The following is a 52,699-nucleotide window of genomic DNA, read 5'->3' on the forward strand; positions in this document are numbered from 1 at the left end:
CGGATTCCGCTGGTCCATTGATATCTTCCACGACCTAATAAAGCCTGAATAATATATTGGACAGACACTTGCCGACGCTGCATTCTTCCGGCACTAAACGAAAAAATCCTCAAGGAGCCCCCAAATGGCCTACAACCGCCGCTCGAAAAACATCACCCAGGGCGTGGCGCGCTCACCCAATCGCTCGATGTACTACGCCCTTGGCTACAAGGAAGAAGACTTCGACAAGCCGATGATCGGCATCGCCAACGGCCACTCGACGATCACACCGTGCAACTCCGGCCTCCAGCGTCTCGCCGATGCCGCCGTCGAATCGATCCGCAAATCGGACGCGAATCCGCAGATTTTCGGCACGCCGACCATCTCCGACGGCATGTCGATGGGCACCGAAGGCATGAAGTACTCGCTCGTCTCGCGCGAAGTGATCGCCGACTGTATCGAAACGGCCGTGCAGGGCCAGTGGATGGACGGCGTCGTCGTGATCGGCGGCTGCGACAAGAACATGCCGGGCGGCATGATCGGCCTCGCGCGCATGAACGTGCCGGGCATCTACGTGTACGGCGGCACGATTCGTCCGGGCAACTGGAAGGGCAAGGATCTGACCATCGTGTCGTCGTTCGAGGCGGTCGGCGAGTTCACGGCCGGGCGTATGTCGGAGGAAGACTTCAAGGGCATCGAGAAGAACGCGTGCCCGTCGAGCGGCTCGTGCGGCGGCATGTACACGGCCAACACGATGAGCTCGTCGTTCGAAGCGCTCGGCATGTCGCTGATGTATTCGTCGACGATGGCGAACCCCGATCAGGAAAAGGTCGATTCCGCCGCCGAATCGGCGCGCGTGCTGGTCGAAGCGGTCAAGAAGGACCTGAAGCCGCGCGACATCATCACGAAGAAGTCGATCGAAAACGCCGTCGCGCTGATCATGGCGACGGGTGGCTCGACCAACGCCGTGCTGCACTATCTGGCGATCGCGCACGCGGCCGAAGTGGAATGGACCATCGACGACTTCGAGCGCATGAGGAAGAAAGTGCCGGTGATCTGCGACCTGAAGCCGTCGGGCCAGTACGTCGCGACCGATCTGCACAAGGCCGGCGGCATTCCGCAAGTGCTGCGCATCCTGCTCGACGCGGGGATGTTGCACGGCGACTGCATCACGATCACGGGCCGCACGATCGCCGAAGAACTGAAGGACGTGCCGGGCAAGCCGCGCGCCGACCAGAAGGTGATCTACCCGGTCGATAAGGCGCTCTACGACGAAGGCCACCTCGCGATCCTGAAGGGCAACCTCGCGCCGGATGGCGCGGTCGCGAAAATCACGGGGCTGAAGAACCCGGTCATCACCGGCCCGGCGCGCGTGTTCGAAGACGAGCAAAGCGCGATGGAGGCGATCCTCGCCGACAAGATCAAGGCCGGCGACGTCGTCGTGCTGCGCTATCTCGGACCGCAAGGCGGCCCGGGCATGCCGGAAATGCTGGCGCCGACGTCGGCGATCATCGGCAAGGGGCTCGGCGAATCGGTCGGCCTCATCACGGACGGCCGCTTCTCCGGCGGCACGTGGGGCATGGTGGTCGGGCACGTCGCGCCGGAAGCGTTTGTCGGCGGGACGATCGGGCTCGTGCGCGAAGGCGATTCGATCACCATCGACGCGCACAAACTGCTGCTCGAACTGAACGTCGATGCCGCGGAAATCGAGCGCCGTCGTGGCGAGTGGAAGAAGCCGGCGCCGCGTTACACGCGCGGCGTGCTGTCGAAGTATGCGGCACTTGCGCTGCCCGCGAACAAGGGCGCTGTGACGGGCTGAATCTCTTCGGCTAACCGCAAATGAGAAGGGGCGCACGACTCAAATCGTGCGCCCCTTTTTTTGCGATGCTTAGCCCTTCTTGCGCCGCACCAATTCCTCTTCCACCGCTTCGCGCACCCAGTCCGTCAGTTCGCTTTCGAGCGCGAGCGCTACTTCGCGCGTGATCTGATTGACGAGCCACGTCGAATGTTCGCGCAGCGCGTCGCGGCAACGCGATTCGATCAGCTCGCGTCCGTCGCCCGACAGGAAACTCGTGAAGCGCCCATGCAGGCGTTCGGCGAGGAATTCGGCATCGTATTCGTCGTGGGCCGCGTTCGCAGGCGCGTCCTGCCCCGGCGTGCGTGCATACTCCGGCTTGCCCGGCACTACGACTTCGGTGAGAACGGGGATCGAGGTATCGAAAGCATCTGACGTATTGGACACATTCACTCCGTCTCTATAAATATCCGGCCGATGATAGCGCGCTGCATGCGCGCGCTATGTTCGGTCACGCGCCCTGCTTGTAATTGTTCAGCGCATAGCCGCGATCGCGGTAGAAGCGATACCGCTCGCGCCCCGCGACGAGTTCCTGCTCCTCGTTGCCGACCACTTCGAGCAAACGCTCGAAGCGCGCAAACTGCGGCGGCACGGTCATCCCGAGATTGACGAGAATGCGGTGATGCGGCACGTCGTCGAGATTTGCGGCGAGCACAACAGGCGTATCGGCCGCGAGCGGGCTGCCCGCCATGCAGTGCGGCACGAAATCGAGCGGCGAGAAAGTCCACAACTGCTCGTCGAACGCAGCGAGCCGCGCGGGCTCGGCGAGCACGACGATCGGCTCGCCGCTCAGGTACGCCTTTCGCACGAGACGGCATGCATACGCAATCGAATCGCCGACGTTCGAATGGAAGTCGATGCGCGTCATGCGTGCGCCTCTTGCATCTTCGGCGCTGAAGGAAAACGCGCCGTCATTGGCCCGCGCGGTCGATCAGGAACTGCGCGAGCAGCGGCACCGGCCGGCCGGTCGCGCCCTTTGCCGCGCCGCTCTTCCACGCAGTGCCCGCGATATCCAGATGCGCCCACGGATAGTTCTGCGTGAAGCGCGACAGGAAACACGCCGCCGTCACGCTACCCGCCGGACGGCCGCCGATATTCGCGACATCGGCGAAATTGGACTTGAGCTGATCCTGATACTCGTCGTCGAGCGGCAAACGCCAGGCCGGATCGACCGCTTCGCGCGATGCATCGAGCAATTCGCCCGCGAGCGCGTCGTCCTTCGAGAAGAGACCCGTGTTGTGATGGCCGAGCGCGATGATGCACGCGCCCGTGAGCGTCGCGATATCGACGACCGCCGCCGGCTTGAAGCGTTCCGCATATGTGAGCGCATCGCAGAGGATGAGGCGGCCTTCGGCGTCGGTGTTGAGCACTTCGATCGTCGTGCCGGACATCGCCGTGATGACGTCGCCCGGCTTGAGCGCATTGCCGGCCGGCATGTTCTCACAAGTCGGCACGATGCCGACGACGTTGAGCTTCAGCCCCATCTCCGCGACGGCGCGCAACGTGCCGAACACCGACGCCGCGCCGCACATGTCGTACTTCATCTCGTCCATCGCTTCGCCGGGCTTGATAGAGATGCCGCCCGAATCGAACGTGATGCCCTTGCCGACGAGCACAACCGGCGCGCCCGCGTTCTTGCCCGCCCCCGCGCCCTGATACTGCATGACGATGAACGCGGGCGGCTCGATCGATCCCTTCGCGACCGCGAGGAACGAGCCCATGCCGAGCGCTTCGATCTGCTTTTGTCCAAGCACTTCGACCTTCAGCTTCCAGTCGCGGCCGAGCTTCTTCGCGGTCTGGCCGAGATACGTCGGCGTGCAGACGTTCGGCGGCAGGTTGCCGAGATCGCGCGTCAGGTCCATGCCGTTGGCGAGCGCGGCGGCCTGCTTCGCCGCGAGCTTCGCGGCCTTCTCGTCGGCCGGGTCGATGCTGAACACGATCTTCTTCAGCGCGCGCGTGCCGTTCTCCGGCTTGCTCTTCATCTGCGTGAACTTGTAGGTCAGCTCGCGCAGAGCGAGGATCGCGGCGCGCACGGCCCAGTCGCCGCTGCGCTCGAGCACGGGCAGTTGCGCGAGCGTGAACGTCACTTGCGCGATTTTCGTGCCGAGGATCGCGCGCCATGCGGCACGCACCGCTTCGCCGTAGGCTTTCTGATTGAAGGCATCCTGCTTGCCAAGCCCGACCAGCAACAAACGCGATGCGCCGATGCCTGTTACTTCCTGCAGAAAGAGCGTCGTGCCCGCGCGGCCGCTCATGTCGCCGGCCTTCACGACGCGCGTGACGAGGCCCTTGGTAACCAGATCCATTTCGAGTGCGGCACCCGTCAGCGTCTGCGCTTCGAACACGCCGACCACCACGACATCGGCCTTCCCGGTGAGGAAACCATTTGCTGCGCCTTTGCTCCAATCACAGGCTTTTATGCTAAAGTCCATCGCGCTTATCCTCGGATAAAATCTGGGCTGAAGGATGAAAGCCGCAATTATCCGCTATTTTTTCCGCGGCGGTCACAGGCGAGAGTCTCCGGGAATGTCACCATCACCCGTCGTCTGTCAAAGCATGCGCATTCGCCTAATGCATCGCCGCCGGCCATCGGTTTCCAATCAATGATCTTCGAACGCTCCCTACAGCGCGAACTCGCGTATACGGCCGGCGCCGTATTCATGGTGCTGCTCACGATCATGCTGACGACGATGATGATCCGCATCGTCGGCTTCGCGGCATCGGGCCAGGTCGACCCGCGCGACGTCGTCGTGCTGATCGGGCTCACCGTCATCGGCTATCTCGCGGTCATGCTGATCGTGACGCTCTTCGTGTCGATCCTCTTCGTGCTCACGCGCTGGTATCGCGACTCGGAGATGGTCGTGTGGCTCGCGTCCGGCGTGAGCCAGACGCGCCTCATCAAACCCGTCGCCGTATTCTCCACACCGATCATTTTGTTGATCGTGTTCTTCGCCTTCGTCGGCTGGCCGTGGTCGAACCAACAGAGCAAGCTCATCAAGGCGCGCTTTCAACAGCGCGACGAAGTCTCTCTGCTCGCGCCGGGCCAGTTCCGCGAATCGCCGGCGAGCCATCGCGTGTTCTTTATCGAGAAGATGTCGCCGGATCAGGGGCACGTCGAAAACGTGTTCGTGACGAGCACGGAAGGCGGCAAGGTGAACGTGATCGTCTCGAAGAACGGCCACACCGAAACGCGCAACGACGGCGATCGCTTCATCGTGCTGGAAAACGGCCGACGTTATGACGGCGAGCCCGGTCAGCCGAACTTCCGCATCATGGAGTTCGAGCGCTATGGTGTGAAGATACAGAGCCACCAGGTGGTCAACACGCCGACCACGACGGGCATTTACACGCCCGACCTGCTCGCCAATCCGACCAAGGACAACCTCGCCGAATTCGCGTGGCGCGCGGGCCTGCCGCTCATCGCGATCAACCTGATGCTGCTCGCCATCCCGCTCTCCTACCAGAACCCCCGCCGCAGCCGCACGATCAATCTCGTGATGGCCGTGCTGATCTACCTGACGTATTCGAACCTGCTGAACGTGGTCCAGTCGTGGATCGAGCAAGGGAAGATGTCGTTTGGCGTCGGCATCATCGGGCTGCACGTGCTCGTGCTGGCGCTCGTCGGCTTCATCTTCTGGCTGCGCGTGCGCAACCGGCCGCTCTTCAAGCTGCCGTCCTTCCGCTCGAAGGAGGCCTGAGACGATGCGCATCTACGAAAGGTACTTCGCGCGTCAGATCTATCTCGCGTTCATCTTCATCCTGTTCGCGTTCTCGGGTCTGTTCTTCTTCTTCGACCTGATCAACGAGCTGAACACGGTCGGCCACGGTAATTACAAGTTCGGGCTCGCCGTGCTGCGCGTCGCGTTGCAGACGCCGTCGCGCTTCTACGAAATCATCCCGGTCGCGGCGCTCATCAGCGCGATCTACGTATTCGCGCAGATGGCGGCGGCCTCCGAGTTCACGATCTTCCGCGTGTCCGGGCTCTCGACGGGCAGCGCGTTGCGATCGCTCCTGAAGATCGGCGTGCCGCTCGTGTTCATCACGTACATCATCGGCGAAGTGGTCGGGCCGTACTCGGACCAACTGAGCGAGCGCGTGCGGCTGGAAGCGCTGGGTTCATCGGTATCGACGAATTTTCAGTCGGGCGTGTGGGTGAAGGACACGCTGACCGCGCGCGACAACGGCGAGCAGGTCACGCGTTTCGTGAACGTCGGCCAGTTGAATCCCGATACGACGATCGCGAACGTGCGCATCTACGAATTCGATTCGAAGTTTCGCCTGCAGAACGTGCGGATCGCGAAGTCCGGCGTGTACGCGCCTCCGGGGCACTGGAAGCTCACGGGCGTCACCGATACGCAATTGATCGACGCCGCGCCCCAAGCCGTCAATCCCGGCGATGCGCTGAACCCCGTGTATCGCGCGCAGCAAACGACGCTGCCCGAGTACTCGCTGCGCTCCGAACTGACACCGCAGATTCTGTCGGTGCTGCTGGTGTCGCCGGACCGGATGTCGATGTTCAACCTCTTTCGCTACATCCAGCATCTGACCGAAAATCATCAGGACACGCAGCGCTATCAAATCGCGTTCTGGCGCAAGATTCTGTATCCGTTCGCGGTGTTCGTGATGCTGGTTCTGTCGCTGCCGTTTGCGTATCTGCACACGCGTGCGGGCGTGGTCGGCGTAAAGGTGTTCGGCGGCATCATGATCGGCATGAGTTTCCAGTTATTCAATACGCTGTTCTCGCACATCGGCAACCTGAACACGTGGCCCGCGCCGGTCACGGCGGCGGTTCCTGCGCTCGCGTATCTGATCGTCGGGCTGATTGGCTTGAGATGGGTCGATCGGCATTGAACCGGAGCCACGCATGAGCAAGCACGGCATCATCCTGTTCGGACACGGGGCGCGCGATCCGCGCTGGGCGGAGCCGTTCGAGCGGCTCGCAACGAAGCTGCGCGCGACGCGCAGCGATCCGGTTTCGCTCGCGTTTCTCGAACTGATGACGCCCGACCTGCCGACCGCGGTCGCCGCGCTCGCCCTCGATGGTTGCGATACGGTCACCGTCGTGCCGGTGTTCTTCGGCCAGGGCGGACATGTGCGGCGCGATCTGCCGCTGGTCATCGATCAATGTCGTTCAGCGCATCCGTATCTGACGATTCATTGCGCGACGGCGGTGGGAGAAGACGACGGCGTGCTGGATGCGGTCGCCGATTACTGCGTTAGGCAGGTGGGTTCATAGGAACCAAGCGCCCAATAAAAAACGCACCGTCTCCGGTGCGTTTTTTATGTCTGTCGTCGGGCTATCAAGCCGCGATCTGCAGCACCTTCGAAACAGCAGCAGACGCAGACACCCGCTCCGCAAACGCCTCGCCGATCATCAGCAAGCTCGGCTGCGACGCATCGAGCCAATCCTGCGCTTCACCCTGCGCCATGCGATCGAGCGTAATTGTCAGCGTGCGTTCGCGCGGCGTGCTGCATGCCTCGACGATCGCGACCGGCGTCGATCCCGCGCGGCCTGCGTCGATCAATTGCCGCGCGATATCCGGCGCGCTGTCACGGCCCATGTAGAACACGAGCGAATCGGCGCTGGCCTGCTCGCGAATTTCGTCGCTGTCCGGTGCGCGGCTGTGCGTCGCGAGCGCGACGCTGCGCGATACGCCGCGCAATGTCAGCGAGCGCTTCAACGTCGCCGCACTCGCCAGCGCCGCCGTGATCCCCGGCACGACCTCATACTCGATACCCGCCGCTTCCAGAGCGCGCATCTCTTCGTCGGCGCGGCCGAACAGCATCGGATCACCGCCCTTCAACCGCACGACGACCTCATGCTCCAGCGCCGCATCGACGATCTGCTTGTTGATGAAATGCTGCGCAGTCGAGCGCTGGCCGCACCGCTTGCCGACCGCGATCCTGCGTGCGTTCGGCGCGTAGTCGAGCATCGCCGGCTCGATCAGCGCGTCGTGCAGCACGACATCGGCGCGGCTCAAGAGCTTCGCGCCGCGAACCGTGATGAGGTCCGCGGCACCCGGCCCCGCGCCGATCAGATAGACCTTGCCCATTGCGCTCACCTTCTCGCCATCAAGCCGAGAACGAACGGATCATGCCGGCCGCGACCGTATGATGCGTCGCTTCGTCGATCAACACGAACGCGCCAGTGCCCTGATGCGTGTCGTACGCGTCGGCGACGAGCGGCTTTTGCAGCGTCAGCGCCACGCGGCCGATGTCGTTCATCGCGAGGTCGTGGCGATCGATTGCGTGCGAAAGCGTATGCACGTCGAGCACTTCCTTGATCGCACCGATGCGCGCGAACACCGTGTTCGTCGTCTGCTTCAGCAGATACTTGCGTTGCAGCGAAAGCGGCTCTTCGTCGAACCAGCACAGGTCCGCCTCGATCTTCTTCGCAGGCTCGATGTTCGACGCGCGCGGCACGAACGTATCGCCGCGCGAGACATCGACGTCTTCCGCGAGACGGATCGTCACCGTCTGACCCGCGAACGCGCGATCCACCTGCGCGACGCCGCCGGGCACCGGCGCGATGATCTCGGCGACCGTCGCTTCGCGGTTCGCGGGCAGCACGGTAATCGAATCGCCGATGCGCACTTCGCCCGCTTCCACGCGGCCCATGTATCCGCGGAAGTCGTCGGCCTGGCTGCCGTCCTGGCGCGCGACCCATTGCACCGGGAAACGCAGCGCCTGATCGGTAGGCTGCGTGACTGGCAGCGCTTCGAGCAGATCGAGCAGCGGCTCGCCTGCGTACCACGGCATGCGTTCGCTCGCGGTCACGATGTTGTCGCCCTTCAACGCCGACACCGGCACGAAACGCACATTCGAGATACCGAGCTGGCGCGCGAGTTCGACATACGCGTCGCGGATTTCGTTGAAACGCGCTTCGCTGTATTCGACGAGGTCCATCTTGTTGATCGCGACGATCACATGCTGCAAGCCCAGCAGCTTGACGATCGCGCTGTGGCGCTTGGTCTGCGGCAGCAGTTGCGCGACGCCGTCGACGAACGTGACACGCGTTGCATCGACCAAAATGATCGCCGCGTGCGCGGTCGATGCGCCCGTCACCATATTGCGCGTGTACTGCTCGTGGCCCGGCGTGTCGGCGATGATGAACTTGCGCTTGGCGGTCGCGAAATAGCGATACGCGACGTCGATCGTGATGCCCTGCTCGCGCTCGGCCTCCAGCCCGTCCGTCAGTAGCGACAAATCGATTTCATCGCCGACCGTGCGCTTGTTCTTCGCGCGCGAGAGCGCCGAAAGCTGATCCGACAGCACAGCCTTGCTGTCGTAAAGGAGGCGGCCGATCAGCGTGCTCTTGCCGTCGTCGACGCTGCCTGCCGTGATGAATCGCAACACGCCGAGGTCTTCCGCTTGATAAATGCTCATGATCCGTTTTCCTTTGGCGTGATGCTTAGAAATAACCTTGCTTCTTGCGCTGTTCCATCGCGGCTTCCGACGCCTGGTCGTCCATCCGCGTGGCGCCGCGCTCCGTGATTTCCGTCACGGCGGTCTCGGCGATGATCTTCTCGACGTCGTCGGCGTCGCTTGCGACCGGGCACGTGCAGCTGATGTCACCGACCGTGCGAAAGCGCACTTGTGCGACTTCGGCGGTTTCGCCGTCGCGCACCGGTGTGAGCGGCGTGACCGGCACGAGCAGGCCATTGCGACGCACGATCTCGCGGTCATGCGCGTAGTAGATCGACGGCAATTCGAGCTTTTCGCGCGCGATGTATTGCCACACGTCGAGTTCGGTCCAGTTCGAGATCGGGAACACGCGCAGGTGTTCGCCCGCATGCAGCCGCGCGTTGTAGATGCTCCACAGTTCCGGGCGCTGCGCCTTCGGGTCCCACTGGCCGAATTCGTCGCGGAACGAGAAGATGCGTTCTTTCGCGCGCGCCTTCTCTTCATCGCGACGCGCGCCGCCGATCATCGCGGTATAGCCGTATTGCTCGATGGTTTCGAGAAGCGTCACGGCTTGCGCGGCATTGCGCGAATCCGTCTCGCGACGCAGGCGCACAGTGCCCTTCTTGATCGAATCCTCGACGTGGCCGACCACGAGTTCCGCGCCGATTTCCTGCGCGCGACGATCGCGGAAGTCGATCACTTCGTCGAAGTTGTGGCCCGTGTCGATATGCACGAGTGGAAACGGCAGTTGCGTCTTGCGACCGCCGCCGAGACCGAACGCCTTGAGCGCCAGATGCAGGACGACGACCGAATCCTTGCCGCCCGAGAACAGGAGCGCCGGCTTGCTGCATTCGGCGACGAGTTCACGCAGGATGTGAATGGACTCGGCTTCGAGCCAGTCGAGGTGGTCCATCCGGGTCGCCGTGTTGGCGATCGGGGCGGTGACGGTTGAGTCGAGCGTGGTGCTCATATTCGTCGATCCTTTTCTTGGCAGCGCTTTCAGCTTTTGGCGAAGGCGTCGCGTTTCAATAACAGAGGTTTCTTGCTTGCGACGGCGCGTCGTTCGCGCGCCTTGTCGTCAGATCGCCGAGCTGGGTGCTGCCTCGGCGACGATCTTGATGTTCGTGATGTGCAGGCCGCATTCCTTCGTATCGCGCGATTCCCACCACCAGCGTCCGGCGCGGCTGTCCTCGCCGGGACGAATCGCGCGCGTGCACGGTTCGCAGCCGATGCTCGGATAACCGCGCGCATGCAGCGGATTCACGGGGACGTCGAAGGCTTTCAGGTAATCCCACACTTCTGCTTCGGTCCAGTCCGCGAGCGGATTGAACTTCGCGATATTGCGCGGCGCGTCGTGTTCTTCTTCGTGCAGCTCGACGCGCGTCACCGACTGCTCGCGGCGCTGGCCGGTCACCCATGCGCTCACGTCCTTCAACGCGCGGTTGAGCGGCTCGACCTTGCGAATCCCGCAGCAGTCCTTGCGCAGATCGACGCTTTCGTAGAACGCGTTCAAACCGTGATCGCGCACATAGGCTTCGACCGCTTCCGGCTGCGGATGAAACTGCTCGATGTCGAAGCCGTAGCGTTCCTTCACGCGGTCGTACATGCCGATCGTCTCAGCGTGCAGGCGCCCCGTGTTCAGCGAGAAGATGCCAATTTTCACGCCGCGCGAAAGAATGGCATGCGTGAGCAGCATGTCTTCGGCGGCGAGGCTGCTGGCTAGCTTGACGCTCTCGTGGCGTTGCGCGATCGAATCGAGCAGCGCGTCGAGGCGTTCAACCTTGGCTTGCAGTTCAGGTGTCATCGAGCGGCTCCCGCAGCGAGTGCGGCGCGGCGACGGAACAGGGGTTCAAGATTGTCGGTCGCGCCCTGATAGCGTTCGGTGAATTCGTCGAAGGCTTTCAGCGCGTCGTTGATGTCCTTGTCTTCGCGCACGGCGAAGGCGTCGAAGCCGCAGCGCGCGTGGAACAGCAACTGATCGCGCAGCACGTCGCCGATCGCGCGCAGTTCGCCCGTCCACTGATAGCGCTCGCGCAGCAAGCGGCCGATGGAGAAGCCGCGGCCATCGCGGAACACCGGGAAGTCGACGGCGATCAGCGCGATCTTGTCGAAATCCGCGACGACGTCCGCAGGTTCATCGTCAGGGGCGAGCCACACGCCGAGTTCGTCTTTCGAACGCGATGCGATCACAGCGTCCTTCTGCTCTTTCCACAACGAAAAGGGCACGATCACCTTGCCGGCGGGCAACGCATCGACTGCGGGCAGTGCGCCGTCTTCGGCGGCACGCACGACGGACCAGCCGTCATTGACCACGGCGCGGTTCTTGATAATCAAAGCCATCTGCAATTTCCTCGATTGGGTCGTGTGATCAAGCGTGCGCCTGGCGCGACGCGTACACGCGATCCTTGAACGGCGCCATGCCGATGCGGTTGAACGTCTCGATGAAGTGCTCGCCTTCCATGCGGTTCTCAACGAACGTGTCGATCACTTGCGCCACGACATCGGGCATTTCTTCCGCCGAGAACGACGGGCCAATCACCTTGCCCAGATGCGCGCCGGTCGCGCCCGAACTTTGCTCGCCGCCGAGGGTCACCTGATACCACTCGGAGCCGTCCTTATCGACACCCAGCACGCCGATGTTGCCGATGTGGTGATGTCCGCACGCGTTGATGCAGCCGGAGATGTTGAGCGTCAGGTCGCCGAGGTCGTGCACGAAATCGAGATCGTTGAAGCGCGCCTGAATGGCGAGCGCGATCGGGATCGACTTCGCGTTCGCGAGCGAGCAGAAATCGCCGCCCGGGCACGCGATGATGTCGGTCAGCAAGCCGATGTTCGACGTCGCGAAACCAACCGCCTTCGCGCGTTCCCACACGGCGTAAAGGTCGCGCTTCTTCACATTCGCGAGGATCAGGTTCTGCTCATGCGACACGCGGATTTCGCCGAAGGAGAATTCGTCGGCGAGATCGGCGACGTCGTCCATCTGCTTGTCGGTGGCGTCGCCGGGGGCGATGTTCGACGGCTTGAGCGAGAGCGTCACGGATGCGTAGCCCGACACCTTGTGCGGACGCACGTTGCGCTCGACCCAGCGCGCGAACGGCTTGCTGTCGATCAGATGCTTCTCATAAGAGGCGTCGGTATCCGGCAGCTTGTCGTAGGCGGGCGGCACGAAGTATTTCGAGACGCGGTCGATTTCTTCCTGCGTGAGCGTCGACGGGCCGTCCTTCAGGTGCAGCCATTCTTCCTCGACCTGCTTCGCGAACTTCTCCGGCGAGAGCGCCTTCACGAGGATCTTGATGCGCGCCTTGTACATGTTGTCGCGGCGGCCGTAGCGGTTGTACACACGCAGCACGGCTTCGCAGTAGGTCAGCAAATGCTGCCACGGCAGGTCTTCCTTGATCACCGCACCGACGATCGGCGTACGACCGAGCCCGCCGCCCGCGAGAACGTTCGCGACGACTTCACCGTTCGCGTCCTTCTTCAGATAGACGCCGAGATCGTGCACTTGCGTGGCCGCGCGGTCTTCGAGCGAGCCGCACACGGCGATCTTGAACTTGCGCGGCAGCCACGCGAATTCGGGGTGGAACGTCGACCATTGGCGCAGCACTTCGGCCCACGGACGCGGATCGACGATTTCGTCGGGCGCGACGCCCGCGAACTGATCGGCGGTGATGTTGCGGATGCAATTGCCCGAGGTCTGAATGCCGTGCATCTGCACCGCTGCGAGCTTTCTCAGGATCTCCGGCGTTTCCTCGAGCTCGATCCAGTTGAACTGGATGTTCGTGCGCGTCGAGAAGTGACCGTAGCCGCGGTCGTGCTCGCGCGCGATCGTCGCCAGGACGCGCATCTGGTCGCTGCGCAGGTTGCCGTACGGAATCGCGATGCGATGCATGTACGCGTGACGCTGCATGTAGAGACCGTTCTGCAGGCGCAGCGGACGAAATTCCTCTTCGCTCAACTCGCCCGACAGCCGGCGGCGGACCTGGTCGCTGTATTGAGCGACGCGTTCGTCGACGATGGTCTGGTCGATCTGATCGTATTGGTACATTCGGGGACCCCAAGTTTTTGTCTCGCGCGACGCGTGCACACGCCGCACCTCGATTCCCATTGAGTCGAAAGCGGGGAGCGTCGTTCAGACGAAACGCTCATTTGCTAATGACAAATACAGATATGGAAATTGGAAAAATTGGACAAATCGTAATAAACTTTCTTTATATAGCAAACGACTGAAAAATTACTTTGATATGCGACTGGGTTATATATGAACCTGCATCAGTTCCGCTTCGTCCGCGAGGCCGTGCGCCAGAACTTCAACCTCACCGAGGCGGCGAAGGCGCTGTTTACGTCGCAGCCGGGCGTTTCCAAGGCAATCATCGAGCTGGAGGATGAGCTGGGCGTCGAAATCTTCACACGCCACGGCAAGCGCGTGCGCTCGCTCACCGAGCCGGGGCGGATCATTCTCGCCTCGGTGGAAAAAATACTGCAGGAAGTGGAGACGCTGAAGCGTGTCGGTAAGGATTACGCGGCGCAGGATCAGGGCCGGCTCGTGATCGCCGCCACGCACACGCAGGCGCGCTACTCGCTGCCGGCCGCCATCGCGGAATTCAAGAAGCGCTATCCGAAGGTGCATCTGTCGATTCTTCAGGGCAGCCCGACGCAGGTCGCCGAAATGGTGATCCACGATCAGGCGGACATCGCCATCGCCACGGAAGCGATCGCCAACTATAAGGAACTCGTCTCGCTGCCGTGCTTCCAGTGGCAGCACCTCGCCGTGATGCTGCCGGATCATCCGCTGCTCGAACGCAAGCTCCTCACGCTCGACGATATCGTCCAGTACCCGCTCATCACCTACGACGCTGCTTTCGCCGGTCGCTCGAAGATCAATCAGGCGTTCGCGCTGCGCAACCTGGCCCCGGATATCGTGCTCGAAGCGATCGACGCCGACGTCATCAAGACGTACGTCGAACTGGGGCTGGGCGTCGGGATCATGGCCGATATCGCGTTCAATCCCGAGCGCGACAAGCATTTGCGCGCGATGCCCGTCGGCCATCTGTTCGGGACCAACGTGACACGGCTCGCGCTCAAGCAGGGCGCGTATCTGCGCAGTTACGTGTATACGCTCGTCGAACTGCTTTCGCCGTCGATGAACCGCAAGCTGATCGAGCAGGCGCTTTCCGGGGAACACGAAAGCTACGAGTTGTGAGCCTGTTTCGACGGACGCCGCCGGTTTTGGCCGGTAAAAATAACGAATTCAACCCTTCCGCCACGGAGACCAGCCAATGAAGTTGTTTTGCCAATTTGCCGTTTTGAGCGCTTTAGCCATTGCCAGCGCGGCGGCGCAGGCCCAGTTGAAGGTCGGCATCGATCTGTCGAGCACAGGGCCGGCCGCCGCCATCGGCATCACGAGCAAGAACGCGATGCTGATGTGGCCGAAAACCATCGCCGGACTCGACGCCGAATACCTGATCCTCGACGATGGCTCCGACCCCGGCGCCGCCGTGCGCAACGTCCGCAAGCTGATCACCGAGGACAAGGCAGACGTGATCGTCGGGCCGAACATCACGCCGGCGGCGCTCGCGGCGCTCGATCCGGTCGCCGAATACGAGACGCCGATGATCACGCTGATCGGCTCGGCGTCGGTCGTGGAGCCGCAGGAAGGCAAGAAGGTGTGGGCGTTCAAGATGGCGCAGACCGACCGCGCGATGGCTGACGTCATGACGCGCTACATGGCGAATCACGGCGTGAAGACGGTGGGTTTCATCGGTTTCGCCGATAGCTACGGCGATAGCTGGTTCAACGAATTCTCGAAATTCGCCGACTTGCGGCATATCAAGATAGTCGCGGCGGAACGCTTCAACCGCACCGATGCGAGCGTCACCGGCCAGATTCTCAAGCTGATGGCCGCGAAGCCGGACGCGGTGCTGATCGCCGGCGCCGGAACGCCGACCGTGCTGCCGCAGCGGACGCTCGTCGAGCGCGGGTACAAGGGCGCGATCTACCAGACGCACGGCATCGCGACGCCGGAGTTCATCAAGCTGGGGGGCAAGGACGTCGAAGGGACGCTGTTCCCGACGCAGCCGGTGGTCGTCGCGCGGACGCTGCCCGCCGATCATCCTTCGAAGAAGGCCGCGCTTGCGTTCGTGAATGCGTACGAGGCGAAATACGGGCCGGGCACCGTGACGCAGTTCGCGGGCGATGCGGCGGGCGTCTACCCGCGTCTCACGGACGCCGTCGCGCGTGCGCTCAAGGCCGGCCAGCCGGGGACGAAGGCGTTTCGCGTCGCGCTGCGCTCGGAGCTGGAGCACGCGCAGGAGCTGGTCGTACCGAACGGCGTGGTCAACACGAGCGCGACCGATCACGTCGGACTGGATCAGCGCGCGAGCGTGATGGGCGTCATCAAGAACGGGCAATTCACGTATCTGAGCCAGTAAGCGCGGTGCACTGCGGGACTGCGGCGCCCTTGCCTCCGTCCCGAATTTCCGACATAATCGCTGACTTGCTGGCTGTCGTGCCTTTCAACGGTGCGCCGGTCTCGCAAGTCAGTATCTGCGGTTGCCCAGGTGGTGAAATTGGTAGACGCAGGGGACTCAAAATCCCCCGCCGCAAGGCGTGCCGGTTCGATTCCGGCCCTGGGCACCAACTCTCTCGCGTCGTTCCAGACGCACGCTGTAAAAATCCCCTCCCGCTTTTAGCTTTTCCCTCAGACGAATCCACGCTTTTCCGGCACTGGTCTTAAGAATGTTTCGCTGCCAGAATCATTGCACTCGCCGCTACGAATGCGATCGCTGACATCGCATCGCGAAATAACGACAATGGGCCGCGCAACGAGCCTTTTGTTGACTTTTTTGCTGCTCAATACGCCGATTGTTCGGCTTACTGAGTTATTCTCCGGCGAGAATCGTTGCGCTCGGACGCCGTTCGTCCGGGCCGCACTCCACCGGGTACGGCATGATTCGCTCCAAATACTCTCTGCAGCTCGATTCCGTGATCTGCGCGCGATGCGGCGCAACGTCGAGAAGCGAGGACGATACCTGTCCTTTCTGCGGCGCCGATCGCGAAGGCGCGATCTTCACGTCCGATCGTCAGACACTCATCGAGGAACTGCCGCGCGCCGGCTGGCTGGTTACGCGGGTGCGCAAAAGCAGCCTCGTGTATCCGAGCCTGCGTGAGCAGGAGCAAGGCGCGCCCGAGCCTGTCGTCGAGCGGCGGCGCGTGACTGTGCGGATGATCGCGATGGGCGGCGTCGTCGTGGTGGGGCTGGGCGTCGGGTTGATGCTGCATTCCAATGTGCGTGCGCCAACGCAAGCGCCTGCTTTGACCGCGGCGCAAAGTGCGGGCGGATCGATTGCACCGGCGGGGCAAGCGCCTGACGCGGTCGCTGACGGGCGCGGGACGCCGCCGGGAACGCTTGTCGGTTCGTTGCCCGCGGCGAAATCGGCTGGCACGGCTGCGGCGGGTCAAGTCGCGGCGAGCGAGGCGAACGCGCAGGCGTCCCGTAGTGCGGTGGTTCAGGCGCAACCGTCGACGACGGTCGCGATGAATTCGCCGTCGGCCGCTGCCAAAGCTACGCCGTCGAGCGCGGCTTCGGCGCGCACCGCATCCGCTGCACCGACAAACCCGACCTCACCGGCTCGCACCGCCTCCGTGGACATTGCGCGGCAGTCCACTACATCGGCAAGCCCCGGCGCGCCCGCTCGCATCGCTTCCGCGGAAACCGCGCAGCAGCCTGCCACCCCGGTCAACCCTACTTCAGCGCGCACGGCGTCAGCAGACGCGGTGCAGCAGTCCGGTACCGCGGCGAGCCCGACCGCCCCCGCTCGCATTGCTTCCGCGGACGCCGTGCAGCAGTCCGTTAGTCGGGCAAGTCCCACCTCTTCGGCGCGCACAGATTTCGCGGACACCGTGCAGTCTGCGGCCTCAACCAGCCTGAGCGCTCCGGCGCGCACCGCTTCTGCAGACACCGCGCAGCAGACCGCCACCCCGGCAAGCCCGACCGCACCGGCTCGCACCACTTCTGCAGACACCGCGGAGCAGCCTGCCACCCCGGCAAGCCCGGTCGCTCCGGCTCGCACCGCTTCTGCGGACACCGTGCAGCAGCCCGCTCCCACGGCAAGCCCCACCGCCCCAGCGCGCACAGCCTCGGCGGACGTCGTTCAGCAGTCTGCACTCGCGGCGAGCCCCGCCGCCCCACCACGTACCGTCGCCAGCACCCAGCGCCACGCCGCCCCAACCCGCACGGCCTCCGACATCCGCCGCTCGCTCGCGTCCCGCGATCTCGCGAGCGCCCGCCGGCAGCTCCAGACCGTCCCCGCGAGCCAGCAAGACAGCGCGGAAATCCAGCGCCTCGCCGATCGCCTGACGCGTCTCGAAGGCCAACGCGATGCCGCCTTGCAGCGTGCGCGGACGTGCGCGGCGTCGAAGGCATCGACGTGTGTAGTCCGGAACGCGAACCGCGCGCTTGCCATCGACGCACGCAATCCTCAAGCACTGGCGCTCCTGCTGCACGCGTCCACATGGCCGAAGACGAATCCGGCCGCGCCGCCGCCGAAGACGTACGTCGCAGCGGGTTCCCCGCCGAAGGCCATCGAACGCCCGCAAGGCGACGATGCCCAGCAAAAGCAGCCCAAGATCACGCTGTTCGGCTGGGGCGTCCCGACGGTATCGAAAGGTCGCGGCGACGCGCACTGAGCGCGTCGCGCGCGTAGCCGTCGAGCGCATTGGATCGATCCGCGCGGCCGTCACACACCAGCCGCGTCATTTTTCCTCGCACTCCGCGTTAGCGCATCGAGTGCGCCGCGGAGGCCGACGTCCCGAAGGCAGCCCAAGCACAGTTGTTCAACAAGGGCGTGCCGACGGTCTCGAAAGATCGCGGCGACGCTCATTGAGCGCGCCGGCCGCGCGTGGCCGTCGAGCACATCGGAGCGATCGCTAGCCGCCGGACACCGCTTGCGTCATGCATCCTCGCGCCACGCGTAAAACAAGTGGCGCGCATCCAAGGAGCCGACTACACCCAGACCAGGCAGTCCGCACACGTCGAGCGTCGCCGCGCTCCGTGCGGTGGCGCCCAAGCTGATCGCTCCAGCAGTGCGCAAACGTGCGCGGCCGCTGGGTCGCGGAAAGGATTGTGGCCACCAAGCGCATCGAAGCCATCTTCGCACCCCTCGCACACCACCGCCCCATCTTTCCTTTCAACCACCTTCCCCCCGGAATAACATCCCACGCGCAAACGTTTAGAGATGACGTAACCACTGTGGGCGCGCATGCGCCGGAGGTCGTCATCATGAAATCAGGAGCGATGCGCGGAATTGCCTTTGCCGTCGTGTTGACCGCACTAACCGCATTGAGCCTCGCCTCGTGCGGCGGCTCGGACCATCCGATGGCCACGCAATTCAAATCGACGATCCTCGTCTCCGACGGCGCCGTCGCCGCGTCGCACACCGACGCGAATCTCAAAAACGCCTGGGGCGTCGCGTTCAACCCGAAGGGCTTCGTGTGGGTCGCCAACAACGCCACGCAGACGGCCACGCTCTACGACGGCAACGGCGTCGTGCAGTCGCTCGTGGTGAGCATCCCGGCGACGGCATCCGGCCCCGCCAGCCCGACCGGCATCGTCTTCAACGGCAGCACGACGGATTTCATCGCCTCGCAAGGGGGCAAATCAGGCGCTGCGGCGTTCATCTTCGCGGGCGAAGGCGGCTCGATCACGGCGTGGTCGCCGAGCGTCGATCTGACCCACGCGATCACGGTCTCCGATTCCAGCGCGTCCGGCGCCGTCTACAAAGGTCTTGCGATCGGCAGCGCGAACGGCGCCGCCCGCCTCTACGCGACTGACTTCCACAACCGCCGCATCGACGTCTTCGACAACGCGTTCAACAAGATCGCGCTTCCGAACGCCTTCCAAGACCCGCAGATACCGGCGAACTTCGCGCCGTTCGGCATCCAGGCGATCGGCCCGAAGCTCTACGTGACGTATGCGCAACAGGACAGCGACGCCCACGACGACGTCGCGGGCCCCGGCCTCGGCTTCGTCGACGTCTTCGATACGAGCGGCAACCTGCTGATGCGCCTCGAACACGCGACGCAGCTCAATGCGCCGTGGGGCGTCACGCAGGCGCCGGGCAACTTCGGCACGCTTTCCAACGACATCCTCGTCGGCAATTTCGGCGACGGCACGATCAACGCGTTCGATCCGTCGAGCGGCCAGTTCGCCGGCACGCTGCAGAATTCGAGCGGCGCGGCATTCGTGCAGCCCGGACTGTGGGGCATCGCGTTCGGCAACGACCTCAACGCGCAGCCGTCGAACACGCTCTTCTTCGCCGCCGGTCCGAACGACGAAAAGGACGGCGTGTACGGGCGCATCGACATGCAGTGACGCCGCTTTGCCTGGGCGCGCGGTCCGAGTAGCCGGAGCGCATCGCCGTGTGGCACGCCGCCCGCATGGCCGGGCGGCGCGTTTCTTCGCCGGAACGACGCATTGTTAAAATGCGCGCCTCACTTCCGGCGATTCCGATGGATCTCGAACGCATTCTCTTTTCTCAAGGCTTCGGCTCGCGCCGCCAGTGCCGCGCGATCATCGCCGCCGGACGCGTGCGGATCGGCGGCGAAATCCTCACCGATCCGGCCGCCGGTTTCCCGCTGCTTTCACCGCTCGATTTCGAAGTCGATGGCGAGAGCTGGCGGTATCGCGAAAAGGCGTATCTGGCGCTGAACAAGCCCGCGGGCTACGAGTGCTCGCGCGATCCGCAGCATCATTTAAGCGTGTTTCACCTGCTGCCGCCCCAATTGACGACGCGCGGTGTGCAGTGCGTCGGCCGGCTAGATCAGGACACGACCGGCCTTCTGCTCCTGTCCGATGACGGCGCGTTCGTCCACGCGTTCACGTCGCCGAAGAGGAAGGTGCCGAAGGTCTATCTCGCGACGACGCGTCATCCGATCGACGACGCGCAACTCGCCGCCCTGCGCGACGGCGTGTTGCTGCACGGCGAATCGAAACCGAGCGCGGCGCTCGCGGCGCATCAGCGCGACGAGCGTCTGCTGGAACTGACCGTGCTCGAAGGCAAATACCACCAGGTGAAGCGGATGGTCGCGGCAGCGGGGAATAGGGTGGAGAAGCTGCATCGCGAGCGCATTGGCGGATTCGAGCTGCCCGCGACGCTCACCGAAGGCCAGTGGTGCTGGCTCGACGAGGCGGAACTCGCGGCGCTGCGGCGGGAATAGTGTTGCTTTTGGTGCGTAACCAGACGGTTCGTGCCACGACTGAATAGAACGATCATGCAAATCGGTGAAAGCACCTACCGCCAAGCGTTGCAGCGCAGCATGCCTTATTGAAAGGTCACACTTATACTCGAATCACGGGTACTGAAAAACGAACTATCAAAAAAGCAGGAGGGCATCATGGTCTCCCATTTGACCGTCGCGCTCGTGGCGTTCGTCGCGCTGAGTGCGGTATTGATCGGGGCGTTGGCTTTCACGATGCACAGGCGTCACAAGTACGAACCGAATCTGATCGGCGCGCTGATCGGCGCTTTGCTCTGCTTCGTGCTGCTCGAAACGATTCCGGCGCTGATCTAGCGGCGCAGGAAATCGTCGACGGTGGGATAGCGCAATTCATAACCGAGTTCGCGCTTGAGCCGCGTATTGGTCAGGCGCCGCGATTCCCGCATGAACGAGAGCGTAATCGGCTCCAGACGCGCCTCCGCTTCCTCCCGCGTGATGCGCGGCACGCGCGGCATGCCTTTCGCGTCGGCGACGCGGTCGAAGTACTCTCCCATCGGCAGATCAGTATCATCCGAAGCGTTGAGCGCGCGCTGCGGCTTCCCGCGAGAAAGCGCACGCACGAGGATGGCGGCGAGATCGTCGGCGTGAATGTGGTTCGTGAACACGTCTTCCTCGGCGACGAGCGCCGGCATGCCCCTTTCGATGCGCGCAAGCGGCAAGCGGTTGCCCGCATAGATTCCCGGAATCCGCACGATCGATATGCGCCACCCGCCGCGCACGGCCGCACGCCGCAGGTGCGCCTCGGCGCAAACCCGCCGCTTCGCGCGCGCGTTCTCGGGATGTACGGGCCGCGTTTCGTCGATGAGCGCGCCGCCGCAGTCCCCGTAGACACCCGTCGTGCTCGCGTAGACGAGGCGGATACGCGTGGTCGGAAAAGGTGCGTCGGGTACAATGGATGGCGTTTTGCGGGCGTTTGGCGGCTGCATCGCATTCGCGTGAAACCACGCGCGCCATGCGCGAAACGGCGCTGTTGCACTCGCCGCACCGCGCGCAACGCTGCGCTTTCGCGCGGACAATGCAGCGATCAGCGCCTGCGTGCGGCGGTCGGTGTCGCCATCCTTCTGTGGCGGTGCGAGATGCAGCACGGTCGTCGATAATCCGGCGAGGCGCGCGAGGCTGGCGCGGTCGTCGAGATCGCCGCATATCGGCGTCGTGCCCGCCGCGCGCAGTTCGGCAACACGTTCGCGATGGCTCGTGAGCGCGATCACGCGGGGCGCCGCGGCGCGCGCCTTGAAGAGCGGCACGGCGCGCAGCCCGACATCGCCGCAGCCGACGACCAACACGCGCGCGCGGCGCAGGATTCGAGTGGCAATCATGTCGTGCATTGTAGCCGCGGCATGCCGCCTGTCATGAAGCAGGATTGAACACCCCAACTCATAACGATCTATGGCTTTCAACGTAACGCTCCGGCAAAGCGGCCGGCAGTTTCAAGTGGAACCCGACGAAGCGGTGCTTATCGCCGCCCTCCGCCAGGGCATCGGCCTGCCGTACGGCTGCAAGAACGGCGCGTGCGGTTCGTGCAAGGGCACCATCGTGAGCGGCGAGGTCGAACAGGCGCCGCACTCGTCGTCGGCGTTGTCGAACGATGAAAAGACGCGCGGCATGGCGCTTTTCTGCTGCGCGACCGCGCAAACCGATCTCGAAATCGACGTGCGCGAAGTCGCGGGCGTCGGCGACGTGCAGGTGAAGAAGCTGCCCTGCCGCGTCAACGCGCTCGAACGCAAGGCCGCCGACGTCGTCGAGCTGAAGCTGCAGTTGCCCGCCAACGAGCGGCTGCAATACCTCGCCGGCCAGTACATCGAGTTCATCCTGAAGGACGGCAAGCGTCGCAGCTATTCGATGGCGAGCCCGCCGCATCACGAAGGCCCGCTCGAGTTGCACATCCGTCACATGCCCGGCGGCACGTTCACCGACCACGTCTTCGGCGCGATGAAAGAGCGCGACATCCTGCGCTTCGAGGGCCCGCTCGGCACGTTCTTCCTGCGCGACGACTCCGAGAAGCCGATCGTGCTGCTCGCGTCCGGCACGGGTTTCGCGCCGATCAAGGCGATCATCGAGCACGCGGTGTTCAAAAACCTGAACCGCCAGATGACGCTCTACTGGGGTGGCCGTCGCAAGCAGGACCTCTACATGATGGATCTCGCCGAGCAATGGGCGAAGGACGTGCCGAACTTCAAGTTCGTGCCGGTCCTCTCCGAACCCGACGCCACCGATGCCTGGACCGGCCGCACGGGCTTCGTTCATCGGGCTGTCATCGAGGATCTGCCGGACTTGAGCGCGTACCAGGTGTACGCGTGCGGCGCGCCGGTGATGGTCGAATCGGCGCAGCGCGATTTCACGAGTCATCATCGGCTGCCGGAGGAAGAGTTCTACGCGGATTCCTTCACGAGCGCCGCCGATCTCGCGCATCCGGTCTGATCGCAGTAGAAACGCGCGGACAGAAAATCCGCGCGTTAAGGTTTACACGCACAAACGTCGTATCGTATCCTTCGCGAATGATCATCGAAATCCAGACCAGCCTCCGACGTCGCCGCTCGCCGCTTCCCTAGGGATGCCGCTGGCTCGTCACGGATTCGCGCTCATGTTCTGTTCGATGCGCACGAAAAGAAGCCACGGGACCCCGTGGCTTTTGTTTTTTCCGACGCCGTTTTTTCAACCATCCTTGTCGCTTTCGTGGAGCCCGCTGTCATGAATTTCAATGAGTACCCCGTCGAATCGCTGATGTTCATCACGAACCGCCCTGAAATCGTGTTCACGCACGGCAAGGGCTCATGGCTCTACGACAACACCGGCAAGCGCTATCTGGACTTCATCCAGGGCTGGGCCGTGAACTCGCTCGGCCACTGCAACGACGGCATGATCGAGGCGATGGACAGGCAGGCGCGCACGCTCATCAACCCGTCGCCCGCGTTTTACAACGCGCCGATGGCGCAGCTCGCCGGTTTGCTCACGCAGCACAGCGTCTTCGACAAGGTGTTCTTCGCGAACAGCGGCGCCGAGGCGAACGAAGGCGCGATCAAACTCTCACGCAAGTGGGGCAAGAAGTTCAAGGGCGGCGCTTACGAGATCATCACGTTCGATCACAGCTTCCACGGCCGCACGCTCGCGACGATGTCCGCGAGCGGCAAGGCCGGCTGGGACACGATCTACGCGCCGCAAGTGCCGGGCTTCCCGAAGGCCGAGCTGAACGACATCGCGTCGGTCGAACGGCTGATCACCGATAAGACCGTCGGCGTGATGCTCGAGCCGATTCAGGGCGAAGGCGGCGTGATCCCCGCGACGCGCGAATTCATGCAGCAACTGCGCGCGTTGACGAAAAAGCACAACCTGCTTTTGATCGTCGATGAAGTGCAAAGCGGCTGTGGCCGCGCGGGGACGCTGTTCGCGTACGAGCTCTCGGGCGTCGAGCCGGACATCATGACGCTCGGCAAGGGCATCGGCGGCGGCGTGCCGCTGGCGGCGCTGCTGGCGAAGGCCGAAATAGCGTGCTTCGAGCCGGGCGACCAGGGCGGCACCTACAACGGCAATCCGCTGATGACGGCGGTCGGCTATTCGGTGATCTCGCAAATGACGGCGCCCGGTTTTCTCGAAGGCGTGCGCGAGCGCGGCGAGTATCTGAAGTCGCACCTGCTTCAGCTTTCGGAAGAACGCGGCTTCAAGGGTGAGCGCGGCGAGGGCCTCTTGCGCGCGCTGCTGCTCGATTCGGACAACGGCGCTCAGATCGTCGAGAAAGCGCGTCTGATGGGGCCCGACGGCCTGCTGCTGAACGCGGCGCGTCCGAACCTGCTGCGCTTCATGCCCGCGCTGAACGTAACGAAGGACGAGATCGACCAGATGATGGCGATGCTGCGCACCGTGCTGGATTCGCTGTGAGAATCCGCGTTTTCGACGCGCGCGACGCCGATGCGGTGATTGCGCTCTGGCGACGCGTGTTCCCCGAATATGCCGATCCCGCGAAGCCGCAACGCGATCCGCGCGTGTCGATCGCGAACAAGCTCGCGACGCAGCCGGAGCTGTTTTTCGTGGGCGTTGTCGAGGGACGCCTGATCGGCACGATCATGGCTGGCTACGACGGGCATCGCGGATGGCTGTATTCGCTGGCCGTCGAGGAAGCCGCGCGTGGTAACGGCTACGGGCGCGCGCTCGTTGAGCATGCTGAACGCGAGCTTGCGAAGCGCGGCTGTCCGAAAGTGAATCTGCAGATTCTCGCCAGCAAAGCCGATGTGCAGGCGTTCTACGCCAAGCTCGGCTATCACGCCGATGAAGTCGTGAGCTTCGGCAAGCGGCTGCAATCGGCGTCGGCGTAAAAAAACCGCATGCGTTTCGAGCGCATGCGGTTCTTCTTTTCGACACGGCCTGTCGCGAATCACTCGCCCAGGTAAGCCGCCCGCACCTTCGGATCGTCGAGCATGGTCTTCGCATCGCCAGTCATCGTGACGAGACCCGAGTCCATCACGTAGCCGCGATTTGCCGCCTGCAACGCAAGCCGTGCGTTCTGCTCGACGAGCAGCACCGTCAGCCCTTCGCCCGAAATCTCGCGCACCACTTCGAAGATTTTCTCGACCATGATCGGCGAGAGACCCATCGACGGTTCGTCGAGCAACAGCAGTTTGGGACGCGACAAGAGCGCCCGCGCCATCGCCAGCATCTGCTGTTCGCCGCCCGAGAGCGTCCCCGCGTACTGCGACGCGCGCTCCTTCAGCCGCGGAAAGAAGCCGAACATGCGCTCGGTATCCTTCTGGATTCCGTCGTTGTCGTTGCGCAGGTACGCGCCCATCTGCATGTTTTCCAGAATCGACATCCGCGCGAAGATGCCGCGCCCTTCCGGCACCATCGCGAGGCCGCGCTTGAGCAGCTCATGCGTCGGCACGCCCTTGATCGACTGGCCCATGTATTCGATGTCGCCCGCCGAATACGGCTTGAGACCCGTGATGGCCTTCATCGTCGTGGTCTTGCCGGCGCCGTTCGCGCCGATCAGCGTGACGAGTTCGCCCTGCCCGACTTCCAGATCGACACCCTTGACCGCCTGAATCCCGCCGTAATTGACCTGCAGGCCCTTGATTTTCAACATCGCGTTAGTCGTCGCCATCAGTGGACCCCTGCTCCCAGATATGCCTCGATCACCTTCGGGTCCTTCTGCACGTCCTGCGGCAGACCCTCGGCGATCACCTTGCCGTAATCGAGCACCGTCATCCGGTTGCACAATCCCATCACCAGTTTCACGTCGTGTTCGATCAGCAGAATCGTCTTGCCGTCGGCGCGGATCTTGTCGAGCAGGCGCGTGAGTTCCACTTTCTCCGTCGCGTTCATGCCGGCGGCGGGTTCGTCGAGTGCGAGCAGCTTCGGATCGGTCGCCAAAGCACGCGCAATTTCGAGACGCCGCTGGTGCCCGTACGACAGATTGCGCGACGTGTAATCCGCGTATTGCAGGACGCCCACGTATTCGAGCAGTTCCAGCGCGCGTTCCTTGATCTCGCGCTCTTCACGGCGCTCGGCCGGGGTCTGGAACACCGCGCCGATCAGGCCGTGCTTCGTGCGCACGTGGCGCCCGACCATCACGTTTTCGAGCGCGGTCATGCCGCCGAAGAGGCGAATGTTCTGGAACGTGCGCGCAATGCCCGCCTGCGCCACCTGATAAACGGCAGTCGGCGTGTAGGCCACGCCGTCGAGCTTGAAGACGCCCGAATCCGGCGTGTAGAGGCCCGTGATCACGTTGAAGAACGTCGTCTTGCCCGCGCCGTTCGGGCCGATCAGGCCGTAAATCTCGCCCGCCTTGATTTCGAGACGGACGTCGGAAAGCGCCTGCAAGCCGCCGAAGCGCTTGTTGACGCCCTGCACGGACAATCGAGTTTGTTGTTCGCTCATGTCTGGTTCCCCCGCTTTAAGCGCGCACCGGCTTCTTGCCAGCGCGCTTCGCGATCTTCGCGATCTTGTCTTCGTGTTTTGCGGCGGGCCACAGGCCTTCCGAGCGATACAGCATGATCAGCACCATGGCCAGGCCGTACAGCAACTGGCGGATGACTTCGGTATCGACGATCTGATGACCGAAAATGGCGTTTTGCAGCGGGCCCATCGTCGAGCGCAGGAATTCGGGAAACACGGCAAGCAGCACCGCGCCGAGAATCACGCCGGGAATATGGCCCATGCCGCCGAGCACCACGCACGCCAGCACGACGATCGATTCCCAGAACGTGAACGATTCCGGCGACACGAAGCCCTGGAACGCGCCGAACATCGCACCCGAGAGTCCACCGAACGACGCGCCCATCGCGAACGCGAGCAGCTTGACGTTACGCGTGTTGATGCCCATCGCCTTGGCGGCGATCTCGTCTTCGCGGATCGCGGCCCATGCGCGGCCGATGCGCGAGTGCTGCAGGCGCGTACAGACCCAGATCACGAACAGCGCGCACAGCACGAACAGGTAGTAATACATGTACACGGACGGGAACTTCAGTCCGAAGAACTCGTGCGTCTGCGAAAGATTGAAGCCGGCGACGGTCACCGGATCGATACCGGTAATGCCCTTCGGACCGTTCGTGATGTTGATCGGACGATCGAGGTTGTTCATGAAGATCCGGACGATTTCCCCGAAGCCCAACGTCACGATCGCGAGGTAGTCACCGCGCAGGCGCAGCGTCGGAGCGCCGAGCAGCACGCCGAACGTGGCCGCGACCGCCATCGCGCAGGGCACGATCAGCAGGAACGGGACGTGCAATCCGCCGGGCGCGAGGTGCGCGATCCATTCGAACTGATTCGTCAACTGCGGCGACGACAGCAAGGCCGCCACGTAAGCGCCGACCGCGTAGAACGCGATATAGCCCAAGTCCAGCAGGCCGGCGAAGCCGACCACCACGTTTAGCCCCAGCGCCAGCATCACGTAGAGCATCGCGAAGTCGAGCACGCGCACCCAGTAATTGCCGCCGGCCGCGCCGATCACCATCGGCGCCATGATCACGAGCGCGGCGACGAGAATCGTGATCGCGTAGCTTTTTGCGCCTTTTTTCTCGGGGATGAGCGTCGTCGACGGCTCAATCGGTTGAATCGATGTCATTTTTTTACGCTCCCTTTTATGCGCGGTCAGCCACACGTTCGCCGAGCAAGCCGGACGGACGGAACACAAGCACGATGATCAGCACGACAAACGCGAACACGTCCTGGTAGTTACTGCCAAAGACGCCGCCCGTCAGGTTGCCGATGTAACCCGCGCCCAACTGTTCGATGAGGCCGAGCAGCACGCCGCCGACCATTGCGCCGCCGAGGTTGCCGATCCCGCCCAGCACCGCCGCCGTGAACGCCTTCAAACCAGGGATAAAGCCCATGTAGAAGTGAGCGTTGCCGTATTCGGACGCGATCATGACGCCGGCGAGTGCGGCAAGCGCCGAGCCGATCATGAAGGTCGCGGAAATCACGAAGTTCGGATTCACGCCCATCAGCGACGCGACGCCGGGGTTTTCAGCGATCGCGCGCATCGCGCGGCCGAGACGCGTCTTGTGCACGAGCAGCAGGAGCCCGCCCATCACGAGGAACGCCACCACGATGATCACGATTTCGGTCATCGAGATCACGGCGCCCGGACGATCGGCGGTTGCGGTGATCACGTTGATCGGATCGGTCGGGAGGAGCTGCGGGAACGGCAGCGGATTGCGGCCCCAGATCATCATCGCGAGCGTCTGGAGGAGAATCGACACGCCGATCGCGGTGATCAGCGGGGCGAGACGCGGTGCCTTGCGCAGCGGCCGGTAAGCCACGCGTTCGATCGTGTAACCGACCAGCGCGCACACCACGGCGGCAACCACCAGCGCAATGAGCAGCATGATCGGCCCGGGCAAGCCGGGAAAGTGATTCGTCATGACGCCGACGGCGGACAGCGCCACCATCGCGCCGACCATCAGCACGTCGCCGTGCGCGAAGTTGATGATGCCCAGAATGCCGTACACCATCGTATAACCCAGTGCGATGATGGCGTAGACGCTGCCAAGCACCAGACCGTTCAAGATCTGCTGGATGAAAATATCCATTTAAAGCTCCTTAGCCCGTGCGACCAGATACCGCTTTATCACCGGCCGATAAACCGGTGTGAAGCGAAATCGAGAACGGCACCGCGCGTACGTGTAAAAAAACCGGTAAGGGTCAATCGCCTCGACCCGCGCCCGCTGCCGGATCTGGCTGCGGACACCTGTCGGACGGATACGGAAACGGCGCCACCGGGTAGCTGGCGCCGTCAGGCTGCAAACGCCCAGCCATCACTGCTTCACGACATCGAGGACGTTTTTCTTGCCGTCCTTGAAGTCATAAAGCGTGATCGTGCCTGCCTTCAAATCGCCCTTGTCGTCGAATGCGATGTGTCCCGTCAGACCGTTGAAATCGGTCGACGCGATCGCAGCGAGCACCTTGGGCGCTTCGATGGAATTGGCGCGTTTCATTGCGTCGACGATCACGTACATTGCGTCATACGTGAAAGGCGCGTAAATCTGCACCGGCGTGTGAAAGCGGGCTTCGTATTTCTGGGAGAAGTCCGCTCCCTTGTCCATCTTCGAAAGCGCGAGACCCGCTTCCGAACAGACGAGGTTTTGCACGGCGTCGCCCGCGAGCGCCGCGACCTTGTCGGTGCACACCCCGTCACCGGCAAGAATCTTTGCCTTGATGCCAGCCGCCGCCGCTTCCTTGATGAAGGGGCCGCCGGTCACATCCATCCCGCCGTACATTACGACGTCGGGCTGAGATCGTTTTATTTTTGTCAGAATCGCCTTGTAGTCGCGCGTCTTTTCGCTGGTCGCCTCGCGCGACAGCACCTTCATGCCGCCTGTCTGCGCCGTCTTCGAAAACTCGTCCGCGAGGCCGCGGCCGTAGGCGGAGGTATCGTCGACGATCACGACTTTCTTTGCGTGCAGCGTCTTCGCCGCGTAGTCGGCGAGCACCGGCCCCTGCAGCGCATCCGTTGCGACGACGCGAAACGTCGTCTTGAAACCCTGCTTCGTGTACTGCGGATTGGTGGTCGAGGGCGAGATCTGCGCCACGTTCGCGTCGCTGTAGATCTTAGCGGCCGGGATCGATACACCCGAATTCATATGACCGATGACGGCGACCACCTTGTCGTCGATCAGGCGCTGCGCGGCTTCCGTGCCGGTGCGCGGATCGGCGGCGTCGTCCTGGGCGTCGAGCACGAGCTTGATCGGATGGCCGTCGATCGTGAGGCCCTGCGCGCTGATTTCCTCGAGCGCGAGGCGGGCGCCGTTCTCGTTGTCCTTGCCGAGATGCGCCTGCAAGCCGGTCAGTGGCGCGACATGGCCGATCTTCACGACCGTCGCCGCTTCGCTCGCCGGCGGTGGCGGTGCAGCGGCGGCGGGCGCCGACGCGGAACTCGCGGCCGATGCCCCTGTGCTCGCCTCGCCATCGCTTTTCTTGCTGCATGCGGTGCTCATCGCAACCGCAGCCGCGATGGTCACGGCGTAAGCAAACTTGACTCGCATTAAGTAGGTCTCCTGCGCCTTGGAAAGCTGATGTTTCAGGCCCTTCCGGCCTGGAACGCGCGCATTGTAACGCTAATTATGAGACGGGCAATATTGTTATGTGACAGGGGTTTTCCTGCATTGCAACCGTTATTTTTGACCGATTTTCGCGCTGAGGCGCAACCAGGTTGCGATCCGTGCTTGTGCAGCAGTTGCACCAAAAAATGTAAGCGTTGAAGCGGGGCGGAACTGTAAGGTTCGCGGGGGTCGTGATTGATAAGGGAAATCCCTGCGTTACCCGAGCTGCCGAGTTCGCACCATTTGAGTGCAACCATTCTCAAGAATCAAAGTTCTTTCGAGGTGTTGCGTTATTTCTAGCCTATATAAGATATTTAATGGATGAAAAAAAGCGCCCCGCGGGACGCTTCCAATTTCACCGTATCACTGCGGCAGAGCCAATCCACGTGGCAAAGGAAACGAAATCGTCTCCTCGATGCCGTCGAGCGGCCGCACGTTGCGCACGCCGAGCTCACGTAACCGCGCGATTACCGCCTGCGCCAGCACCTCGGGCGCCGACGCTCCTGCCGTCACGCCGATCCGCTTCTTGCCTTCGACCCACTTCGGATCGATCTGCGTCGGCGAATCCACCATATAGGCGGGGATGCCGCGCTTCTCGGCCACTTCGCGCAGACGGCTCGAATTCGAGCTGTTCGGGCTGCCGACCACGATCACCACGTCGCACTGCGGCGCGAGGAACTTCACCGCGTCCTGGCGATTCTGCGTCGCATAGCAGATGTCCTGCTTCTTCGGCTCCTTCACGAGCGGGTATTTCGTTTTAAGCGCGTCGATGATGGCCGATGCGTCGTCCACCGAGAGCGTCGTTTGCGTCACGTACGCGATGCGCTCGGCGTTCGGCAGCGCGAGCGCCATGACGTCGTCGATATCCTCGACGAGATGCATGCCCTCGCCCGCCTGCCCCATCGTGCCTTCCACTTCCGGGTGGCCCTTGTGGCCGATCATCACGATGTCGAAGCCTTCCTGGCGCATCTTCGCAACTTCCATGTGAACCTTGGTCACGAGTGGACAGGTGGCGTCGAATACGCGCAGGCCGCGCGTCTCGGCCTCGCCGCGCACCGCCTTCGAGACGCCGTGCGCGCTGAATATCAGCGTGCTGCCGGCGGGAACGTCCGCGAGATCCTCGATGAAAATCGCGCCCTTCTTGCGCAGATCCTCCACGACATAGGCGTTATGCACGATTTCGTGACGCACGTAGATGGGCGCGCCGAACAGTTTGATGGCGCGCTCGACTATCTCGATTGCGCGATCGACGCCGGCGCAGAAGCCGCGCGGCTGCGCGAGCAGGATTTCGACATCGGTGAGGGTGTCAGCGAGGCTCATGGCTACAGAATTCCGATGATTTTCACTTCGAACGCCAGCGCCTGGCCGGCGAGCGGGTGGTTGAAGTCGAACAGCGCCGACGTTTCGCCGACTTCCTTCAGCACGCCCGCATAGCGGCCGCCGCCGGGCGCGTTGAATTCGACGAGATCGCCCGGAGAAAAATCCTCGCCGATCATGCTGTTTTCGCGCAGCGTCGCGAGCGACACGCGCTGAATCAGCTCCGGATTACGGGGACCGAACGCCTGCTCGGGCGTTAGCTGAAAGGTCGAATGGTGGCCGACCTTGAGCCCGAGCAGAATCTCTTCGAGCGGCGGCGCGAGTTGACCGGCGCCCAGAAGGAGCGTCGCGGGCTTGTCGGTGAAGGTATTGACGATGTCGGCGCCATCGGCAAGTGCGAGCCGGTAGTGAAGCGTGACGTGCGAACCGGGTTTCACCTCGGAGATATCGATGATGCTCATGTGTATTGGACGTAGCCGGTCAGTCGGGGACAGGGCGCGCGCGGAAGACGCCGCGAAGACCAGGCGAAGCGGCGCGCCAAACCTCTATTGTAAAACACAGTTGCAAGGGGACGCCGCGCGTCGGTTCGTCGCGAGTGTGCGCCCGTACTATATACAGAGCGGGTGGTGGTTCGCCGGCGGGGCGCGACAACGGAGGCAGGCATGAACGCGAATCTCCGGCTGGTCGCGGGCGGCGGGACAGCGCGCGTATTGCCTATCCGCGATTGGGCGGAGAGCGAGCGGCCGCGCGAACGGTTGCTCGAAACAGGCTCAGCTTCCCTTTCCGACGCCGAACTGTTCGCGCTTTTTCTGCAGTCGGGCATCCCCGGCTGGACTGCGGTCGACCTCGCCCGTGAACTGCTGGCGCATTTCGGCAGCCTGCGTAGCGTCCTCGATGCCTCCGCCGCGCAGTTGTGCGCGCTGCGCGGCATCGGACCGGCGCGGGCGGCGCAGTTGCTCGCGGTGTCTGAACTGTGCCGGCGGGCACTCGCCGAAAAAGCGCGCGACCGCGCTTTGCTGGATACACCGGGCGCCGTCGAGGATTATCTGAAGCTGCTGATAGGCACGCGGCCCTATGAGGTGTTCGTCAGCCTCTATCTCGACGCGAGGCATAAGTTGTTGCACGTGGAGGAATCGGCGCGCGGCTCGATCACGCGCGTCGCGGTGTATCCGCGGGAGATCGTGCGGCGGGCGCTGTCGCTGAATGCGGTGGGGCTGGTCGTCGCGCATAATCATCCGTCGGGTGGCGTCGCGCCGAGTGCCAGCGACCGGCATCTTACGCGCACGCTGCAAGACGCGCTCACGCTGATCGATGTGCGGCTGCACGACCATATGGTCGTGGCATCAAACGAAATCTTCTCCTTCGCCCGGAACGGTTGGCTCTGAACCTTGCACGCGCGGTTTCTGTCTCATATGCCGCTTCGCTACAATGGGAACAAACCAAAAAGGCTTGATATTGCAGACTTTTTGCTGCTAGAATCGCGGTTTGCTTCTTTCAACCAACCTGTTCCGAGCGCGGAATGTTAGTGTGGTTCTCAACGGTTAAGTTTCAAACCGGGGTCCACAAGGCGTTCGAACTCAGAATTTCAGCGTATTAGGAGTGCTCTCATGGCACGCGTATGCCAAGTAACTGGGAAGGCGCCGATGAGCGGCAACAACGTTTCCCACGCGAACAACCGTACCAAGCGTCGTTTCCTGCCGAACCTGCAGAACCGTCGTTTCTTCGTTGAAAGCGAAAACCGCTGGGTCCGTCTGCGCGTGTCGAACGCCGGTCTGCGCCTGATCGACAAGAACGGTATCGACTCCGTGCTCGCAGACCTGCGCGCACGCGGCGAAGTCTAAGGAGCACGGAAATGGCCAAGGGCGCACGCGACAAGATCAAGCTGGAATCGACCGCAGGTACGGGTCACTTCTATACCACGACGAAGAACAAGCGCAACATGCCGGAAAAGATGGCGATCAAGAAGTTCGATCCCGTCGTCCGCAAGCACGTCGAGTATAAAGAGACCAAGATCAAGTAATCTGGTTTCAGAGCCTGACAAGACAGCAAAAAGCCCCGCATTCGCGGGGCTTTTTGTTTTTGCGCGTCGGATGAGCATTCGGCCGACTGTCGGTCTTCGTGATTGCCCGGTATCCTTGCTGGCTATGTCTTCGGCGTGTGTCACACGTTCGACATATTCGGTGCGCGAAGACGGCACATGGACTATCGACGGAGAAGCGGCAGCATGAATTTCGACGTAGCAATCGTAGGCAGCGGCCTGGCGGGCCTGAGCGTGGCATTGAATCTCGCGCGCACGCGCCGCGTCGCGATCATCGCGAAGCGCACCGTCAGCGACGGCGCGAGCGACTGGGCGCAAGGCGGCATCGCCGCCGTGCTCGATTCCGGCGACAGCATCGACAATCACGTGGACGACACGCTCGTCGCCGGCGGCGGACTCTGCGACGAAGCGGCTACGCGATTCATCGTCGAGAACGGGCGCGCGGCGATCGAGTGGCTGATCGAGGAAGGCGTGCCTTTCACGAAGGACGTCTCCGCCGAACTCGGTTTTCACCTGACGCGCGAAGGCGGCCACAGCCATCGCCGGATCATCCACGCCGCCGACGCCACCGGTCACGCCGTCGTGAGCACGCTCAACGAGCGCGTGCGCAATCATCCGAACATCACGGTGCTCGAAGATCACTACGCGATCGACCTGATCACGTCCGAGCGGCTAGGCCTGCCGGGGCATCGCTGTCACGGCCTTTACGCGCTCGATCTCGCAAGCGGCCGCACGGTGACTATCGAAGCGCCGCACACCGTGCTCGCCACGGGCGGCGCGGGCAAGGTCTACCTCTACACGACAAACCCCGACACCGCGACCGGCGACGGCATCGCGATGGCTTGGCGCGCCGGCTGCCGTGTGTCGAACATGGAGTTCATCCAGTTTCACCCGACCTGCCTCTTCCACCCGTACGCAAAATCCTTCCTGATCTCGGAGGCGGTGCGCGGCGAAGGCGGCATCCTGCGGCTGCCCGACGGCACGCGCTTCATGCCCGCCCACGACGAGCGGGCTGAACTGGCGCCACGCGATATCGTCGCGAGGGCGATCGACTTCGAGATCAAGAAACGCGGCATCGACTGCGTTTATCTCGATATCAGCCATCAGCCGCGCGCGTTTCTCGAAGAACACTTCCCGACGATCCTCGCGCGCTGCCGTGAGTTCGGCATCGATATCGCGAAGCAGCCGATTCCCGTCGTGCCGGCGGCGCACTACACGTGCGGCGGCGTCGTGACGGATCTTGCCGGGCGCACGGATCGCGTCGGCCTCTATGCGGTCGGCGAGACGTCGTGCACGGGGTTGCACGGCGCGAACCGGCTGGCGAGCAATTCGCTGCTCGAATGCCTGGTGGTCGGCCGGGCGGCCGCGCACGAGATCGAAGCGCAGGGTTTTTCGGCGGCCGGCCACGCGCCTTTGCCCGATTGGGACGAAAGCCGCGTCTCCGATCCGGACGAAGAAGTGGTCGTGGCGCACAACTGGGACGAATTGCGGCGGCTGATGTGGAATTACGTCGGCATCGTGCGGACCGACAAGCGCCTCGCGCGCGCGCAACACCGGATCGCGATGCTGCGCGAGGAGATCCACGAGTACTACGCGAATTTCAAGGTGAGCCGCGATCTGCTGGAACTGCGCAATCTGGTCGACGTGGCGTCGCTGATCGTGGAAAGCGCGTGTTCGCGCCGCGAAAGCCGCGGGCTGCACTTCAGCCGCGACTGGCCCGACACGCTGCCGAAGGCGCTGGCAACGGTGCTCACGCCGCCGGTGTCCCGGCGGCGCAAGGTTTAGATCAGGCGCATCGAGTAGTCGGTGGCGCGCACGTCCTTCGTGAGCGCACCGATCGAGATCCGGTCGACTCCCGTTTCCGCGATCGTCCGAACTGTCTCGAAATTGACGCCGCCAGACACTTCCAGTACCGCCCTTCCGCCCGTGATTTTCACGGCGGCGCGCATCGCGTCGAAATCGAAGTTGTCGAGCAGGATCGATTCCGCGCGATGCGCGAGCGCCGACTCCAGTTGCACGAGCGTTTCCACTTCGATCTGGATCGGCACGCCCGCGTTCAGCGCGAGCGCCGCATCCATCGCCGCGCCGACGCCGCCCGCCGCCGCGATGTGGTTCTCCTTGATCAGCATGCCATCGTAGAGCGCGAGCCGCTGGTTCGCGCCGCCGCCCACGCGCACCGCGTATTTCTGCGCGAGCCGCAGTCCCGGCAGCGTCTTTCGCGTGTCGAGAATCCGCGCGCGCGTGCCTTCGATCGCATCGACGAAACGGCGCGTCGCGGTCGCAACACCCGAGAGCAATTGCAGGAAGTTGAGGCCGTTGCGCTCGGCGGTCAAGAGCGCGCGCGCCGGCCCGCGCAGCAGCACGACGGGCGAGTTCGCCGCCATCCGGTCGCCTTCGCGATACTGCCACTGCACGTCAATCGACGGATCGACGCGCCGCATCACCTCGTTGAACCACGGCACGCCACACAGCACCGCTTCCTCACGCACCGTAATGCGCGCCGTGCGCTCGGCATCGGCGGGAACGAGGCGGCCGGTCTGATCGCCGCTGCCGATGTCTTCGGCGAGCGCATCCGCGACGTTACGGGAGAGCGCCGCATCAAAAGCGTCGCCGTATTGCGCGCGGATTTCCGCGAAGAGCGGCGGCACGAAATCGTTCGAAGCCACGCCCATCATGCCGCTCCCACGTTCGAAAACAGCGCGCCGTCCTTCGCGAGGTCGCCACTCGCCTGCACGCGCTTCTTGTGACGCGTGGCGAAATCGAGCATCCGGTCGATCGGCAGACGCGCGCGCGCGCCGGTCGCCGGGTCGACGAAAATCTCGTTGTGGCCGCGCTCCAGCACTTCGGCCAGATTCTCCAGGCCGTTCATCGCCATCCACGGGCAATGCGCGCAGCTCTTGCAGCTCGCGCTGTTGCCGGCGGTCGGCGCTTCGATGAACGTCTTGCCCGGCGCCGCGAGCCGCATCTTGTGCAGAATCCCGAGGTCCGTCGCGACGATGAAGCGCTGCGCGTCAAGGCGCACGGCGGCATCGATGAGTTGCGTCGTTGAACCGACCACGTCCGCGAGCGCCACCACCGCTTCCGGCGATTCCGGATGAACGAGGATCTTCGCGTCCGGATACTCGGCGCGCAGCAGATCGAGTTCGATGCCCTTGAATTCGTCGTGGACGAGACACGAGCCCTGCCACAGCAGCATGTCGGCGCCGGTTTTCTTCTGAATGTAGCCGCCCAGATGCCGATCCGGCGCCCACAGGATCTTTTCGCCGCGCGCGTGGAGATCGGCGACGATCTCGAGCCCGATCGACGAGGTCACCATCCAGTCTGCGCGCGCCTTCACGGCCGCGCTGGTGTTCGCGTACACGACGACGGTGCGATCGGGATGCGCGTCGCAAAACGCGGAGAATTCGTCTGCGGGACAGCCGAGGTCGAGCGAACAGGTGGCGTCGAGATCCGGCATCAGCACGCGCTTTTCGGGGCTGAGGATTTTCGCGGTCTCGCCCATGAAACGCACGCCGGCGACGACCAGCGTCCGCGCTTCGTGATCACGCCCGAAACGCGCCATTTCCAGCGAATCGGCAACACAGCCGCCGGTTTCGTCGGCAAGTTCCTGCAATTCGGCATCGACATAATAGTGCGCGACCAGCACCGCCTTCTCGCGCTCGAGCAGCCCGCGAATTCGCGCCTTCAGTTCGCGCTTGCGCTCCGCCGATGGTGCATCCGGCACTCGTGCCCATGCTTCGCCCACTCCGCACGTCAAGCCGTGCGGCCGATCGTATTCGACGCTCTTGATGCTCGCTTCCATGCTGTCCTCTGTCTCCTGCCGTTCCCGCTGCAAATCCAGCCGCCCAAAAACAAAAACCCCGCCAGAGCGGGGTCTTGTGACGTCATTAAATTTTAACGGATATCGATCCGCTCGGTCAGGCGTAGCGACGCAGCCGCAGCGCGAATTCCTGCAGCGACTTGATGCCGCTTTGCTCCGCGCGGTGGCACCAGTCCTGCAATTGCGCGAGCAGTTGTTCGCGCGAAGCGTTGGAACGGTCCCACATCGCCGACAGATCCTTGCGCAGCTCGATATACGTGCGCAGCTTCTGGTTGTCCGAGAAGATTTGCGGCAACTGCTGGCGCTGCGGCTCGTTCAGGCCGTCTTCGTCCTTGTGGAACCACTTGCGGGCGCCGTGCATCAACTGGTACTTCTCGCGCGCACCGGCTTCCTTCAACTTCGACAGTTCCTGGCGATACGCCTGTTTCACCGCCTTGGCATAACGCGCCATCACTTCGTAGCGGTTCGCGAGCACGGCCTGCAGCGTATCTTCGTCGAGTACGGGCTTGCTGGCCGAGAGACGCGGCATCGGCGCGAGCTTCTTCACCTTCGCCAGCTTGAACGCCGACATGATGCGGATGTACATCCAGCCGATATCGAACTCGTACCACTTGTTCGACAGCTTCGCCGACGTCGCAAACGTATGGTGATTGTTGTGCAACTCCTCACCGCCGATGATGATGCCGAGCGGGAAGATGTTCGTGCTCGCATCCGACGAATTGAAATTGCGATAACCCCACCAGTGCGCGAGACCGTTCACGACACCTGCGGCCCAGAACGGAATCCAGATCATCTGCACGGCCCACACCGACAGCCCGACGATGCCGAACAGCGCGACGTCGATGACCATCATGATGCTGATGCCGAGGATCGGGTAACGCGTGTAGATGTTGCGTTCGATCCAGTCGTTCGGCGTGCCGTGGCTGAACTTGCGCATCGTTTCTTCGTTCTTCGCTTCCGAACGATACAGTTCCGCGCCTTGGAACAGCACCTTCCAGATGCCGCGCGTCTGCGGGCTATGCGGATCTTCTTCGGTTTCGCACTTCGCGTGGTGCTTGCGATGGATCGCGGCCCACTGGCCGGTCAGCATGCCCGTGGTCATCCACAACCAGAAGCGGAAGAAGTGGCTGGCGATCGGATGCAGCTCCAGGGCGCGGTGCGCCTGGCAGCGATGCAGATAGACCGTGACGCCAATGATCGTGATGTGAGTCATCACGAGTGTGAACAGCAAGATCTGCCACCAGGAAAAGTCGAGCAATCCGTTGGCGAGAAATTCAAGCGAGGAGTTCAGCAAGGCAATTTCCTGTTGAGGCGGAAAAAATGGCCGGTCGAAAAGTACACTCGACCCGTGTTGGGCGCATGAAAGGTATGCGCACGAGTTCGATTGCATTCTACTTCAAGCGTTCCAAGTCTTTGTGCCAAAGGGAGAATTTTTTGATACGGGGCAAATATAAGAAGATCTGACGCCTTCAGATTTGCGCGTTATCCGTAAGGTTGGACAGATTATTGAGATCGGTCCGGCGATTGCCGATTCGGTGTATTGGATGACGCTGGTGATGCGGGCGAAATTACCGAATTCGTCGCGCCGTCGATAATCCTTATCTCGCGTTGCGCGAACGGAATTTCAATGCCGTATTCGCAATATAGCCGCCATATGTTCCGGTTCACCTGCGATTTGACACCGCCCGTACCTTTCGCTGCATCCTCGATCCAGAAGCTCAATTCCAGATTGATGCCGTCGGCGCCGAAATTGGCGAGCAGCGCGGCGGGCGCCGGGTCCTGCAGCACGCGCTCAACGCCTTTCGTGGCTTCGACAAGCAGTGCGAGCGCGCGTTCCAGGTCAGACCGGTAGCTCACCTGCACGGCGAGCTTCGCGTTGCCGCGCGTCAGGTAAGACGAATGGTTCTGCACGACGTCGGTGATGAGCTTTTCGTTCGGAATCAGCGTCTCGATGCCGTCGAGCCCGCGCACGACCGTATAGCGTGTGCGGATCTGCGTGACCGTGCCCTGAAAATTCGCGACATTGATCATGTCGCCGAGACGTAGCGACCGGTCGAGCAGAATGATGAAGCCCGACACGTAGTTGCTCGCGATCTTCTGCAAGCCGAAGCCGAGCCCCACGCCCAGCGCGCCACCGAACACGCCGAGCACGGTAACGTCGATGCCGACGATCGACAGGCTGATCAGGATCGCCGCCAGAATCATCAGCGCCCGGCCGAGGCGCGCGAGCACAATCCTGACGTTGGCGTCGAGCGAGCGCGAGCGCATCAGGCGGTCTTCGAGCGACGCGCCCGCCCACATCGCCACGATCAGCGTAATGCACACCCACAGCACGCCAGTCGCAAGCGACAGCAGCGTCAAATGCGCGTTCGCGACGCTGAAACGCACGCTCGCCATCCAGTTCACGACGTCCTGCTGGATGCCCATCACGGTCAGGAGCATCGCGACCCAGACGAGCGTCGTCACGACTTTTTCGAACACGAAGAGGAGCGCGTGCGCCTCGCCGCCGCGGCTGAACACGCGGCGCGCGACGTAGAACATCGTGTAGATGACGGTGATGCCGAGGAGCGGCACGAGCGCGAGCTGCAGGAGCGCGGTGTGCATGAACCGCGACATCACGAGCTGCGCGATCGACACGAACACCGTGCCGAGCAGCGGAAAGAGCGCCTTGTTGAGGCTTTCGGCGCCGAAACGCAGCGCTTCGAAGCGCGACTGGCGGCGCTCTTCGAGCCGCCGCCGCAACACGCGTGCGAGCCACCACGCGACGGCAAGCAGGCCGAGCAACACGAGCGCCTGCCAGATCACCGCAGGCTCGCCGAAATCACGAACGAGCCCGCCGAGCATGTGGGAAAAGTAGCGATCCTGCATGCCGGCAGTTCCCCCGTTCACTCCAGCGACGTGTCTTCTTCAGGCGCCTCGGGCTCAGCCGACGCCTTCGTGGCCCCAGGCACGCGTTCGAGCACTGCGGCGAAGAAGCCGTCGGTACCATGCTTGTGGGGCCAGAGCGTCAAATAATCGCCGGTATCGAGGTCGATGCGCTGTTCGGCCAGCACCTCGCGCGCCGGGACGAGCTTGAAATTCGGATGCGTCGCGAGGAATTGCGTCACGACGCCCTCGTTTTCCGCTTCCAGCATCGAGCAGGTCGCGTACACGAGTCGCCCGCCGACCTTCACCAGCCGCGCCGCGCTCGTGAGGATCGCAAGCTGCTTCGGCGTCAGTTCCGCCACCGAATCCGGCGACTGGCGCCACTTCAGGTCCGGATTGCGGCGCAGCGTGCCGAGGCCGGAGCACGGCGCATCGACGAGCACGCGGTCGATCTTGCCCGCGAGCCGCTTGATCTTGGCGTCGTGCTCGCTGTCGATCAACACCGGATTCACGTTCGATAAACCGCTGCGAGCCAGACGCGGCTTGAGTTTCGCGAGACGCCGGTCGGAGACGTCGAACGCGTAGAGACGGCCTGTGGAGCGCATCATGGCGCCGAGCGCCAGCGTCTTGCCGCCCGCGCCCGCGCAAAAATCGACGATCATCTCGCCGCGCTTGGGCGCCATCAGCGAGCACAAAAGCTGGCTGCCTTCGTCCTGCACTTCGATCCAGCCTTCCTGGAACGCCGGCAGCTTCGCAAGCGCCGGTTTCCCGTCGACCCGCACGCCGTAAGGCGCGAACGGCATTTCGCCCGCTTCGATGCCGGCCTCGGCTAGCGCCTTGATGACCGCGTCGCGCGTCGCCTTGATCGGATTCGCGCGCAAATCGAGTGGCGCCGGATAGTTCAGCGCGGCGGCGAGCTTCGCGAGTTCCTCGGCGTCGAAGCGCTTGGCCATCGCGTCGTAGATCCACTGCGGCAGGTTCGTGCGGACGCGCACCGGCAGGCTCGCCGGATCGATCTTCGAGACCTGCGAGAGCCACTGGTATTCGTCGGCGGAAACGAACGGCTTCACCGCCGACAATCCCGCCGTCTGCATCAGCCCGAGCAGCGCGAGACGCCGCGCCTGGTTGCCACTGCCGCTCTCGGCGAGATGCGAAAACTCCATCTTCCGGCGCAGAACCGCGAATACCGCCTCCGCGATCACGCCTCGTTCGTTGTGTCCGAGCTTCGGATGCGCGCGGAAAAAGCGGCTGGTGGCGGCGTCGGCGGGGCCGGAAAAGCGCAGCACATCGGCGAGTAATGTTTCAGTTTGTCCAATCAGAAATCCGTGCAGCCTCATACGCCCTCCGCGGCAATGTCGGCAAAGAGCCATTGCGGCTCCGATGGCGTGAGCACGACGCGCTCGCCGTCGATGGCAAGACGCCCTTCGACGAACCAGCGCACCGCGCGTGGGTAAATGATGTGTTCGACGGCCAGAACGCGCGTGGCAAGCGCGGCGGCGTCGTCGCCGGCGATCACCGGTACCGCGCCTTGCGCCACGATCGGGCCGTGGTCGAGCGTCGGCGTGACGAAATGCACACTCGCGCCGTGGACGCGCACGCCGGCGTCGAGCGCCTGCTGATGCGTCTTCAGGCCCGGAAAGCAGGGCAAAAGCGACGGATGCACGTTCAGCATGCGCCCGGCGTAATGGTGAACGAAATCATCGGTCAGAACGCGCATGAAGCCCGCGAGCACGACGAGATCGGGCGCGTGGGCGTCGATGGTGGCAGCGAGCGCGGCATCGAACGCGGCGCGCTCGGCGAAATCACGATGATCGATCACAGCGGTCGCGATGCCGTTCGCCGCGGCAAAGCCGAGCCCGGCGGCATCCGGCCGGTTCGATACGACGGCGCGGACCTCGGCCGGCCAGCCTTCGCGCTTGCACGCGCGCACGACGGCCTCCATGTTGGAGCCGCGTCCGGAAATCAGAATGACGATTTTTTTCATCCGCGGATTTTATCATTCGACGGTGCGAAAACCGTGCCAAAACGGCGGGCAGGCGCCGTGCATCCGTGTGAGCGTTTATAATCGAACGCTTTGCTGGATCAGCCGAAGCTCGTGTCCTAAGCAGCACCCCACCACCGACCATCCGCTATCGTGAGAGTCTTTCGCGGCTTACCCAATGCCGAGAGCCGGGCGCCCTGCGCACTGACCATCGGCAACTTCGACGGTGTCCACCGCGGCCACCAGGCGCTGCTCGCGCACGTGCGGGCCGCCGCCGACGCGCGCGGCCTGCCGGTCTGCGTGATGACCTTCGAGCCGCATCCCCGCGAATTCTTCAATCCGGCCGGCGCCCCGCCGCGCATCGCCATGTTGCGCGACAAGCTGGAAGCGCTGCGCACGAACGGTGTCGATCGCGTGGTGGTCGAGCACTTCAATCACACGTTCGCGGGACAGTCGCCGGATACGTTCGTCGAGAACATCATCGTGAACGGGCTGCATGCGCGCTGGGTCATGATCGGCGACGATTTCCGCTACGGCGCCAAGCGCGCGGGCGATTTCGGGTCGCTGAAGGCCGCGGGCGAGAAATACGGCTTCGAAGTCGAGCAGATGGCGACCGTCGCGCATCCGAACGGCGCGCGTATTTCGTCGTCGTCGGTGCGCTCGTCGCTGGTCGCGGGCGATCTCGATGCCGCCCGCGTCGCGCTGGGGCGGCCGTACGTGATCAGCGGGCACGTCGTGCATGGCGCGAAGCTCGGCCGCGATCTCGGCTTCCCCACGCTCAACCTGCCGATCGCCCACAAGCGGCCGGCGCTCGCGGGCATCTTCGTCGTGCGCGTGCACGGGCTCGGGCCGGAACCGCTGCCTGCGGTCGCGAGCCTGGGGTTGCGCCCGACCGTCGACGATTCGGGCCGCGTGCTGCTCGAAGTCTTCGTGCTCGACTGGCACGGCGACGCTTACGGCAAGCTCGTGCGCGTCGAATTCCTGAAGAAACTGCGCGACGAGGAAAAGTACATCGACCTCGAAACGCTGACGGCCGCCATCGCGCGCGACGTCGCCCAGGCGCGCGAATACTTCGCGGCGGGCGGCGTGCGGATCGATTCCGAAAGCGGCCGCACTCACAACAGCGCCAGCGGCTTCGCCACCTCGGCGACCGATCGAATTAGGTGAGCGCGCGGCGCTTCGTTCTTGCGCGCCGCCCGCTGCCTCGTCTGCCGATCCACGGCGCGCCTCGCCGACAGAACGTGAGGCGCCGCCCCACAGCATTCACACTGAGTCATCCATGAGCGACAAGAAAGCCTCTTCAAAGCCTGACGCCAAGCCGCAGTCGAAATACCCGGTCAACCTGCTCGACACGCCGTTCCCGATGCGCGGCGACCTGCCCAAGCGCGAGCCGGCCTGGGTCAAGGAATGGCAGGACAAGAAGATCTACGAGAAGATCCGCGCCGCGAGTCAGGGCCGCGAGAAGTTCATCCTGCACGACGGCCCGCCCTACGCGAACGGCGACATCCACTTGGGCCACGCGGTCAACAAGATCCTGAAGGACATGATCGTCAAAGCGCGCAACCTCGCGGGCTTCGACGCCGTCTACGTGCCAGGCTGGGACTGCCACGGCATGCCGATCGAGATCCAGATCGAAAAGCAGTTCGGCAAGTCGCTGCCGGCCGCCGAAGTGATGCAGAAGGCGCGCGCCTATGCCACCGAGCAGATCGAGAAGCAGAAGGCCGGCTTCCGGCGCCTCGGCGTGCTCGGCGACTGGGACAACCCGTACAAGACGATGAACTTCACGAACGAAGCCGGCGAAATCCGTGCGCTCGGGAAGATTCTGGAGAAGGGTTACGTGTTCCGTGGCCTGAAGCCGGTGAACTGGTGTTTCGACTGCGGCTCGGCATTGGCTGAAGCCGAAGTCGAATACAAGGACAAGACCGATCCGACCATCGACGTGATGTTCGCCTTCGCCGAGCCGGAAAAGACCGCGCAGGCGTTCGGCCTCGCCGCGCTGCCGAAGGCGGAGGGCGGTATCGTCATCTGGACGACGACGCCGTGGACCATCCCCGCGAACCAGGCGTTGAACGTCAATCCGGAGATCGTCTACAGCCTCGTCGATACGCCGCGCGGCCTGCTGATCCTCGCCGAAGAACGCGTCGAGGAGTGTCTGAACAACTACGGCCTCACCGGCACGACCCTCGCGACCGCCAAGGGTGACAAGCTCGCGAACCTGCGCTTTCACCATCCGCTCGCGTCGGCGCATCCGGGCTACAAGCGCACGGCGCCCGTCTACCTCGGCGAATACGTGACGACCGAAACCGGCACGGGCATCGTGCATTCGTCGCCGGCGTACGGCGTCGAGGACTTCGTGTCGTGCAAGGAGCACGGCATGGCCGACTCCGACATCATCAACCCCGTGATGGGCGACGGCCGCTACGTCGAATCGCTGCCGCTCTTCGGCGGGCTGTCGATCTGGAAGGCGAATCCGCAGATCGTCGAGGCGCTCGAAGGCGCGAAGTCGCTGCTGAAGTCGGAAAAATACACGCACAGCTACATGCACTGCTGGCGCCACAAGACGCCGATCATCTACCGCGCGACGTCGCAGTGGTTCGCCGGCATGGACGTGAAGCCGAACGATTCCGCGAAGACCCTCCGCGAAACCGCGCTGGAAGGCATCGAGGCGACGGCGTTCTATCCGTCCTGGGGCAAGCAGCGCCTGTACAGCATGATCGCGAACCGTCCCGACTGGACGCTTTCGCGCCAGCGCCAGTGGGGCGTGCCGATGGCGTTCTTCGTGCACAAGGAAACGGGCGACCTGCATCCGCGCACGCTGGAATTGCTGGAGGAAGTGGCGAAGCGCGTCGAAGTGAGTGGTATCGAGGCATGGCAGACGCTCGATCCGAGCGAGTTGATCGGCGGAGACGCCAACATGTACGAGAAGAACCGCGACACGCTCGATGTCTGGTTCGACTCCGGCACGACGCACTGGCACGTGCTGCGGGGCTCGCACAAGGATTCGCTGCAATTCCCGGCTGATCTCTACCTCGAAGGCTCGGATCAGCATCGCGGCTGGTTCCATTCGTCGCTCCTGACCGCGTCGATGCTCGACGGCCGCCCGCCCTACAATGCGCTCCTGACGCACGGCTTCACCGTCGATGGCGAAGGCCGCAAGATGTCGAAGTCGCTGGGCAACGGCGTCGATCCGCACGAGGTGTCGAACCGGCTGGGCGCGGAAATCATCCGCTTGTGGATCGCGTCGACCGATTATTCCGGCGAGCTCGCGATCTCCGAGGAAATCCTGAAGCGCGTGACGGAGACGTACCGGCGCATCCGCAACACGCTGCGCTTCCTGCTCGCGAACCTGTCGGACTTCGATTTCGAGAAGGACGCGCTGCCGGTCGAAGACTGGCTCGAACTCGACCGCTACGCGATCGCGCTCGCGCAGAATCTGCAGGACGACGTCCTCGCGCACTATGAGAAATACGAGTTCCACCCGGTCGTCTCGAAGCTCGCCACGTTCTGCTCGGAGGACCTGGGCGGCTTCTATCTCGACGTGCTGAAGGACCGTCTCTACACGACAAAGCCCGATTCGCGCGAACGCCGCGCCGCGCAGACCGCGCTGTATCACATCGCGCACGGCCTGCTGCGGCTGGTCGCGCCGTATCTGTCGTTCACGGCGGAAGAGGCGTACAAGGTGCTGAAGCCCGGTCAGGACACGATTTTCACCGAGGTCTATCACGCGTACCCGCAGGTGCCCAACGCGGGCGAGTTGCTCGACAAGTGGACGCTCGTGCGCTCCGCGCGCGGCGACGTCACGAAGGCGCTGGAAGAAGCGCGCACGGCGAACGCTATCGGTTCGTCGCTGCAGGCCGAAGTCGAAGTACGCGCGAGCGGCGCGCGCTACGACGCGCTCGCGAGCCTCGGCGCGGACCTGAAGTTCGTGCTGATCACATCGGCGGCGGCGCTTGTGAAGGTCGAGAGCGAAGCGGACGAAGGCGTCGAAGTCGCGGCATCGAAATATCTGAAGTGCGAGCGCTGCTGGCACTACGTCGCGGACGTCGGCGCGAACGCCGAGTATCCGGGCCTGTGCGGGCGCTGCTTCTCCAACCTCTTCGGCTCCGGCGAAACGCGGAGCGCAGCATAATGGCAAGAACGATGGTGAAACAAAGCAGTGGTTCTCTCGCGCCGTGGCTCGGCATCGCAGCGATCGTCATTCTCTTCGATCAGTTGACGAAGATCGCCGTCGCGCGCGTGTTCGCTTACGGCGAGCCGCACGCGCTCACGCCGTTCTTCAACCTGCTGCTCGTCTATAACCGTGGCGCTGCGTTCAGCTTCCTCGCGGCTGCCGGCGGCTGGCAGCGCTGGGCGTTTACAGCGCTCGGCGTCGCTGCGGCAATCGTGATCATTTATTTGCTCAAGAAGCACGCCGCGCAGCGCATGTTCTGCACGGCGCTCTCGTTCATCATGGGCGGCGCGATCGGCAACGTGATCGACCGGCTCGCGTACGGTCACGTGATCGACTTCCTCGATTTTCACGTCAATACGTGGCACTGGCCGGCGTTCAATCTCGCCGACAGCGCGATCTTCGTCGGCGCCGCGCTGCTCGTGTTCGACGAGTTGCGGCGCGTGCGCGGATCGAAATAACGCGGTTGCCAAGGCGCAAATAAGGCACGCGCGCTCGCGGGAAACGAACAAGCGGAGGCATGTTGGACACGGCAGAACTCACAGGAAAACACCTCGTACTCGGCCTGACGGGCGGCATCGCCTGCTACAAGATCGCCGAGCTGACGCGCCTGCTCACCAAGGCGGGCGCGACCGTCCAGATCGTGATGACCGACGCGGCCACGCAGTTCATCACGCCCGTCACGATGCAGGCGCTTTCCGGGCGCCCCGTCTACACGTCGCAGTGGGACGCGCGCATCGCGAACAACATGCCGCACATCGATCTCTCGCGTGAGGCGGATGCGATCGTGATCGCGCCTGCTTCCACCGATTTCCTCGCCAAACTCGCGCACGGCATGTGCGACGACCTGCTCTCGACGCTGTGCATCGCGCGCGATTGTCCGCTGCTCGTCGTGCCCGCGATGAACCGCCAGATGTGGCAGAACCCGGCGACGCAGCGCAACGTCGCGCAACTGCGCGGCGACGGCGTCGAGGTGCTCGGCCCGGATTCCGGTGCGCAGGCGTGCGGCGAAGTCGGCGACGGGCGGATGCTGGAGCCGTCGGCGACGTTCGAGGCGATCTGCGCGTTCTTCCAGCCGAAGATCCTGCGCGGACGCCGTGTGCTGATTACCGCCGGCCCGACGTTCGAGCCGCTCGATCCGGTGCGCGGGATCACGAACCGGTCGTCGGGGAAGATGGGCTTTTCGCTCGCGCGCGCGGCCGCCCAGGCCGGCGCCGACGTGCACCTGATCGCCGGGCCGGTCGCGCTGGAAACGCCGTGGGGCGTGTATCGCGAGGACGTGCAGACCGCGCGGCAGATGTACGACGCCGTCATGCACGCGACGCCCGACACCGATATCTTCATCGCGGTGGCCGCCGTCGCCGACTGGCGCGTGGATCACGTGAGCGAACACAAGATCAAGAAGACGGCCGGCCAGCCGCTGCCGGCGTTCAACTTCGTCGAGAATCCGGACATCCTCGCCTCCGTTGCGAAGTTGCCGAATCCGCCGTACTGCGTCGGCTTCGCGGCGGAAAGCGGCGATCTCGACGTGCACGGCGAAGACAAGCGCGTGCGCAAGAACGTGCCGCTTCTGATCGGCAACCTGGGCCCGCTGACGTTTGGCCGCGACGACAACGAAGTCGTGCTGTTCGAGGCGTCGGGCAAGACGCGTCTTCCCCGCGCCGACAAGAAGCTGCTCGCGCGCACGCTGATCGGCGAGATCGCGAAGCGCGCGCCGCGCGTCGGCGGCGATTCCTTGCTGTCATAGAGACGGCGCCATGACGAAGCTCTCCGTCCTCGACCAGACGCCGGTCATCCACGGCCACACCACCGCCGACGCCATCGCGGCCACACTCGAACTCGCCCACCTCGCCGACGATCTCGGCTACACGCGCTACTGGTGCGCCGAGCATCACGGCTTGCGCGGCGTGTCGAATCCTTGTCCTGAAGTCATGCTGGCGCGCATCGGCAGTTTGACGAAGCGCATCCGCATTGGGTCGGGCGGCGTCATGCTGCCCTACTACAGTCCGTTCAAGGTCGCCGAGCAGTTTTTGATGCTCGAAGCACTGTTTCCGAACCGCGTCGATCTGGGCGTCGGACGCGCGCCCGGAGGCGATATGCGCACGGCGCAAGCAGTCGCGGCGGGCGATTACAACCGTGGCGACATCTTCCCGCAGCAGGTCGCCGATCTCGTCGGCCTGTTCAACGGCGCGCTGCCCGACGATCACATCGCGAACGGCGTGCTGCTGCAGCCGCAGATCGCAACCCGGCCCGAACTGTGGATGCTCGGTTCCAGCGACTTCGGCGGATTGCTCGCGGCGCAGCTTGGCATCCGCTTCGCGTTCGCGCATTTCATCAACGCGCAGTACGGGCATCGCGTGGCCGAGGCGTATCGCGAGCGGTTCACGGCGGGCAACGAAGCAAAGCCGTATCTCGCCGCCGCCGTGTTCGTCATCTGCGCCGATACCGACGACGAATCCGCCGCGCTGGAAAAAGCCGTCGATTTGCGCCGCGTGCAGATGGCCTACGGCCTGAACATGCCGATTCCGTCGATCGAACAGGGCGCCGCGCAGCACTACGGCGAGCGCGAACTGAACGTGATCGCGCGCGAGAAGAACCGCAGCATCATCGGAACGCCGGAACGCGTGACCGCTGAACTCCACGCGCTGCAAGAGCGTTTCGACGCCGACGAACTGATCGTGCTGACCGTCGCGGGCAGCTATCGTGCGCGCCTGCGCTCCTATCAACTTCTGGCCGACGCCTTCGAGCTCGGCCGCTCCGACTGAACTCATGAAACTCGACGTCAAGATCCTCGATGCGCGCATGCGCGACTTCATGCCCGCCTACGCCACGACCGGCAGCGCGGGCCTTGACCTGCGCGCGTGCATCGACGAGCCGCTCGTCATCGCGCCCGGCGAGACAAAGCTCGTGCCGACCGGCCTCGCGATCCATCTGGGCGATCCGGGCTACGCCGCGCTGATCCTGCCGCGCTCGGGATTGGGGCATAAGCACGGCGTGGTGCTGGGCAACCTCGTCGGGCTGATCGATTCGGATTATCAGGGCCAGTTGATGATCTCGACGTGGAATCGCGGCGATGTCGCGTTCACGCTCAATCCGATGGAGCGTCTTGCGCAGATGGTCATCGTGCCGGTGGTGCAGGCGCAGCTCAATATAGTCGATGATTTCGACGCGAGTGAGCGTGGCGAGGGCGGGTTCGGCAGCACCGGCAAGCACTAAGACTCATCAGACGCGGCACGCCGCCGCGTACATCCGTATCACCTGCCGCACGCGATCTTGCGCGATCGCGTGCGGATCATCGGCGGCGAGTGCGCCGTTTCTGACCGCCCAATACTGATCCGGCAAATACTGGCTCAACAGATTCTCCGGAATCCGCACCGCCGACAGATTGTCGAGCAGCCTCTCTGCCGCCGCGGCGATTGCGTCATCGGTCCAGTAATAGCGCACGCGATCGCTGTAGCTGTAGGTGCGCAACACGCGCTGCTGCTGCGAGTCGCCGTGGTAATACTTCTCCCAATAACCGGGCTTCGCGAGCATCACGCGCTCGACCACCGCGCGCAGATTCGAGCGCCGCGATTCGTCGATCAGTTGCGATTCGATGTCGGCGAGTGCGAAAAGCGCCTCGCGCAACGCGAACGTCACGCCCGGGCCGACTTTCAGGATGCGAAAGCCATCGCGGACTAGCGCGCTCAGTGCTTCGGGCGTCTGGTAATCGGTCGAATGCGCTTCGTACACCATGCCCGGCAGATCATCGAGCGCGCTTTTCAAGTTCGTAGCCCGCTCCGGCCGATAGTCGATCACCTTCGTATGATCGAACTCGACGCCCGGCTGCACCACGAGCGCGATCACGCGCGGCCAGGCGTCATCGAGACCGGACGCGCGCCACGCTTCGCGGTGCACCCGCGCCGTTTCCAAAGCCGCTTCGCGCGAAGTCGGTTCGACGGCTTCCAGTTCCTCCGCCGCGCCGCCCGGCACCGGCACTTCGGTGCCAATCACGTAGACGGGCGCAACGCTCAAACCCTCGCGCTTCACCGCCGCCTCTGCGACCGCGCACAATCGCGCCGCGCGCGACGCGACGATTGCATCCGACAATCGCTCGGGATCGTCCGCGCAGGGCATGCTTGTGTCGAGGTGGATCTTGGTGAAGCCCGCCGAGGCGTACGCATCGATCAACGCATCGGCGCGCTGCATTGCCTCGGCTGTTGGCAGATGCCGCCACGCGTTCGGCCCGAGATGATCGCCACCGAGAATCAGATGCTCCCGCGCAAACCCGACGCGCTCCGCGATCTCCCGCACGAACGCTACGAAATCCGCCGGTTTCATGCCGGTGTAGCCACCGTACTGATCGACCTGATTCGATGTCGATTCGATCAAAAGCGGCGTCTGATCCGCCAGCGCCTGCCGCATCGCGGCCGCGAGTACCCACGGATGCGCCGAACAGATCGAATAGACGCCGGCAAGACGCTCGGCCGCCGGATGCCCGTTGCTCAAACGCGCGACAATATCGCTCATGGTGCCACTCCGTTTGCGCGCAGGAACGCGTCGAGTTGGGCGAATGTCGCCGTGCCTTCCATCGGGCCCTTCGCGCCGACTGCCAGCGCACCGCTCGCGCACGCGTAGCGCAGCGCGGCGCCTGCGTCCATGCCTTGCGCGCGGCACGCGACGTAGGTCGCGCCGAAGCAATCACCCGCGCCGGTCGGATCGATTTCTTCGACTTCGAACGCCGCGTGGTGTTGCTCGCCGTCGGCGTCGTAGAAACTGCAGCCTTGCGCGCCGCGCTTCACGACCACTTCCTTTACGCCGCGTCGCAACAGTTCGTCGATGGCGCCGCGCTCCGTCGTCGCGCTTGCGAGCAGCGTGACTTCGTGGCCGCTCGGCAGGAACACGTCGGTGTAGTCGAGGATGAAATCGAGCGCGTCGCGCATCTCCGGAATCCGCAGCATCTCCTTGCGGATGTTCGGGTCGAAGCTGACCGTGCCGCCGTTCGCCTTCACCGTTTCGATCGCCTTCTTCATCGCCTCGATGATCCGGAACGAGAACAGCGACGAGCCCATCACGTGGAAATTGCCGCAGCCGACGAGCAGGTCGGCGCGCAGGTTCGCGCTCGACAACTGCGCCGACGCGCTGTTCGTAATGTTGTAGATGAAGTCGCGATCGCCGTCCTCTCGGTAGGTGACGAACGCGCTGCCGGTCGTCGCGTCCTTCAGCACGGCTATGCCGGAGACATCGACGCCATCGCCGCGCAGACGCTCGATGTTGAGCGCGCCGAAGTCGTCGTCGCCGACGCAGCCGATGAGCGCGCAGTGGCTGCCGAGTTTCGCGACCTGATCGATGAAGATCGCGGGCGCGCCGCTCGCGTACGGGCCGATCAGCGTGCCGGGGCGGCGGAAGCTCTGGCCGCGCTCGGTCGCCATGATTTCGACGAGGATTTCGCCCATCGCGACGATGGAGCCGGGTTTGCGTTCGAGTTTGGACATGGTTCGCTTGGGTTAGGAACGGGATTCAGAATGCGGACGGAATTCGACGACACCCTCTTCCCGCCGATGCATGTGCAATCCGGCGTGCTGAAATGCTTCGACGAGGGCCGGATCGATCGCGTCGTCGATGACGATTCCGTCGAGTTCCGACAGACGGCAGACGACTTCGCCCTCCCCGATCTCCGGCCGGTACGACAACGCGACACAACGTTTCGACGCCTTCAGCGCCGCGCGGAATACGGGTGCGAGCCGCGCGTCGGCGCAGACGAGATTGCCTTCTCGGTCGATGCCGCTCGCTTCGATCAACGCGATGTCGAGCGGGCGCGCCGCGACTGAACGCTCGGCGTCGGGGCCGGTGAGGATCGTCGAATCGCCTTCGAGCGCGCCGCCCGTCAGCCGCAGCTCGCAGTTCACGAAGCGCTGCGCGGTCGCGACCATCGCGAGATCGTGGAGCGTTAGCGCTAGATTCGAGCGGTCGGCGAGCAGCGGCAGCACCTTGTGCGTCACGACGCCCGCGCCGATGAAAAGCGACGCATGATCGTCGATGAAATCCGCGGCCGCGCGCGCGATCGCCATGTCGATGGATTTGCGCTCGCCGTCCAGCGCGGTAGCGGCGCCGCGCGCGCTGCCGGCCGAAGCAGCAGGTTGCTGCGCGAGATAACGCGCCTTGCCGAACGAGCGCACGAGATAGCGCTGCGCTTCGAGATAGCTGAGGTCGGAGCGGATCGTGACGCTCGACACGTCGAACGCCTGGCTCAGTTCATCGACGGACACCTCGCCGCGCTTCCTGACGAGCTCGACGATTTGTAGCCGGCGATGCAGCGAATTCTTGTGGGCAAGCATTGGGATGACGCGACGTTCTTTCTTTCGTTACGAAAGATTATAGTTTCGAATCGAAAGTCACGTAAAGCGATTTTTGCGATTTGGGCGCTGGCGTTTACCCACAGCATGAAACGCACAGGCGAAAAAAAAGCGGCACGGGGAAACCGTGCCGCTT

General features: G+C 63.6%; 50 protein-coding genes and 1 tRNA gene (1 of these 51 cut by a window edge). 24 read left to right on the forward strand and 27 right to left on the reverse strand.

Annotated elements, in window-relative coordinates:
* Positions 1–18, reverse strand: partial view of a LysR family transcriptional regulator gene (locus AWB67_RS05705; protein WP_087655256.1) — the 5' end (the start) only. Its footprint begins 933 nt before the window's first position; only the first 18 of its 951 coding nucleotides appear in the window; the start codon lies at positions 16–18; its stop codon lies beyond the left edge, outside the window.
* Positions 19–124: 106 nt separating this feature from the next.
* On the opposite strand from AWB67_RS05705, the gene ilvD reads away from it, so the two are divergent.
* Entirely contained in the window at positions 125–1,798 is a 1,674-nt protein-coding gene (gene ilvD / locus AWB67_RS05710) for a dihydroxy-acid dehydratase (protein ID WP_087655257.1), read from the forward strand.
* Positions 1,799–1,867: 69 nt separating this feature from the next.
* Here the strand turns inward: ilvD and AWB67_RS05715 are convergent, their stop codons facing one another.
* The 3 genes from AWB67_RS05715 to AWB67_RS05725 all read right to left on the reverse strand — a co-directional run bounded on the left by AWB67_RS05715 (position 1,868) and on the right by AWB67_RS05725 (position 4,266).
* Positions 1,868–2,221 carry a DUF2486 family protein gene (locus AWB67_RS05715; protein ID WP_087655258.1) on the reverse strand — a complete coding sequence of 118 codons (354 nt, stop codon included), beginning with the start codon at positions 2,219–2,221 and terminating at the stop codon, positions 1,868–1,870.
* 64 nt (positions 2,222–2,285) lie between these two features.
* The gene (locus AWB67_RS05720; protein WP_087655259.1) at positions 2,286–2,702 is read right to left on the reverse strand and encodes a DNA polymerase III subunit chi; all 417 of its coding nucleotides are present in this window, start codon (positions 2,700–2,702) and stop codon (positions 2,286–2,288) included.
* 43 nt (positions 2,703–2,745) lie between these two features.
* The gene (locus AWB67_RS05725) at positions 2,746–4,266 is read right to left on the reverse strand and encodes a leucyl aminopeptidase (protein WP_087655260.1); all 1,521 of its coding nucleotides are present in this window, start codon (positions 4,264–4,266) and stop codon (positions 2,746–2,748) included.
* A 171-nt stretch (positions 4,267–4,437) separates the two neighbouring features.
* On the opposite strand from AWB67_RS05725, the gene lptF reads away from it, so the two are divergent.
* From lptF to AWB67_RS05740, 3 genes are read left to right on the forward strand one after another with little or no spacing between them, the layout of a single operon-like run.
* The gene (gene lptF / locus AWB67_RS05730; protein WP_087655261.1) at positions 4,438–5,532 is read left to right on the forward strand and encodes an LPS export ABC transporter permease LptF; all 1,095 of its coding nucleotides are present in this window, start codon (positions 4,438–4,440) and stop codon (positions 5,530–5,532) included.
* A gap of 4 nt (positions 5,533–5,536) precedes the next feature.
* Complete coding sequence (lptG, locus tag AWB67_RS05735; RefSeq protein WP_087655262.1) at positions 5,537–6,685, forward strand: LPS export ABC transporter permease LptG; 1,149 nt, start codon at positions 5,537–5,539, stop codon at positions 6,683–6,685.
* A gap of 13 nt (positions 6,686–6,698) precedes the next feature.
* On the forward strand, positions 6,699–7,070 hold the full coding sequence (locus tag AWB67_RS05740) for a sirohydrochlorin chelatase (protein WP_087655263.1): 372 nt from the start codon (positions 6,699–6,701) through the stop codon (positions 7,068–7,070).
* A gap of 64 nt (positions 7,071–7,134) precedes the next feature.
* Here AWB67_RS05740 and cobA read toward each other — a convergent pair whose 3' ends face one another.
* The 6 genes from cobA to AWB67_RS05770 form a co-directional block, all read right to left on the reverse strand.
* Positions 7,135–7,887, reverse strand: coding sequence for a uroporphyrinogen-III C-methyltransferase (gene cobA, locus AWB67_RS05745; protein ID WP_087655264.1), 753 nt, complete (start codon positions 7,885–7,887; stop codon positions 7,135–7,137).
* A gap of 19 nt (positions 7,888–7,906) precedes the next feature.
* Entirely contained in the window at positions 7,907–9,220 is a 1,314-nt protein-coding gene (locus AWB67_RS05750; protein WP_087655265.1) for a sulfate adenylyltransferase subunit 1, read from the reverse strand.
* Positions 9,221–9,245: 25 nt separating this feature from the next.
* Positions 9,246–10,208 (reverse strand): sulfate adenylyltransferase subunit CysD, encoded by a 963-nt coding sequence (gene cysD, locus AWB67_RS05755; RefSeq protein ID WP_087655266.1) that lies wholly within the window; start codon positions 10,206–10,208, stop codon positions 9,246–9,248.
* A gap of 108 nt (positions 10,209–10,316) precedes the next feature.
* Positions 10,317–11,042: a phosphoadenylyl-sulfate reductase gene (locus AWB67_RS05760; protein ID WP_087655267.1), complete on the reverse strand. Its 726-nt coding sequence runs from the start codon at positions 11,040–11,042 to the stop codon at positions 10,317–10,319.
* Positions 11,039–11,578: a DUF934 domain-containing protein gene (locus AWB67_RS05765; RefSeq protein WP_087655268.1), complete on the reverse strand. Its 540-nt coding sequence runs from the start codon at positions 11,576–11,578 to the stop codon at positions 11,039–11,041. The genes AWB67_RS05760 and AWB67_RS05765 overlap by 4 nt, the downstream gene beginning before the upstream one ends.
* 28 nt (positions 11,579–11,606) lie before the next feature.
* Positions 11,607–13,283 carry a nitrite/sulfite reductase gene (locus AWB67_RS05770; protein ID WP_087655269.1) on the reverse strand — a complete coding sequence of 559 codons (1,677 nt, stop codon included), beginning with the start codon at positions 13,281–13,283 and terminating at the stop codon, positions 11,607–11,609.
* A 213-nt stretch (positions 13,284–13,496) separates the two neighbouring features.
* Between AWB67_RS05770 and AWB67_RS05775 the strand changes: the two genes are divergently transcribed.
* The 7 genes from AWB67_RS05775 (at position 13,497) to AWB67_RS41370 (ending at position 20,806) form a co-directional block, all read left to right on the forward strand.
* On the forward strand, positions 13,497–14,438 hold the full coding sequence (locus tag AWB67_RS05775) for a CysB family HTH-type transcriptional regulator (RefSeq protein ID WP_087655270.1): 942 nt from the start codon (positions 13,497–13,499) through the stop codon (positions 14,436–14,438).
* Positions 14,439–14,514: 76 nt separating this feature from the next.
* A complete protein-coding gene (locus AWB67_RS05780) occupies positions 14,515–15,666 on the forward strand; it encodes an ABC transporter substrate-binding protein (protein WP_087655271.1) in 1,152 nt (383 codons plus the stop codon).
* Positions 15,667–15,789: 123 nt separating this feature from the next.
* A tRNA-Leu gene (locus AWB67_RS05785) sits at positions 15,790–15,874 on the forward strand.
* A 309-nt stretch (positions 15,875–16,183) separates the two neighbouring features.
* Positions 16,184–17,923 (forward strand): hypothetical protein, encoded by a 1,740-nt coding sequence (locus AWB67_RS05790; RefSeq protein ID WP_087655272.1) that lies wholly within the window; start codon positions 16,184–16,186, stop codon positions 17,921–17,923.
* Positions 17,924–18,530: 607 nt separating this feature from the next.
* Positions 18,531–19,607 (forward strand): TIGR03118 family protein, encoded by a 1,077-nt coding sequence (locus tag AWB67_RS05795; RefSeq protein ID WP_087655320.1) that lies wholly within the window; start codon positions 18,531–18,533, stop codon positions 19,605–19,607.
* Between the two features lie 137 nt (positions 19,608–19,744).
* Entirely contained in the window at positions 19,745–20,452 is a 708-nt protein-coding gene (locus tag AWB67_RS05800) for a pseudouridine synthase (protein ID WP_087655321.1), read from the forward strand.
* Positions 20,453–20,629: 177 nt separating this feature from the next.
* Positions 20,630–20,806 (forward strand): hypothetical protein, encoded by a 177-nt coding sequence (locus AWB67_RS41370; RefSeq protein WP_200821642.1) that lies wholly within the window; start codon positions 20,630–20,632, stop codon positions 20,804–20,806.
* Here AWB67_RS41370 and AWB67_RS05805 read toward each other — a convergent pair.
* On the reverse strand, positions 20,803–21,828 hold the full coding sequence (locus AWB67_RS05805; protein ID WP_087655322.1) for an NAD-dependent epimerase/dehydratase family protein: 1,026 nt from the start codon (positions 21,826–21,828) through the stop codon (positions 20,803–20,805). The genes AWB67_RS41370 and AWB67_RS05805 overlap by 4 nt on opposite strands.
* Before the next feature lie 70 nt (positions 21,829–21,898).
* Between AWB67_RS05805 and AWB67_RS05810 the strand changes: the two genes are divergently transcribed.
* The 3 genes from AWB67_RS05810 (at position 21,899) to AWB67_RS05820 (ending at position 24,819) form a co-directional block, all read left to right on the forward strand.
* Positions 21,899–22,930 carry a CDP-6-deoxy-delta-3,4-glucoseen reductase gene (locus AWB67_RS05810; protein ID WP_087655273.1) on the forward strand — a complete coding sequence of 344 codons (1,032 nt, stop codon included), beginning with the start codon at positions 21,899–21,901 and terminating at the stop codon, positions 22,928–22,930.
* 270 nt (positions 22,931–23,200) lie between these two features.
* On the forward strand, positions 23,201–24,385 hold the full coding sequence (locus tag AWB67_RS05815) for an acetylornithine transaminase (RefSeq protein WP_087655274.1): 1,185 nt from the start codon (positions 23,201–23,203) through the stop codon (positions 24,383–24,385).
* Positions 24,382–24,819 carry a GNAT family acetyltransferase gene (locus AWB67_RS05820; RefSeq protein WP_087655275.1) on the forward strand — a complete coding sequence of 146 codons (438 nt, stop codon included), beginning with the start codon at positions 24,382–24,384 and terminating at the stop codon, positions 24,817–24,819. The genes AWB67_RS05815 and AWB67_RS05820 overlap by 4 nt, the downstream gene beginning before the upstream one ends.
* A 59-nt stretch (positions 24,820–24,878) precedes the next feature.
* Here AWB67_RS05820 and AWB67_RS05825 read toward each other — a convergent pair whose 3' ends face one another.
* The 7 genes from AWB67_RS05825 to AWB67_RS05855 all read right to left on the reverse strand — a co-directional run bounded on the left by AWB67_RS05825 (position 24,879) and on the right by AWB67_RS05855 (position 31,817).
* Entirely contained in the window at positions 24,879–25,601 is a 723-nt protein-coding gene (locus AWB67_RS05825) for an ABC transporter ATP-binding protein (protein WP_200822176.1), read from the reverse strand.
* Positions 25,601–26,377 (reverse strand): ABC transporter ATP-binding protein, encoded by a 777-nt coding sequence (locus tag AWB67_RS05830; RefSeq protein WP_087655276.1) that lies wholly within the window; start codon positions 26,375–26,377, stop codon positions 25,601–25,603. The genes AWB67_RS05825 and AWB67_RS05830 overlap by 1 nt, the downstream gene beginning before the upstream one ends.
* Positions 26,378–26,393: 16 nt before the next feature.
* On the reverse strand, positions 26,394–27,563 hold the full coding sequence (locus AWB67_RS05835) for an ABC transporter permease subunit (RefSeq protein WP_087655277.1): 1,170 nt from the start codon (positions 27,561–27,563) through the stop codon (positions 26,394–26,396).
* Positions 27,564–27,579: 16 nt separating this feature from the next.
* Positions 27,580–28,530, reverse strand: a complete 951-nt coding sequence (locus AWB67_RS05840) for a branched-chain amino acid ABC transporter permease (RefSeq protein ID WP_087655278.1) — start codon at positions 28,528–28,530, stop codon at positions 27,580–27,582.
* A gap of 225 nt (positions 28,531–28,755) precedes the next feature.
* Complete coding sequence (locus tag AWB67_RS05845) at positions 28,756–29,982, reverse strand: branched-chain amino acid ABC transporter substrate-binding protein (protein WP_087655279.1); 1,227 nt, start codon at positions 29,980–29,982, stop codon at positions 28,756–28,758.
* Positions 29,983–30,402: 420 nt separating this feature from the next.
* Positions 30,403–31,359 (reverse strand): 4-hydroxy-3-methylbut-2-enyl diphosphate reductase, encoded by a 957-nt coding sequence (ispH, locus tag AWB67_RS05850; protein WP_087655280.1) that lies wholly within the window; start codon positions 31,357–31,359, stop codon positions 30,403–30,405.
* Between the two features lie 2 nt (positions 31,360–31,361).
* Entirely contained in the window at positions 31,362–31,817 is a 456-nt protein-coding gene (locus AWB67_RS05855) for an FKBP-type peptidyl-prolyl cis-trans isomerase (RefSeq protein ID WP_062635140.1), read from the reverse strand.
* A gap of 201 nt (positions 31,818–32,018) precedes the next feature.
* Here AWB67_RS05855 and radC point away from each other — a divergent pair, with 201 nt between their 5' ends.
* From radC to nadB, 4 genes are all read left to right on the forward strand, one after another.
* Positions 32,019–32,741: a RadC family protein gene (radC, locus tag AWB67_RS05860; RefSeq protein ID WP_087655281.1), complete on the forward strand. Its 723-nt coding sequence runs from the start codon at positions 32,019–32,021 to the stop codon at positions 32,739–32,741.
* Positions 32,742–32,963: 222 nt separating this feature from the next.
* Positions 32,964–33,197: a 50S ribosomal protein L28 gene (gene rpmB / locus AWB67_RS05865; RefSeq protein ID WP_087647953.1), complete on the forward strand. Its 234-nt coding sequence runs from the start codon at positions 32,964–32,966 to the stop codon at positions 33,195–33,197.
* A gap of 11 nt (positions 33,198–33,208) precedes the next feature.
* Entirely contained in the window at positions 33,209–33,376 is a 168-nt protein-coding gene (rpmG, locus tag AWB67_RS05870) for a 50S ribosomal protein L33 (protein ID WP_006478046.1), read from the forward strand.
* A 204-nt stretch (positions 33,377–33,580) separates the two neighbouring features.
* Complete coding sequence (gene nadB / locus AWB67_RS05875) at positions 33,581–35,179, forward strand: L-aspartate oxidase (RefSeq protein ID WP_087655282.1); 1,599 nt, start codon at positions 33,581–33,583, stop codon at positions 35,177–35,179.
* On the opposite strand, the gene nadC is transcribed toward nadB, so the two are convergent.
* The 6 genes from nadC to purN all read right to left on the reverse strand — a co-directional run bounded on the left by nadC (position 35,176) and on the right by purN (position 42,063).
* Entirely contained in the window at positions 35,176–36,069 is an 894-nt protein-coding gene (nadC, locus tag AWB67_RS05880) for a carboxylating nicotinate-nucleotide diphosphorylase (protein ID WP_087655283.1), read from the reverse strand. The two genes, nadB and nadC, sit on opposite strands and share 4 nt — an antisense overlap.
* Positions 36,066–37,196 (reverse strand): quinolinate synthase NadA, encoded by a 1,131-nt coding sequence (gene nadA, locus AWB67_RS05885; protein ID WP_087655284.1) that lies wholly within the window; start codon positions 37,194–37,196, stop codon positions 36,066–36,068. Before nadA ends, nadC begins: the two co-directional genes overlap by 4 nt.
* A 115-nt stretch (positions 37,197–37,311) precedes the next feature.
* On the reverse strand, positions 37,312–38,508 hold the full coding sequence (locus AWB67_RS05890) for a DesA family fatty acid desaturase (protein WP_087655285.1): 1,197 nt from the start codon (positions 38,506–38,508) through the stop codon (positions 37,312–37,314).
* A 209-nt stretch (positions 38,509–38,717) separates the two neighbouring features.
* Positions 38,718–40,082: a mechanosensitive ion channel family protein gene (locus tag AWB67_RS05895; protein ID WP_087655286.1), complete on the reverse strand. Its 1,365-nt coding sequence runs from the start codon at positions 40,080–40,082 to the stop codon at positions 38,718–38,720.
* A gap of 17 nt (positions 40,083–40,099) precedes the next feature.
* A complete protein-coding gene (locus AWB67_RS05900; RefSeq protein ID WP_087655287.1) occupies positions 40,100–41,416 on the reverse strand; it encodes an RsmB/NOP family class I SAM-dependent RNA methyltransferase in 1,317 nt (438 codons plus the stop codon).
* The gene (gene purN / locus AWB67_RS05905) at positions 41,413–42,063 is read right to left on the reverse strand and encodes a phosphoribosylglycinamide formyltransferase (RefSeq protein WP_087655288.1); all 651 of its coding nucleotides are present in this window, start codon (positions 42,061–42,063) and stop codon (positions 41,413–41,415) included. The genes AWB67_RS05900 and purN overlap by 4 nt, the downstream gene beginning before the upstream one ends.
* A gap of 150 nt (positions 42,064–42,213) precedes the next feature.
* On the opposite strand from purN, the gene AWB67_RS05910 reads away from it, so the two are divergent.
* The 6 genes from AWB67_RS05910 (at position 42,214) to dut (ending at position 49,444) form a co-directional block, all read left to right on the forward strand.
* Positions 42,214–43,227, forward strand: a complete 1,014-nt coding sequence (locus AWB67_RS05910) for a bifunctional riboflavin kinase/FAD synthetase (RefSeq protein ID WP_087655289.1) — start codon at positions 42,214–42,216, stop codon at positions 43,225–43,227.
* Between the two features lie 112 nt (positions 43,228–43,339).
* Positions 43,340–46,189 (forward strand): isoleucine--tRNA ligase, encoded by a 2,850-nt coding sequence (gene ileS, locus AWB67_RS05915; RefSeq protein ID WP_087655290.1) that lies wholly within the window; start codon positions 43,340–43,342, stop codon positions 46,187–46,189.
* Complete coding sequence (gene lspA, locus AWB67_RS05920; protein WP_087655291.1) at positions 46,189–46,689, forward strand: signal peptidase II; 501 nt, start codon at positions 46,189–46,191, stop codon at positions 46,687–46,689. The genes ileS and lspA overlap by 1 nt, the downstream gene beginning before the upstream one ends.
* A gap of 62 nt (positions 46,690–46,751) precedes the next feature.
* A complete protein-coding gene (gene coaBC, locus AWB67_RS05925) occupies positions 46,752–47,975 on the forward strand; it encodes a bifunctional phosphopantothenoylcysteine decarboxylase/phosphopantothenate--cysteine ligase CoaBC (protein ID WP_087655324.1) in 1,224 nt (407 codons plus the stop codon).
* Between the two features lie 10 nt (positions 47,976–47,985).
* Complete coding sequence (locus tag AWB67_RS05930) at positions 47,986–48,993, forward strand: LLM class flavin-dependent oxidoreductase (protein WP_087655292.1); 1,008 nt, start codon at positions 47,986–47,988, stop codon at positions 48,991–48,993.
* A gap of 4 nt (positions 48,994–48,997) precedes the next feature.
* Complete coding sequence (gene dut / locus AWB67_RS05935; protein WP_087655293.1) at positions 48,998–49,444, forward strand: dUTP diphosphatase; 447 nt, start codon at positions 48,998–49,000, stop codon at positions 49,442–49,444.
* A 6-nt stretch (positions 49,445–49,450) separates the two neighbouring features.
* On the opposite strand, the gene AWB67_RS05940 is transcribed toward dut, so the two are convergent.
* The 3 genes from AWB67_RS05940 to AWB67_RS05950 are packed head-to-tail and all read right to left on the reverse strand — an operon-like array spanning position 49,451 to position 52,545.
* Positions 49,451–50,737: a D-tagatose-bisphosphate aldolase, class II, non-catalytic subunit gene (locus tag AWB67_RS05940; protein WP_087655294.1), complete on the reverse strand. Its 1,287-nt coding sequence runs from the start codon at positions 50,735–50,737 to the stop codon at positions 49,451–49,453.
* Positions 50,734–51,702 carry a tagatose kinase gene (locus AWB67_RS05945; protein ID WP_087655295.1) on the reverse strand — a complete coding sequence of 323 codons (969 nt, stop codon included), beginning with the start codon at positions 51,700–51,702 and terminating at the stop codon, positions 50,734–50,736. Before AWB67_RS05945 ends, AWB67_RS05940 begins: the two co-directional genes overlap by 4 nt.
* Positions 51,703–51,714: 12 nt before the next feature.
* Positions 51,715–52,545, reverse strand: a complete 831-nt coding sequence (locus tag AWB67_RS05950; protein WP_087655296.1) for a DeoR/GlpR family DNA-binding transcription regulator — start codon at positions 52,543–52,545, stop codon at positions 51,715–51,717.
* Positions 52,546–52,699 lie beyond the last annotated feature (154 nt).

It is taken from the genome of Caballeronia terrestris, from assembly GCF_001544515.1.
GTDB lineage: Bacteria > Pseudomonadota > Gammaproteobacteria > Burkholderiales > Burkholderiaceae > Caballeronia > Caballeronia terrestris.

Bases quoted from the DNA above. Each gene is read 5' to 3' on its own strand.
- rpmG (WP_006478046.1), top strand. From the start codon at position 33,209: ATGGCCAAGGGCGCACGCGACAAGATCAAGCTGGAATCGACCGCAGGT.
- AWB67_RS05940 (WP_087655294.1), bottom strand. From the start codon at position 50,737: ATGAGCGATATTGTCGCGCGTTTGAGCAACGGGCATCCGGCGGCCGAG.
- AWB67_RS05765 (WP_087655268.1), bottom strand. From the start codon at position 11,578: ATGGCTTTGATTATCAAGAACCGCGCCGTGGTCAATGACGGCTGGTCC.
- AWB67_RS05840 (WP_087655278.1), bottom strand. From the start codon at position 28,530: ATGGATATTTTCATCCAGCAGATCTTGAACGGTCTGGTGCTTGGCAGC.
- lptG (WP_087655262.1), top strand. From the start codon at position 5,537: ATGCGCATCTACGAAAGGTACTTCGCGCGTCAGATCTATCTCGCGTTC.
- AWB67_RS05725 (WP_087655260.1), bottom strand. From the start codon at position 4,266: ATGGACTTTAGCATAAAAGCCTGTGATTGGAGCAAAGGCGCAGCAAAT.
- AWB67_RS05855 (WP_062635140.1), bottom strand. From the start codon at position 31,817: ATGAGCATCATCGATATCTCCGAGGTGAAACCCGGTTCGCACGTCACG.
- AWB67_RS05835 (WP_087655277.1), bottom strand. From the start codon at position 27,563: ATGACATCGATTCAACCGATTGAGCCGTCGACGACGCTCATCCCCGAG.
- AWB67_RS05930 (WP_087655292.1), top strand. From the start codon at position 47,986: ATGACGAAGCTCTCCGTCCTCGACCAGACGCCGGTCATCCACGGCCAC.
- AWB67_RS05825 (WP_200822176.1), bottom strand. From the start codon at position 25,601: ATGGCGACGACTAACGCGATGTTGAAAATCAAGGGCCTGCAGGTCAAT.
- dut (WP_087655293.1), top strand. From the start codon at position 48,998: ATGAAACTCGACGTCAAGATCCTCGATGCGCGCATGCGCGACTTCATG.
- AWB67_RS05845 (WP_087655279.1), bottom strand. From the start codon at position 29,982: ATGCGAGTCAAGTTTGCTTACGCCGTGACCATCGCGGCTGCGGTTGCG.
- AWB67_RS05950 (WP_087655296.1), bottom strand. From the start codon at position 52,545: ATGCTTGCCCACAAGAATTCGCTGCATCGCCGGCTACAAATCGTCGAG.
- lspA (WP_087655291.1), top strand. From the start codon at position 46,189: ATGGCAAGAACGATGGTGAAACAAAGCAGTGGTTCTCTCGCGCCGTGG.
- AWB67_RS05805 (WP_087655322.1), bottom strand. From the start codon at position 21,828: ATGATTGCCACTCGAATCCTGCGCCGCGCGCGCGTGTTGGTCGTCGGC.
- AWB67_RS05790 (WP_087655272.1), top strand. From the start codon at position 16,184: ATGATTCGCTCCAAATACTCTCTGCAGCTCGATTCCGTGATCTGCGCG.
- AWB67_RS05945 (WP_087655295.1), bottom strand. From the start codon at position 51,702: ATGTCCAAACTCGAACGCAAACCCGGCTCCATCGTCGCGATGGGCGAA.
- AWB67_RS05750 (WP_087655265.1), bottom strand. From the start codon at position 9,220: ATGAGCATTTATCAAGCGGAAGACCTCGGCGTGTTGCGATTCATCACG.
- AWB67_RS05800 (WP_087655321.1), top strand. From the start codon at position 19,745: ATGGATCTCGAACGCATTCTCTTTTCTCAAGGCTTCGGCTCGCGCCGC.
- AWB67_RS05780 (WP_087655271.1), top strand. From the start codon at position 14,515: ATGAAGTTGTTTTGCCAATTTGCCGTTTTGAGCGCTTTAGCCATTGCC.
- nadC (WP_087655283.1), bottom strand. From the start codon at position 36,069: ATGATGGGCGTGGCTTCGAACGATTTCGTGCCGCCGCTCTTCGCGGAA.
- rpmB (WP_087647953.1), top strand. From the start codon at position 32,964: ATGGCACGCGTATGCCAAGTAACTGGGAAGGCGCCGATGAGCGGCAAC.
- purN (WP_087655288.1), bottom strand. From the start codon at position 42,063: ATGAAAAAAATCGTCATTCTGATTTCCGGACGCGGCTCCAACATGGAG.
- AWB67_RS05795 (WP_087655320.1), top strand. From the start codon at position 18,531: ATGCGCGGAATTGCCTTTGCCGTCGTGTTGACCGCACTAACCGCATTG.
- AWB67_RS05775 (WP_087655270.1), top strand. From the start codon at position 13,497: ATGAACCTGCATCAGTTCCGCTTCGTCCGCGAGGCCGTGCGCCAGAAC.
- AWB67_RS05720 (WP_087655259.1), bottom strand. From the start codon at position 2,702: ATGACGCGCATCGACTTCCATTCGAACGTCGGCGATTCGATTGCGTAT.
- AWB67_RS05895 (WP_087655286.1), bottom strand. From the start codon at position 40,082: ATGCAGGATCGCTACTTTTCCCACATGCTCGGCGGGCTCGTTCGTGAT.
- AWB67_RS05740 (WP_087655263.1), top strand. From the start codon at position 6,699: ATGAGCAAGCACGGCATCATCCTGTTCGGACACGGGGCGCGCGATCCG.
- AWB67_RS05830 (WP_087655276.1), bottom strand. From the start codon at position 26,377: ATGAGCGAACAACAAACTCGATTGTCCGTGCAGGGCGTCAACAAGCGC.
- AWB67_RS41370 (WP_200821642.1), top strand. From the start codon at position 20,630: ATGGTCTCCCATTTGACCGTCGCGCTCGTGGCGTTCGTCGCGCTGAGT.
- AWB67_RS05770 (WP_087655269.1), bottom strand. From the start codon at position 13,283: ATGTACCAATACGATCAGATCGACCAGACCATCGTCGACGAACGCGTC.
- cobA (WP_087655264.1), bottom strand. From the start codon at position 7,887: ATGGGCAAGGTCTATCTGATCGGCGCGGGGCCGGGTGCCGCGGACCTC.
- ilvD (WP_087655257.1), top strand. From the start codon at position 125: ATGGCCTACAACCGCCGCTCGAAAAACATCACCCAGGGCGTGGCGCGC.
- AWB67_RS05810 (WP_087655273.1), top strand. From the start codon at position 21,899: ATGGCTTTCAACGTAACGCTCCGGCAAAGCGGCCGGCAGTTTCAAGTG.
- AWB67_RS05900 (WP_087655287.1), bottom strand. From the start codon at position 41,416: ATGAGGCTGCACGGATTTCTGATTGGACAAACTGAAACATTACTCGCC.
- cysD (WP_087655266.1), bottom strand. From the start codon at position 10,208: ATGAGCACCACGCTCGACTCAACCGTCACCGCCCCGATCGCCAACACG.
- radC (WP_087655281.1), top strand. From the start codon at position 32,019: ATGAACGCGAATCTCCGGCTGGTCGCGGGCGGCGGGACAGCGCGCGTA.
- nadA (WP_087655284.1), bottom strand. From the start codon at position 37,196: ATGGAAGCGAGCATCAAGAGCGTCGAATACGATCGGCCGCACGGCTTG.
- AWB67_RS05815 (WP_087655274.1), top strand. From the start codon at position 23,201: ATGAATTTCAATGAGTACCCCGTCGAATCGCTGATGTTCATCACGAAC.
- lptF (WP_087655261.1), top strand. From the start codon at position 4,438: ATGATCTTCGAACGCTCCCTACAGCGCGAACTCGCGTATACGGCCGGC.
- nadB (WP_087655282.1), top strand. From the start codon at position 33,581: ATGAATTTCGACGTAGCAATCGTAGGCAGCGGCCTGGCGGGCCTGAGC.
- ispH (WP_087655280.1), bottom strand. From the start codon at position 31,359: ATGAGCCTCGCTGACACCCTCACCGATGTCGAAATCCTGCTCGCGCAG.
- ileS (WP_087655290.1), top strand. From the start codon at position 43,340: ATGAGCGACAAGAAAGCCTCTTCAAAGCCTGACGCCAAGCCGCAGTCG.
- AWB67_RS05760 (WP_087655267.1), bottom strand. From the start codon at position 11,042: ATGACACCTGAACTGCAAGCCAAGGTTGAACGCCTCGACGCGCTGCTC.